This is a genomic window from Acinetobacter calcoaceticus DSM 30006 = CIP 81.8, from assembly GCF_000368965.1.
Lineage (GTDB): Bacteria > Pseudomonadota > Gammaproteobacteria > Pseudomonadales > Moraxellaceae > Acinetobacter > Acinetobacter calcoaceticus.
The window spans coordinates 664,830-722,500 of sequence record NZ_KB849780.1; the positions used below are offsets into that span (position 1 = coordinate 664,830).

Sequence of the window (57,671 nt, forward strand, 5' to 3'; positions counted from 1 at the left end):
GGTTGGTACAAACGATGGATGACGGAGTCACTGATCAGGAGTTACATCATGATCACCCTTAGTCAAATAAATGGTTCAGATGAGAAAAGAGTATAGTTCGCAGTTTATCTGTACGGATATGAGCTTTATGCGTTCACTCTCTTTTAAAAACAAAGTATGCTTATGCCTGTAACAAGGAGCATACATGTATCAAGTACTTGCTAGAAAATACCGTCCACGTAATTTCAATGAGTTAGTGGGGCAAAACCATGTTTCTCGTGCATTAAGCAGTGCATTGGAGCGCGGTCGTCTACACCATGCTTATTTATTTACAGGAACGCGTGGTGTGGGGAAGACCACAATTGCACGTATTTTAGCCAAGTGTTTAAACTGTGAAACAGGTGTGACCTCTACACCATGTGAAGTCTGTGCAACTTGTAAAGCGGTAAACGAAGGCCGTTTTATTGACCTGATTGAAATTGATGCTGCTTCAAGAACAAAAGTAGAGGATACGCGTGAACTTTTAGACAACGTTCCATATGCGCCAACGCAAGGTCGTTTTAAAGTTTACCTGATTGACGAAGTACATATGTTATCTACGCATTCCTTTAATGCGTTATTAAAAACATTAGAAGAACCACCAGAACACGTTAAATTTTTATTTGCAACGACTGATCCACAAAAGCTGCCGATTACGGTCATTTCACGTTGTTTGCAATTTACATTGCGCCCTTTAGCTGTCGATGAAATTACAAAGCATCTTGGCACTATTCTTGAAAAAGAACAGATTGTTTCTGACCAAGATGCAATTTGGCAAATTGCCGAGTCTGCTCAAGGTTCATTGCGTGATGCATTATCTTTAACCGATCAGGCAATTGCCTATGGTCAGGGTGCTGTACAGCATCAAGATGTTAAAGAAATGCTCGGTCTAATTGACCGCACCATTATTTATGATTTGATTTTAGCGATTCATCAGAACCAACGTGAAAAAGTTAGTCAGCTTTTATTACAATTTAGACATCAAGCGCTTGATGTTTCACTTGTACTTGATCAGTTGATTTCGACATTGCATGAATTGGCAATTTTGCAATATCTGCCTGATTTGAGTTTGAAATATAGCGATGAAATCAATCGCAAAATTATGCAACTGTCCAAGCTGATTTCTGCTCAAGATTTACAGCTTTATTACCAAATTGCATGTAAAGGACGATCTGACCTACAACTTGCCGTGACGCAAGAACAAGGTTTTGAAATGTGCATTTTACGCTTATTGGCATTCCGTCCTTTAGCGCCAAATGAAATTGTGGTGTCAGAGCCTGTTCAACAAAATCAGCAAGTTGTGTTGAATCCCCAAGTTCAACAAACAGCCCAAGATATTGCTCCTGTAAGTGCTGTGCAGCCAGTTGAAGTTATTAGCCAACCCGCTATGGTTGAACCTGAACCTGAACCTGAACCTGAACCTGAACCTGAACCTGAACCTGAACCTGAACCTGAACCTGAACCTGAACCTGAACCTGAACCTGAACCTCAGTCTAATCAGGACTTAATGGTATTTGACCCAAATCATCATGAGCTGATTGGGTTTGAGTCAGCAGTTGTTCAAGAAACAATTAGTGTTCTAGAGGAAGATTTTATTCCTGTACCAGAACAAAAGTCAGTACAAGTTCAGGCTGAAACCCAAGCCAAAAATATTGAACCTGAACCAGCTTTTACTGCTGAGCCTATAGGTTTATTTGAAGCGCCTAGCACTGATTTTTCACTTGCCCAAGATATGCCCGTTACTAATGATTTAGCCTTAGAACCTGTTGTCGAGCAACCGTTACTGGTGGAAACCCCAGAGGCGATTGAGAAGGTTGAAGTTGTAAAAGAAGTCAGTGCAACTGATAACGTGCAGCTTATGCCTCAAGACATTTTGAAGCTAACCACGCAAACCTTAGAAGGTGAGTGGACACTAGCAAAATGGGAATATTGGTTTAGAACTAGTCAACTTTCTCCAGCTGTTCAAGAGCTTGCTCAGCATGGTGTGATGACAGGTAAAATTGGTGGCAATACAGTTTTCCATATTCCTCAAGAATATGAAAATATGTTGACTCAATTGCAACAAGGTCTTATTGATGCATTAAATGAGCAATGGTCTGATACCCAATTTACAGTTGAATATGGTGCTGTAAATACGGCTACACCATATATCATTCAAAGTGCGCGTAAAGAAAAAGCCTTTCAAAGAGCAGCTGAGTTATTACAACAACAGCCAGTCATTAAAAGCCTCATAGAGACCTTTGATGGCGAATTACAAAATATTCAATTAAAGCCTTAACTTTTTAGTCCTGTGATGAGCTTGGAAATTATACAATTCCATGCTTTTTCACGGGATTGAAACATTCAGGTCACGTCACTGTCATTGTACTTTTCTATGTTAGCCATTTTAGATTTTAAATGGATTGTACATAGACATGAAAAGGCAATACGCAGGAATAACTTCTTTTAAATATTCATATTTTTTATTGATCAGCGCACTTTTGCTGAGTGGTTGTAACGACTCATCAAATGATAATTCAAATGCACCAGACACAGGTAAAAAGCCTGTAATACGCTGCGCTCCATAAACTTAAATAATAAAAAGAACCTGATCATGATTACACGTCGTAAATTTTTAAATTACTCTTTAAATATGGGTTTTGGTGCTGCGGCATTGGCGGCTTTCCCATCTAGTATTCAAAAAGCTTTGGCAATTCCTGCAAACAATAAAACTGGCACAATTCAAGATGTCGAACACGTTATTATTTTAATGCAGGAAAACCGATCTTTTGACCATTATTTTGGAACATTAAAAGGCGTTCGAGGTTTTGCTGATCGTTTTACGATTCCTTTACCAAGTGGCCGCCGTGTATGGGAGCAACTCAGAAGTAATGGGCAAGTTTTAACGCCATTTCATTTAGATGGTACAGCCAATAATGCACAGCGAGCAGATGGTACGCCTCATACATGGAATGACAGTCAGTTGGCTTGGGATAATGGGCGTATGGCGAATTGGCCAGCCCATAAAACCGATATATCAATGGGATATTTTAAAGAAAAAGAAATTCCATATCAGTTTGCGCTTGCAAATGCCTTTACCATCTGTGATGCCTACCATTGCTCTATGCACACCGGAACAGATGCGAATCGGTCTTTTCACTTAACAGGCACAAATGGGGCAACACCAACCAAGCGATCATTTGTAAACAATGAATGGGACTGGATTGATGGTAATCCAGCTACAGCAGATCGTGGTTATACGTGGAAGACGTATGCAGAACGTTTGGAAGAAGCAGGTGTAAAATGGATTTGTTATCAAAATATGCCGGATGAATGGGGCGATAATATGCTTGGTGCATTCCGCTCATTTAGAAAGGCAAATATCGCATCTGGCTATCCAGTTGCAAGTGGTGGTGAACCGAACAAACCATATGCCGACACGGGACAAAAATTACCGTATAAAGCTTATGAAGCTGCGACTGATAATGCCAAAAATCCATTATATAAGGGCATCGCAAATACTTTACCGGGCAATAAACCTGAAGAATATCTCGACGCTTTTAAACGAGACATTCGTGAAGGCAAATTGCCGCAAGTCTCTTGGATTAATGCGCCGTCAATTTATTGTGAACATCCAGACCCTTCAAGTCCAGTTCAGGGGGCATGGTTTATTCAAGAAATTATTGATGCATTAACTGCTGTGCCAGAGGTTTGGAGTAAAACAGCACTGATTATCAATTTTGATGAAAATGATGGCTATTTTGACCACGTACCATCACCATCTGCGCCATCTCGACTTAAAAATGGTCAATACGCAGGGAAATCAACATTAAGCAGTGCCGATATGCAGGATGAATATTTTGATCATGCTGCGCCTGAGAGAAGCCATTCTCAGCCTACACCTGATGGGCGTGTTTATGGGCCAGGGCCTCGTGTTCCATTATATGTGATTTCTCCATGGAGCCGTGGTGGTTGGGTCAACTCGCAAGTTTTTGACCATACGTCCGTGCTTATGTTTTTAGAAAAACGATTTGGTGTAAAAGAGCCAAATATCAGTCCATATCGCCGTGCGGTGTGTGGTGATTTAACTAGTGCATTTAACTTTAAAACACCAAATGCAGATGTTCTACCGCAGCTGAATGGAAAACAAACACGTTTACAGGCAGATGAGTTAAGAGAGAATCAAGAAGCTTTACCTGCTGTTCCAGTACCAACAGATAGCAAATTACCGATTCAGCAAAGTGGTATACGTCTGTCACGAGCATTGCCTTATGAGTTGCATACGAGTGCACGTTGTAAAGCGGATGGAAAGGTGCAATTGATTTTCTCTAATACAGGTCAGCAAGCGGTGGTTTTTCATGTGTATGACAAGCTCAATCTAGACCGTATTCCAAAGCGTTATATTGTAGAGCCGAATAAAACCTTAGATGATGAATGGGATGCTTTAAAAGATAACTTAGGTCGTTATGATTTATGGGTGTTAGGCCCAAATGGTTATCATCGCCATTTTAAAGGAGATACTCAACGTATCGTCGATAGTAGCGTTAAACCTGAAATTCGAGTGTGTTATGACATTGCTAATGGTGATGTCTATGTAGAACTCATGAATGACGGGGCTAAGGATGCAATATTAACGGTAAAACCATGCGCATATCGACAAGATGCGCCTTTACAACTGACCGTAAAAGCGGGTCAAGTCGTTAAACAACACTGGGCTTTGGCTGATGTAGGGCATTGGTACGATTTTGAAATCACATGCCAAAGTGATGTGTCTTATTACCGACGCTTTGCTGGTCGGGTTGAAACAGGTGAGGACTCATTTAGTGATCCAGCAATGGTCTAAATAATGAAGAGGCAAAAAGAACAACTCATTTTCTTTTTGCCTCATTTTTTATAATAAAAATTTCTCTAAAACGTCACGAGTAGACTCAGAAATTGGAACCGTTTTTCGGGTTTCACGGTCAACAAAGACATGCACAAAATGTCCTTGAGCTGAGGCTTGCTCTTGGCCTTGTTTAAAGATGGCCAGTTCATAGCGCAGTGAAGTGTTACCGATTTTACCAATCGCAACACCTACCTGAATAATTTCGGGAAAAGATAATTCTTGGAAAAAACTACAAGCTGAATCGACTACTAAGCCAATTGATTGTGATTGATGAATATCAAAACCTGTTTTTTGAATGAGTAAGGCATTTGCTGCCGTATCAAAATAACTATAGTAAGTTACATTGTTAACATGACCATAGATATCGTTATCTGCCCATCGAGTTTGAATATCTAAAAAGAACTTAAATTGATCGCGGGTTTTTAAAATTGGTTTAGTCATCAATGAATCGCCTGATAAATTGCCAAAGCAGCAGCTTCTGTCATGTCACGAGGGTTATTTTGTAGCAAGCGAGTTTGTAGCATGGCATCTTGAGCAAGCTTAGGTAGACTAGACTCTTCAATATTCAAATCTCTAAGCTTTAAGACCAAGCCACTACGATCTAAATGATTCTGCATATGGTCAATAAACAGATCACACAAACCATCAGTGCTGCCATTACTATATGGATCTAGCCATTGCATCAGTTCCGCATAGTGTTTTTTTGCATTTGGTACATTAAATTTTAATACTTCAACCAACACTAAGGCATTGGTATGCCCATGCGATAAATGGAAATGTCCGCCAAGTGGGTAAGCTAAAGCATGCACAGCGGCAACGGGTGAATTTGCAAATGCTTGACCTGCAAGCATCGAGGCGAACAGCATATTTTGCCTTGCTTCTAGGTCATTACCGTTTTTAAGAACTTTCGGTAAGTTATGGTTCAGTAACTTCAAAGCATTTTTGGCTAAAATATCAGTATAAATATTCTTTTTATGCTTAGAGGTATATGCCTCAATGGCATGGACCATCGCATCAATACCTGTTGCGGCAGTAATATGTGCTGGAAGATTTTGTGTAAACGTGGCATCTAAAATAGCGGTATCTGCATACAGTACCGGAGAGACAATCCCCATTTTTGTTGTCTCGCCCGTGGTCACAATTGAAATTGGAGTGACTTCCGAGCCTGTACCAGCTGTAGTTGGAATTAAAATGAGTGGAAGACGAGTGGTGGTTACCTGATTTACGCCATACATGTCTTGTAAACTTTGAGTCTGGTCGGGGTGTGCGAGCAACGCAATTACTTTTGCAACATCTAAAGAACTACCACCACCAAAACCAATAATGGCGTCTACATTTTGCTGTTTTGCATAATTGGCTGCATCTAATACCACTTGTTCTGGTGGGTCAGCCTGAACATCCGCATAAATGACATGTTCAATATTAAGCGTATCTAAAATTTGAATGATGGGTAGATGTAATTGATTTTTGATCATGCCTGCATCGGTGACGAGTAATAACTTACGGTAAGCTTTTGATGACAAAATATTCTGTAATTCTTGTATAGAGCCTAAGCCTGAGATGATATTTGGAACGGTTTGAAATTGAAAATGGCTCATATACGTTATTTCCTTATTTTTGAACATTATTGTAGAAGGGTTCTTTAGGATTCAATCTTTAAGTAACTTAGCATAAGACACTTTAAAATAAAGTAGTTCTGAAGTGATTATGTTTAATGTTGTATGAGATAAGCACTACTTTCATATGGTAGCAGGGAGAAGGTAGCCGGAGATCATGCAAGGTATTTAAATGTTTATGGAAAAGTGGGCTTTTTGTTATTTATACTGTTCGGTAGATTTTCCTGAAGGCTACTAATTCATATAATGCCCTAACAATTTATAATTTTATTCGGTTCAAAAGTGAAAATTTCTAAAACTGTACTTAGTCTTATTGGATGTACTTGTTTAATGCTTAGCTCAGCAGCAATGGCGAAAACCAGCTCTAGCATCTATTCACCTAAAAATGGTGTAATTTGTGACAAATATATCTGCGCTGACAAGAAAGGTGTATCTAAAAAACTTACAGCCAAATACTTAGGAACTAACAAAGCAAACAAAGCATTCTCTCAAGGCGATTTTGATACTTCTGCATTCACACTTTCAAATGGTGTGTTCTGTGATACTAAGACAAAACTATGTCATGTTGATCGATACTTTGAAAATGAACATCGTAGTAAAGTTGATAGAAAAATGACGGATAAACTTTTTAAAAATAAATGATTTTTATCCTAGTTTTACTAAAAAGCCCATAATAATTGGGTTTTTTTACATCTAAATAAAAAGTGAAATAAATAGAAAAAATAATATAAAAAAAGTTATTCCTTTATGTAAAAGCCCTCTGATGAGAGCTTTATTATTTTCTTAAAAATTAGAAGATCAGATCATTTGTCGACTGATTTATCAACTTTTAATCTATTGATAAACATTATTTTCCTTTTCAAGCCATGTGAGTTTTGACAAAATGCAACACGTCACAATGGTCAATTCAATTCTGACAATAATTTATAGTTTTGTTAGGATTTTGCATGCACCATATTTATTTCTATGTAATTCAAATGTTTGGAAGTAATTTCTAATGGAAACACAATATAAGGTGTTATGTGTCTGTTTAGGAAATATTTGCCGTTCTCCCACGGCTGAAGTGGTTTTTAGACATTATTGTGATGCACATCAACTCAATATACTTGTCGATTCTGCTGGAACGAGTAATTATCATCCAAACAAAGCACCAGATCAGCGCAGTCAGCTACACGCTAAAAAAAGAGGCTATGACTTATCTTTTTTACGAGCAAGACAGCTTTCAACTCAAGACTTTTTAGAGTTTGATTTAATTTTGGCAATGGATCATCAAAACTTTGATGATATTCATGACATGCTACAAAGTGCGGTTTCTCAGTTTGGCACTCATCAAATTCGTGCAAAAGTAGCGTTAATGAGCGAGCATGATCCCCAATATCTGCAACAAGCCTTGCCTGACCCTTATTATGGCGGTGCTGATGGCTTTGAACGTGTACTCAATCAATGCGAGTCCAGTAGTTTGGCGTGGATAAATATTTTAAAAAAACAATTGAATGTTTAAGAATAGGTTTTTCAATACGATGCAAATTCAAAATCATGTACAGCTTAAGCCATTCAATACTTTGAGTTTAGATGCAACAGTGTCTTACTACACCAAAGCTCAAACTATTCAGGATATTGAGGAAGCTCTGGGTTTTGCTGAACAGCATAATTTAAATGTACTTGTATTATCGGGCGGTAGTAATATGCTACTGCCGCAACAGATCAATGCGTTGGTTATTCATCTAGATATTCAAGGTATCGAAGTTTTATCGAACGATGATGATTTCGTTCGAGTTAATGTCGGTGCAGGCCAAGTCTGGCATGATTTCGTTTTATACAGTACTCAGCAAAATTGGTTTGGCTTGCAAAATCTCGCACTTATTCCTGGATTAGTCGGTGCCTCGCCTGTACAAAATATTGGTGCTTATGGAGTGGAAGTAGGGGAGTTTATTGAGTCGGTACAAGTATATGACCGTAAACTTAAACAAACTCAAACAATTTTGGCCGCCGACTGCCATTTCGCCTATCGTCATAGCATTTTTAAAGATGATCCGAACCGTTACATTATTACGCATGTGACTTTTAAATTGCTTAAACATCCCCATTTAAAGCTTAACTATGGTGATTTGAAGCAAGCAGTTGGAGATAATCAGACTGCCGAGAACTTACAAAATCAAGTCATTCATATTCGTCAAAGTAAACTCCCTGATCCAAAAGAATATCCAAATGTCGGAAGTTTCTTTAAAAATCCGATAGTTAATCCTCAAGAGTTTGAGCGCTTAGTCACACAATTCTCAACAATTCCACATTATCCTCAAGCGAGTGGAAACGTTAAAATTGCAGCAGGATGGTTAATTGATCAGGTGGGTTGGAAAGGTAAACAACTTGATATGGTGGGTATGTTTCACAAACAGGCATTGGTTTTGGTCAATTATGCCAATGCATCTCTTACTGATGTAAAGAAAACTTATCAGGCTGTACAACATGATGTTGATCAGCGTTTCCATATTATGTTAGAACCAGAGCCTGTGCTTTATAACAGTTTAGGTTTAATTGAAAATCATACGGAATAGTTTTATGCCACAAGTACACTTAATGGTACGTTTAGTACAAGTAGTCACCGTGCTATTTTTACTATTGGGCTGTTTCGTGGTTTTTTTATATTCGCCGTTTTATTCAAAATTAATTGTAGCTGGACTTAATTATTTTGTACCGGTTGATGTTAATCAAGTCGCTGCTGAAAGCCAGAGACAGGCTGCATTAAGTGAGCATGACAATTTAGAACCAGGCTCAAATCTATGGATTGCTCGTCAAGCATATTTAAAGCTGACTGAAAAAGCTTTACGTGAAAAAAAGACAACAGATCTGACCTATCTTCAAGAAAACTATAAGGCTTTGCAGCAAATTATTCTTTTAGAAGAAAAGGAACAAGATTCAGAGGCAGCCGCTTCCGTAACGGTTCCTTTAGTAGTTAGAAACTCAGAAATTGATGCGGCGGATGAAGCAAGTGCTCCTATTGATGAAGCTCTCTTTATTAATAGTTCGGAAAATAAAGCACTTACAGAGCAATATACTGAGTTCTTGGCAAGAAAGCCTGAAGTACCAGAGCATCAAAAAGCTGTCAGTGAACCTGAACAGAAAATTGAGTATGTTCGTAAAAACCCAATACCAGTCCAGTCTAAAAAGTTATCAGAACCTTATGCAATTGTTGTATTGGGTGGTGGATTAACCTTAGATAAAAATGGTAAAGATATTGTGGTTAATGGCTACACGCGCTTACGCTTGGAAAAAACTTTAGAAATTGAAAAACAAAGTCATCTTCCTATTGTGCTTAGCGGTGTTGAAGCGCCTTATATGCAAACTTGGTTAAAAGAGCGCGGTGTGGAAGCAAAACTATTAGAAAAACGTAGTATGAATACATGTGAAAATACACGATTTAGCTCTCTGTTGCTTCAGAAGAAAGGGGGTGCTCCGACGGTTATGTTGGTTACTGATGAATATCATATGCCGCGTACACGTCGACTATTTGCCTTAAATGGTATAGAAACGATTCCTGTTGTAGCTCCGATGCCAACACCACTTACACGCTGGCAACCAAGTGTGCAAAATTACGATCATAGCCGCCGTGCGAATTATGAATTACTTGCGACAATTCGCGACATGTTGTTTGGTTCAAGTGATTGTCGAGAGGTACCTTAATGTCAGATATCCCATTTCTCAATCCTGCCGTATTAAAACAATTAGATTTGCCGGTTCCCAACCGTGATCTTACGCCACAGGTTTTAAACCCACTCAATTTAAATACATTAGAGGAACCATCGCGAGATTTGCTGGCCTACCGCAAATTGTATGGTTTGCATTTACTTGAATGTGATCATTGGCAGGGTTATGTTCAAATGCCTTTATTTCGCTTACATGTGCAGGTTTTCAAACCTAAAATAGACAAAATACAAGGTACCGTCTGTTTACTACATGGCTATCTTGAGCATAGCGGTATTTATCAGCCCATCATTCGAGAAATTCTTGAACAAGGTTTTAGTGTTATTACCTATGACTTACCTGGTCATGGCCTCAGTAATGGTTCACCGGCAAGCATTCAAAATTTTGACCACTATCAACAAGTACTGATGGCTGTTTATCAATATGTGAAACATGCAGATCAGTTGCCTAAACCTTGGGTTGGAATTGGGCAAAGCACGGGCGGGGCAATTTGGATGCATCATTTATTGGAATATGCTGAAAAACGCCAAGATCCGATTGTAGATAGAGTCTTATTACTTTCTCCTTTGATTCGCCCTGCAAAAACAGCATGGTGGCATAATCCAGTTGGATTGGGCATTATTCGCCGTATTAAGCGCCAAGTACCAAGACACTTTAGACGTAATAATCATAATCCTGAATTTTTGCGTTTTATTCGTTTAAAAGATCCATTGCAACCCCGAATGATGGGGATGGACTGGATTTTGGCAATGTCAAAATGGATGCAAGAAATGGAAGAACGGCCTGCTTGCCGTATCCCTGTCTGGCTTGCACAAGGTGCTCTTGATCAGACTGTTGACTGGCGTTACAACATTGAATTTATTCGTCGTAAATTTAGGCTTCAAACGCTATTAATGCTCGAAGAAGGTTCACATCAATTAATTAATGAACGTGCAGATATACGTGCGGCTTTAACAGGATTGATTCCAGCCTTTTTACATGCGAAACCAAAACATTTTTATTATTAAAAAATAATGCATCTATCCAATAATTTTGGATAGATGCATGACTTAATCTATGTGCCTTATTTTGAATTTTGGTAAAGCTGCATGAAGTTTTTATAAACTGAAGATTGCTTTTGTGGACTATACATATTGCGTTCAATCGTTCCTTTATCCGTTTTTATTAAAACGTTTACATTTTGAGCATTTTTAAACTCTTGTAAGAATTGGCTTGGAATAATAAAGAACGTAGTTGAATGTTTAGGCACTAATCGACTTACATTCGTTTTTTCAGTTGCTTGAGCGGGTTGATAAGTAAATCGTTTGCCATCAATATCAAATATTAGGTCGTTAATATCATAAAAGTTATAACTACTACTTAAATGAACATCTACGCGGAGCTGATCTTTTTGATTATCGTTCCATTTAACGAGCAAGCTAGGACATAATTCAGTTGGTAAACAGTTGAGCTGACCAGCTGTCTTTACTACAGTAGGAGCTGTTGCTTTATCTGTACCAAATTGTGTGGTGCTGCAAGCCGTTGTAAGTATACAAGAACCCAATAAGAGTAGAGATTTCTTCATCATATAAATTCCAAGATAGTATGTTTAATATTATTTATGTTAAGACCAATAATTTTGACATAAATTAACGTGTAGTTGGGCTTAAAAATACAAATGGTTTTGCAATTTTAAAGGAAGAAGTAGCATTACCTGCATAGATATGGCTTTGATCGGGCCCTAAATCAAGTCTACGCGTTTTACCATCTTTAAAATTAATCTTTTTTAAGTCGACCCAAAACACATTTGGTGATAGGGCAGACTCGAAAAAAATAGAGCAGCTGTTTATTTATGATCGGCCACAGTTCGGCCCGTGCAACAAAAGAAGAGATGAATGTTTTTTTCAACATGATGAGATACCTTCTTGTTATAAGCATTAAAAAGTTTTTATTAAATAAAATTAAAATGTGTACGTTATTTATACTTTTATATTAGGTGAAAAATTGATTAAATACAAATTAAAAGGAGAGTGAAATTTAATCAAAAATTACATATTAATTTTAAATATGGAAGAGCATCACACTATAAATGTAATGCTCAAGTTAGAAAATTAATATAAATTAGAAATGATTGGCATCAGCCATATTCCACATCCGATAATAAAAATTATCATCGTCATTATTAAGTTCAGATTGTAAAAGTTCACCTTCTTTTAAGAAAAAATGCAATTGAGCATAGTTCTTAATTTCACGATCGTTTACTCGCTGAGCCAAATGATGGGCTTTAATATCCGAAGGATGGCGTAAACCAGCCGCAGCAATCATTTCTGATAATGCATGCAATGTATTTTTATGAAAGTTAAATACCCGTTCTGATTTGGTTGGTACATCAATTGCTTTTTGGCGGTCTTTATCTTGGGTTGCAACACCTACAGGGCATTGGTTAGTGTGACAGCTTTGTGCCTGAATACACCCAACAGCAAACATGAAACCACGTGCTGAGTTAACCCAATCTGCACCTAGTGCAAAAGTACTGGCAATATCGAAAGCACTAATGATTTTACCACTAGCACCAATCTTAACTTGATCTCTTAGCCCTGCACCGACAAGTGTGTTATGGACAAAGCGTAAGCCTTCACGTAATGGTGTACCAATATTATCGCTAAACTCAATTGGCGCTGCACCTGTACCGCCTTCAGAACCGTCAACCACAATAAAGTCAGGAACAATTTTTGTTTCAAGCATTGCTTTAACAATACTCATAAATTGCCAAGGCTGACCAATACACAGTTTAAAACCAACTGGTTTACCGCCAGATAATGTGCGCAACTTCTGTAAGAAATGCATCATTTCAATTGGGGTAGAAAAACTAGAGTGCTTTGCAGGAGAAATACAGTCATGATCGCGCGAAACCCCGCGGATTTCGGCAATTTCTGCGGTAATTTTATGTTTAGGTAAAATACCGCCATGGCCCGGTTTTGCACCTTGGGAAAGCTTCAGTTCAATCATTTTGATCTGTGGTAATTGGGATTGTTTGGCAAACTTTTGCTCGTCAAATTTCCCATCTACGGTACGGCATCCAAAATAACCACTGGCAATTTGCCAAACAATATCACCGCCATTTTCTAGATGATAAGGGCTTAAACTACCTTCGCCAGTATCATGATAAAACCCACCTAACTGCGCTCCTTTATTTAATGCACGGATCGCATTGGCACTTAAACTACCAAAGCTCATGGCAGAGATGTTCATAATTGACGCGCTATAAGGTTGAAGGCATTGTGCATTACCAACCTGAATACGGAAACTCTTTGGATCTGCTGGTGGGCAAGGGCTTATTGAGTGGACAATAAAGCGATAGTTTTCTTGATAAACGTCAATAATTGAACCAAAAGGTTTATCTGCATTTTCATTTTTAGCGCGTTGATAAACTAGACTTCTTTGCATACGCGAAAAAGGTAGAGCATCTTGATCCGCTTCAATAAAGTATTGGCGAATTTCTGGGCGTATATCTTCAAATAAAAAACGGAAATGCCCCATAATTGGGTAGTTTCTTAAAATTGAATGTTTATTCTGCAAAACATCATAGAGGCCTAATAAGCTTAGTGCACCCGTGAGCACCCATAAACCGTTAAGTAGAGTATCTGAAATAAAATAATAGATACTGTGAGGGGTATATACGGTGCGAAACCATGTAATGCTGAGTGCAGTAAAAATACATAAGAACCAGAGAGAATGGCGTGAAAAGAATGTATTGAGAAATTTATGTCGAATGATTTGTGCTGGACTCGCCATATTGGAACAAATTCCTAATGTTTTACTGGCACATACCTTGCCAAGAAGTAAGTAAAACTACAAGTATGAAATTGTTAGTTTTAGGGGGCAAGAAAGAGTACATTCAAAGGTTCGCTTGATTTAAAAATATATTTTTAAATAGAAAGTATTTTGACTATAAATAATATTTAATCTGAAGATTTTAGCATTAAGATAAATTATAAAATTAATGGATTTTATAAATGTTTAGTTGTACTGAAAAATATATTTTGTTAAATCAATTTCTAAAAAACTATATATAAACTAAATGTAAATTTAGATTTATTTAAAAATAATAAAATTATTTGAATGCTATTTTATGTATTTGGAATACTTAATACTGTACTATTTAATTGTTATTTGCTAATATAAATAAATTGAAATAATATTTTTTAATAGACATTACTACAACTATATAAGATTCTAAAAATTATTTAAGGACTGAAATGAATTGGAAATTATTAATATGCTCTATTCTTCTAACGGGAGTCTTTTTCTTAACTTTAATGTTCTATTTAGGTTTTGATTTAGATACTTTTAAAAAAGTCGTTCTAATACAAAGTTTGTTAGTAGCTGCGGCTATCATCTTTGACTCTATGGAACGAAAGGATAATCCTATCTTTCCAGGATATATCATTTATCCCTTACTGGGTATTTTATTTGTTTTAGGGGTTACGCCTATTCTAGATTTTTTTGCTGAGAGACCTAAAGGATTTCATAGTTGGGATATTAGGAATATGTTTGTGTTCAACTCTAGCAGTGCAGACTATCAATTTAGGGACTTGGCTTGGTATGGCAAAGCCTATATACAATTAGGTTTTGCTATGGTGGGTGGATTTCTCGGCCTGTTTTTTCATTTAATTTTTAGAAATAGTTAAGCTAATGCTACCTTCTTCTGGTAGGTGAAAAGTTGTTTTAATTACTGAAAATTCTTAAAAAATCCTAGAACTGTTATAAGTTACTTAGATTTCTTATTCATAAAATATTGTTTTCTTATTCATTTAAAATATATAGAACAATCAGTAGCTTACTTTTTGTTCTTGTTTTTTTGACCAAAGGTTAAAAAATTATAAATTACTAAAAGTGATGGTAAATTTTAACTAATGAAAAGCTATAATTTTTTTAGTAAAACTAATAAAAACTGAATAAAAGTATCGAAAATTCATATAAAAAGTGTAATAAACCATAAAAATTTTTCTAATTGAGAAATTCATCAGAAGTCGAACTATTAATTGATATTTAAAATGAAACTTATGTTAGTGTTTTTGTTGTTTTTTTGTATTATGCGCGGTCAGTAGAGTAAAAAATAATGCTTTGAAAAAACAATCAGAAAAGCTAGTGATTGTGTTGGGGAAGGCTAGTTTTTACATCTATTAATTTTATTGGCGTAATGTAAAAAAGGTTTTTAACCATGAAAAAGTCTCTCATTTGTTTATCAGCAATTGCTATGGGTTTAATGTCTATCAATGCCACAAATGCCGCAACAGCAACAGGCACCTTGACTGTTAAAGCAACAATTACAAATAGCTGTGTATTGAATACTTCAGCTACAGGTACAACAGCTAATGCAGTTTTAGATTTTGGTACTTTAAGTTCTCTTGCTAGCAACGTCGATGCAGATACTACAACGACAGGTGGTACGGCCATCAAAGTTTTATGTAACAACACTGTGCCATGGACTTTGGCTTTTGATGCCGGCAAAAATGCTCAAACTACCCAACGTCGTATGATTGGTGGTGCAACAAGCAACGAATTTATTCCTTACAACCTTTTCTCTGACACTAACCGTGCAACAGCAATTGGTATTGCAACAACTGCATATAGCGGTACTGGTACTGGTGCGCCACAAGCAGTTAACGTCTATGGTCGTATCCCTGCTGGCTCAACTTTGCCAAGCGCAGGTAGCTATGTGGACACTGTAACTGTAACAGTGACTTATTAATTTTTAATAAGTTTTATTGTGTCATTGCTAGCTCTTGATTGAGAGAGCTAGCCTAATTTGAGAAAAGTAGTTCTGGGCAAATCATGAGAAAAAATATCTTTGTTATTACAAGTTTATTGTTATTTTTGCCTAGTATGCTGAACGCTGCATCAATTCGTCTTTCGCCTGTAAGTATTGAAATATTAAATGATCAATCGGCGTCCTCAATTAGCCTATATAACCAGTCAAATGAAAGCACTGATTTGCAGGTACGTGTATTTGAATGGCGACAAAATGCTGGGCAAGATCAATTAATACCTACAGATGAGATCGCGGTTAGCCCCCCGTTTTTAAAATTACAACCTAATGATTCTTATAACTTACGTGTAGTTAGAATTAATCCAGCACCAGTTTCTGGTGAGCAAACATACCGTATTATTATTGATGAACTACCGAAACCGATTGATAACCGTAAAGCGGATCAAGGGATTAATGTACTACTACGTTCGTCATTGCCTCTATTTGTCGTAAATAAAGATGCAATTACTAAACTTACTTGGTCAATTCAACAAGAGCAAAATACTTCTTCTCTTATGATTAGCAATGTTGGCAATCGACACGCACTTTTAAATAATTTAACACTTGTTGATGTAACAGCAAATAAAAGTTATGCCATTAAAGTAAATACGGTGAATGGTTATATTCTTGCTGGCAAAGCAAGAAATTTTAATATTAGCCCTGATTTCAAATTTCAAGCGGATCATAAATATAATATTTCATTGAATATTAACGGTAAGCAAACATCTCTTTAAAGAGGCACATATGAAATATCTCGTAAGTGTCTTATGTGTTATGTACTTGCCGATTCATGCTTTTGCTGAATCATTGCAAGATAACACCAATATTGCTTTACCAAGTATTCCGGAAGTTACAAGCTCTTCTCATCAGGTATTCAGTTCTGATAAGGCGTACACACAGCTTTTTTTAAAGATTTCTATTAACTCGAATATTTCAACAGATTTAATATCGGTACGCCAAGATCAAGATGGAAAGCTATATATTCGTGTTCGTGACTTAAATGTTTTAAGGATGAAAATGGATGAACACATTCCAGATACTCAATGGGTGTGTATTAACGAGCTAAAAGGAATTCAGTTTAAATATCTAGAGAATGAGCAGTCTCTAAACTTACAAGTTCCTTCGAACATGTTGACGGATTATTCAGTTGATTTAAATGGTCAACAGCTCACGAGTCCTCATTTACTGAAAATGAAGCCCTTAAACGCAGCCATTTTGAACTATAGCCTCTATCACACCATGACCAATGACGAGAATGTTTTCTCCGGTTCGGCAGAGGGGATTTTTAACAGTGCAATCGGTAACTTTTCTTCAGGCGTTTTATACAACGGAAGTAATGAAACTAGTTATAGCCATGAAAAATGGGTGCGTCTAGAAAGTAAGTGGCAGTATGTAGACCCTGAAAAGATCAGAATATATACCTTAGGAGACTTTATTTCCAATAGTTCTGACTGGGGGAGTAGTGTACGACTAGCTGGTTTTCAGTGGTCGAGTGCTTACACCCAACGAGGTGATATTGTCACCTCGGCATTACCACAATTTTCTGGCTCGGCTGCACTGCCTTCGACATTAGATTTATATGTTAACCAGCAAAAGATTTATTCAGGACTTGTGCCTTCAGGCCCGTTTGACATTAAGCAGCTCCCGTTTATTTCGGGAAATGAAGTCACGCTTGTGACTACCGATGCGACAGGTCAGCAGAGCATTACCAAACAGGCTTATTATTTTTCATCTAAAATTTTAGCAAAAGGGATTAATGAGTTTTCAGTAGATGTTGGAGTTCCACGTTATAACTATGGGTTGTATTCAAACGATTATGATGATGCCACCTTTGCTTCGGGTGCGATTCGATACGGCTACAGCAACTCACTGACCTTAAGCGGTGGTGCAGAAGCTTCTACAGATGGGCTATCAAATCTGGGCGCTGGTTTTGCCAAGAATCTGTTTGGTTTTGGGGTAATTAATGCCGACATTGCAGCGAGCCAGTATAAAGATGAAAACGGTTATTCTGCCTTGGTTGGTTTAGAAGGGCGTATCAGTAAGAATATTTCGTTTAATACCAGTTACCGCAAAGTATTTGATAACTACTTTGACCTTGCCCGTGTGTCTCAAATTCGATATTTAAAAGATAATCAAACCGATGCTGAACCCAAAAACTATCTAAGCTACAGCGCACTGGCAGATGAGATTTTTAGGGCAGGAATTAACTATAATTTTTATGAGGGGTATGGAGCTTATCTGGGTTATAACCAGATTAAATTTAGCGACAATTCTTATAAATTAGTGTCTGCCAATTTGAGTGGAAGTATAAACAAGAACTGGGGATTTTATACCTCAGCGTATAAAGATTATGAAAATCACAAAGACTATGGCATTTACTTTGCGTTGCGTTATACACCATCTACTAGAATCAATGCGATTACGAGTGTATCTAGTGAAAGTGGAAAAACAACGTATAGACAAGAAATAAATGGATTTAGTGACCCACAAATCGGTGCATTTGGATGGGGAGGTTATGTTGAGCGCGATCAGGATGCCAATCAAAACAATGCATCAGTCTATGCTTCTTACCGTGCCCGTGGTGCTTATCTGATAGGTCGATATAATCGAATTGGAGATAATGATCAGGTTGCACTTTCGGCGACAGGATCATTGGTTGCGGCAGCTGGACGGATTTTTGCGGCCAATGAAATTGGAGACGGCTATGTAGTCGTGACCAATGCCGGACCACAAAGCCAAATTCTAAATGGTGGAGTCAATTTAGGAGCGACTGATCGAACCGGTCGATTCTTAATTTCAAATTTAAGACCTTATCAGCTTCATCATATCTACCTAGATCCATCATATTTACCTTTAGAATGGGATGTTACTTCGACTAACCAAACAGCATTTGTGGGTTATCGCCAAGGAACCTTAGTAGACTTTGGTGCTCATCAGGTTGTTTCAGGGCTAGTAAAACTTGTTGATTCGAATAACTCAGCGTTATTACCTGGTTATAGCGTTCGAATTAATGGACAGCAAGATGGGGTAGTTGGCTACGACGGTGAAGTATTTATTCCAAATCTATTAAAACAAAACAAACTTGAAGTCGATCTTCTGGATCATGGTTCATGCCAAGTTAATTTTGCGTATGAAAATAAGCAATACAGTGCTAAAAAATTGGGGCCTTATGTATGTCGATAACTACTGCGAGTCATAGTTTTGGGATGAAGGGTGAAAAGTTTTCATTGGTCATAAAGTATATTTTAGTAATTGCTCTGTTATTTATATTATATGCATTTTTTAGCTCTGCACATGCTGCTTGTACGGTAAGTGGAACCACTAATAATACGTATACTTATACGGCCGCCACTATTAATAGTGATGCAACCATAAACTTTTCCGGCACGATTAGATGTCTTGGCGGACGTACTACTCCTGAAATTTCAGCTTATATGTGTATGAAAACCGTATTTACAGGAAACACGAACGCCAATAATAGCGTTTCATTACCTTATACGGTCACTGCAACTGTAGGTGGCGCAGGTTCTTCTACCACAAATCAGACCTCAAATGTTTGGTATGGACCAGTGAGGACTGTCGCTTCAAATAATATTATTAATTACTCGGTAAATGTAAAAGTACCAGCCCGCACTGGTTCGCTCATTGCATATCCTAAAGGTACATATACTGGTACGGTTCAGCTTTTTTGGGATATGCAAGCAAGCTCTAGAACTGTTTGCGAAGGTAATAGTGGAGGTGGATGGGATTCAGGTAATACCACTATAACAGCTAATTATGTTGTACCGAGTTTATGTCAATTAGATTCAACATCAAATGTAGATTTTGGCAATATTAATGATATTGGTTCGACTAGTCGTGATTACACCGCGCAAGGTGCGGTGAATACGACTTGTAACAATGGAACGCCATACAGTATTTATTTAGGTGATGGAAATAACCGTATTGCTGGTGGCTTTAGACGTATGACAAATGGTAGTAGTCTATATATTCCCTATCAGTTATATCAGAACTCGACTTATAGTACGGTATGGGATATTGCAGGTGGTGTAACCGCGGTTGGAGGTTCTGGAGGTGTTTCCAAGACGGGATCGGGAAGTGCTCAAAGCACAAATGTGTATGGAAAAATTCCACAAGGTACTACTATTTCAACGACTCCCGGTAATTACTCAGATACGATAGTTGTTACAGTAACTTATTGATTAAATTTATGAATTTAATATTAAATATGTTTTTGGGTTGGTAATATGAATAGTCGTGATTTTTTTAATGTGATGCTTTAAGCCAAGTTTGATTCGCACATTTAACTCTACCTAAAGGAGCTATCTATAAATTTGATTTTTAATTGTTCTAATTTAAAGGAAGTAGAAAAATTTTTAAAGAAAAGATAGTTGAAAAAAGACGGTTAACGGTAATGTTGTTTTAGGATAAGTAAAAACAGAAAAAGACAAATTAAAAAAATAAGAAAAAACATCTGATGAATAAATACCTTATGAATATTAAATGTATTTTTACACAAGTTAACACATTGTACAAATTAAATTACATTTCTCTTAGCTTTATTTAATCTTTCTTATCAATAAAAAAAGCTTTCAGAGGCAAAGCTGGTTATTAATAAATTAGTTATTTGCATTAAAAAACAAAGTATTAGAATTATGTGGTTGGAAGTTCTCAGATAACTTGTGATATGACTTTGATTAACTAAAGACCCTCTTCGGGTTTTTTTAATATTTGATTTCAATTTGCCAAGCATATTTGGGTACTGGGTACAAAGAGTCCCGCTAAATATGGATTATTGGCGGGGACTTTTACTTTATGTGTTAAGCTGATCTTTATAATTATATGGATTAGTAAAATGTTCATTTGCATTGGTGGTGATTTAGACGGTGAAGTTATAAATAACCGTGAAGGTACGTACTTAGAAGCCAGTGAAATAGATTCAAGTAAACAATCAACATACAACCGCCAGAGCTATATTATTGGTGAAAATACATATCGATTTTGGCTGTGTGCGGAGTTGACCTATGCTGAGACAACAAAAATAGCGAATGATTACTTGGCGCAAAAACATCCATATCTTTCATAATTCGGTATTAAAAAATAAGCCCGCCAATTTTGACGGGCTTAATTTATCTAAGATGAGTCGGTTAAATACAGCTTAAGTGAAAAAAAATTAAAAAAGCCCCTCATATCTGAGAGACTAGTCATATCAATTTTCTGGGATGAATGGCTGTAATTTCTTAAATAACTAAACAAATCAAATTGATAAAAGTAATTAATAGTATAATAAATCAGTGCACTAATTTATTATTTATAGTAGCAGAGCCTCAAAACAACTTCCAAGGCACTGTTAATAAGAAATTATTTGTTATTAGGATCAGGTTGTTCATTATTCTCAGGCAGATCTTTTACAGTGCCAGGAACTTGTGAAGGCTGAGTTTCAGTAGGTGGTGTTGCTGCAGAATGCTTATTCACTTTAGCTTTGATGATATTGGCATGGTTAGTTGTATTTTGAGAAAAACTTTTAAAACCCGACATTTTTATCTTCTTATCTTCACTAGGGAGAGTTCATAGTACGCTTTAAAAGCCGTTATATTGCAGTAGTTTTAAGACTTATGTGTGTTGATTTGTCCCAGAAAAGATCTTTATCTCGACGACTTATTTCATAAATAAAATCAACTACATATAACCTATTGAGTTTTATCCTTTAAATTTTGAAATTACGTTATCCAACTTTCAAGTAGGGGTACATAAAGCACACATATCTAAATTTTTAAAAATTAATTCAATCTAGTTGCCTACAAAATATTGATAGTATAAAAATAGTGTTGAGCATAATATGTATGATTAAATTGGAGCATATTAATGCTAAAAGACATTACAATTATTGATTTCCAAGGTAAAGAAAAAAGAGCGCAGGCAAACTATACAGAAGTAAATACTAATAAAATCAATCACTCATCGAGAGTTCAGAGACCCAAAGTTGAATATATTTTGTTAAAAGGTGAATGTATTTACCCTACTTTAAATTTGGTTTTCAACAGTTCTGATGGAAACAGCTATTATATAGAGTAAACATGACCCACTTCGGTGGGTTTTTTAATAGTTGATTTTAATTTGCCGAACGTCTTATGGCACAAGAGCCCACACTGAATATCGATTATTGGTGGGGCTTATTTTGTATTTAAATTATTTTACCTTTTTTGATATACTTTTTTCATTAAAATTAGATGCTTATAATGTTGATGAATATGAAATTCCATTTAATAATAAGTTTATTACTTTTGGGAATTTTTTCATCTCTGGCATATCCAAAATCAAAATTAGAGTTTTTAACCGAGGCCGATGAGCTATTTAATGCACGTGTAGATGCTATCAATAGATTTCAAACATTAGGAATGCTTTCAGAAGAAAGGCAACTTAACTTTAAAGAACAGTTGGAACTTACAAATTCAGTTTGTGATCTTGCTCATGTAAATGAGCAGATTAAAAAATTCTATAATGATAATTTTGAACAATCTCAAGAGTTAGCAAAAGAGAAAACTACTCGTGAACAAATGAATCTAGAATTCGAAAAGAAAATCAGTCTTATCTTAATATTGCTAGGCAATTAACCGGTACTCCTTATGAGTGCGGTAAGCAGAATTACAAGAAGTTGCTGCAATAGTTTTAATATTTAATAACAGCCCAAGGGGGGGAGTAAGCAATGAAAAACGAAGTCGGCTTTCCTATTCGTATACGACCCATGCCTCCTGAATGGCTTTTTAAAATAGATAGCTAATGGTTTTAAGGGCAATATGTGTGATTTACCTTTAGATGTGGCCAATTAATTTATCGCAGAGATTACTGGACAGCTCCACGTTTTGACCAAGTAAGCACAATAAGTTCAGCAATAGCTGAGGAGCTTTGAGATACTGTTGTTAATTGTGGTACCAGATTTGCAATGCCACTATTGCAATGAGCATTGAACTTACTTAATAACCAAGGTAAAGCAGGGTGGCGAGATTTAGCAGTGGATGGAGTTTATGGACCAGCCACCTCTTAAGACTTATCTATCAAAAAGAGGTAAAGAAGACGAGAGAGTCCTAGTACGTGTACTCAATATTATGCAAGGACAACGCTACATTGAAATCTGTGAGCTTAATCCAAGCCAAGAACAATTTTTCTACTAACAGAGTTTCTTTATAAAAAGTTTTTGTTGTTATAAACATATTCAATTAAAAGGGCGCTAGTTAGCGCCTTATTTATACTTATTAATTAATCTATATCCTTTCTGTCCTTTTGCTCATACATAGCTTTATCGATCGCATCTCGTAATGTTTTAGTGCATAGTTTAGTATTTTTTTTATTCATAAATTTATTGAATATTTCATAGACTAAGAAGAATCTATTCATTATTCCTACACATGATTCACGATTCATAAGTGAAGCTTCTAAAGTTGGGTTATTTAATAAAAACTCTAGACGCTCAGAATCTTTTGCTTGCTCCTTTGAAACGACGACACAGCCTTCAGGTATACCTTCAATTTTGCTTAAATCTTCCTGTTTAATTTGAATAGCTTTTTTCCACATCGTCCAACTAGTATTAACACGGTGGAATGCATCTGTAGCATCTTGTTTTAACTCTTTATTTAAGAAATATTTCAAAACATAGTTTCCAAGGTCTAAATCAAAAGTCAAATATTCAAAATGAGAATTAAAAATATATTCTTTCTCAAATCTCTGTTGTTCGGTCTGCCAGAAAATCTGCTTTCTCTCCAATTTTGTAGAAAACATAAATAAAAACCTCTTATTATTAAGTAAAGAATTATAGTGAATTTACTTAAAGATCTGGATGATTGATTTCTATCAATTTTTTAAGTGCCTAATTGTTAATCAATAGGTATCTATATAAGCAAAGGAATAGGAAGTAATAAGTTCTAGTTTTAGCTAATTTAATGAGTAGTATATTGTGGTTCTAAAATTATATTTTCTAAGTTAACCAATTTAATGAAGCTATAGCATGAATGCGATCACTAAATAAATGCATATTGATTTCTATAGTTTTTTCTCGATCAGCCATTAATAAAAAAATCTTTTTTGTATCGACATCAGACCTATTAGTTAAATAGTCAATTGCTGAATTTAGATGGGAATATAGAATTTCTATTTGTTTTTCTGGGATAGAAATAAAAGTAAAAGCCAAAAAGCCAATCTCATTCATCTTTTTTGCATAATAGTCAAGAGAAGGCTCATTTATCTTTTCTTCGTACTGTTTTAGTATGATTACAGAAGGGAATGGTCCAAGCCCATCAGGAATATAAAGTTTACCTCTAGGACTGTTTACTAAGTAATCAGAAAATATGTTTTCCATATGTGGCCTTAAAATATTAATGAAGGAGAGGTTGCAGAAAACCTAAATTGCACGCAAGTAAATGTGATAAATATCACAAAAAAAAAGTTATAGGTGAAATATCACAATGAAATATAACATTTTCTTATAAAATTTTCCTGTTTTTGGTTAAACAAAATAACTATCTAAATCTTTTTATACTTCTTTAATCTTAATTTTTGCTTATTCAAAAAAGATGATATATGTCTTAAAAAAGAACGATTAGAATCAAGGAAACTAGTAAAGAAGATGATAATTAAATAGGATGAGAAAATGAAATTTTTATTGCTACTAACGATTTTACGTTGATATTAAATATGATAAGTATTGTTGAACTTCTTAAAGTCTTGTAAGAATCAGAAAACTTTTACGTCGAAGGGGTTTTTAGTCAATAAAATTTTCATATAAAAAAACTATTAATTGAATATACTTCTATATTGGACTAGCTCGTTTCATTATAGCTAGTAGGAGAATGAGTATGCGTACATATGCTTATTTTAGAGTTGACACCTATGATAATTCTATAGAAGCATCATACAGTTCCTTGCTAAGAGAACATGGATATGTTGTACAAAAAAATAGACTGATCATTGAAGAGGTCGGAGTTGATAAACCTATTTCCATTCGAGACAAACTAACAAATTTGATTGAATACTCGATGGAAGCGGATGATTTACTAATTGTTAAGGGCATCGATTGTTTAGGTAGTAATTATCGTGAAATTTTAAATATTGTAGAAAGTTTAGAAAAAAAAGGTATCCGTTTGATTTGTATAGATTACTCTAAACATGAATTGATTGGAGAAATAAGAGTTTTTTTTATCCATTTTTTAAAGTTATGTCTAAATTTTGAGAAATTACATCTAGATTCTAAAGCAAAATTTAAACATGGTTCTGAGTCTTATAAAGCTGGACGGCCCGAGAAGCTTACAAATGAGCAAAAGCAACTAGTTATTGAAAAATACAAAAAGGGTTGGAGTGTGTATAGACTAGCTCAGGAGTTTGAAGTTTCTAGGACGGTGATTCAGCGAATTCTCGATAATGAGACTAAAAAAAATGGTATGTAGATTCTAATTGTTATCTAAGAAGCCTTTTATAAAATTCTATTTAATTGAGAATATAACTCATGCTATATGTTCTAAACAGTTTGATGTTTTAATTTATATGAATTTAAAGTGGATTATTAATTTAACTTGTGTAATATGCTGATTGTTTTAATTTTTTGTTAATTTTATTATTTTTGGAATAAGCAGTTTTAATAATGTTTATTTTATTTGAATAGATCTCTATTGAAATATTTTATATTTAGAAAAGGTATAAAAACATGATAGAGAATATGAAATGTCTAATACATTATTAAAGATAATTGGGTTGACTACAATATTGAGTCTAACTGCTTGCGGAGGTAATGATTCTAGCAGTAACCAGACGCCTCCTAAAATAGATCCTATTGATCCATATGTCACCATTAAAGGAACTGCAGTTACTAGAGATTTTTTATCTGATGCAATTGTGACAGCGCGTTGTAAGGATGATTCGGGATTCAAAGATATTGTTAAGACAAATACTAATGGAGAATGGCAAGGACAAGTAAAAGCAAATCAATTACCTTGTCGACTAAAAGTAACCAAAGATAATAATATTAATATAACGCACTACAGTGTAATTTTTAATGAAAATGATCATGTTAATATAACACCATTCACTGACTTGGCAATTGCGATTAGAAAAGGTTTCTCATATCTTCCAAGTGAGTTATATGGTTTAGCTGGTAAGGATATTAACTATATTACACTTAAGAAAAATTTATATGACAATAATACTTTCTTGGTTCGTCAATTATTGAAGGGTGCTTATAATATTGATTCTTCGATGAATTCTTTTAATGATGTTATTGAACCTAGGGATACTATGATTAATAATATTAAGGCATTTAGGATTGCAGCAGATATAGTTGAATCTGATGACTATAGTGGTTATATAAATAGAGTCTATAGTAAGAGTCATGAGGTAGCAAGAAAATTTCCAATTCTTGTTAATAGTTCTATAGCTTCTCCTAATTTAAAGGCCTGTAAACCAGGGGAAACAAATGATATTTATACAAATTGTATAAATGCGGTCTTTAATGAATTCTATAGTCATGATTTAGTGAGTCGAGATAGAAAAAAATCATGTAGAATCCGCATAAAAGAAGGCGAACTTTATTATTTGGTGATCAATGATAGTGCTTATGGTGACTCTGAAGGTTACCTAATATCTCTAGAAAGTGGTTACTATGATAGTGCATTGAAAGTAGTGAATAAAGGATATAAATATACAACTTATGTTAGAAGTCAGTATCTATCCCCAGCCTCACCTAAAGAACAATTATATAAACTAGATTTGAGTATTACGGATAAAAAAAGAGTAAATGGCATAAGTTTTACTCCTATTGATGGTCCTTTAGATCAAATAGACCACAGTACTATTAAATTTGCTGATGAATACATGTGCACTGTTATTTAACTATTTTTTTATGTTGTAGTGAATTAATTGTTGAGCATAAGAAGACATTTAACCGCTAGCTTAGGTCAGCGGTTTTTTGTTAGTTATTAAACAATAACTCGATGTAAATTTACTCATTATATGCGACGATCTTTAGAAAAGAATAATAGGGCAACTATAAAATGAATTAACATCGGCCTTATATTCAAAATAAGACTCCAAAAAATGATAAGTAGATATACTGGGTTCTTATTTATTAATTCATAGGTGGTATTGCCTAACAGAACTCTTTTTTTACTATATGAATTAACAATAAATCAATTTAGTTCTACCCAAAATGATAGAATTGCGCAGATCAGTAATTTGATGTGTAGTTTCTGCTTTAAAAGCATGCAGTCTACAAATTTTTTAAATTGATTGGAAATTAAATTTGTAGACTAGTGAAATGCAACATTCAGCACATCAGTACAAGTGGATGCAACTTTAATTATGATTAACTTTTTGAAAATGCAAGATAAAGCAACTTAATGCAACCACTTACAATCCAAACTAGACTCGGCGGATTCTACTTTTTCTATTACTCCATTGTTGGCACATTCATGCCTTATTGGAATTTATATCTTCAAGATCAAGGGTTTAATTATCAAGAAATTGGTGTTTTATCGTCAATTGCCATTGTAACGCGTTTTTTCGCACCTTTGGTATGGGGGTGGATTGCTGACAAATCTGGTAAGCGAATGCTACTAGTGCGGTTGGCGACTTGGATGGAATCATGTATATGGTTGGCTATTTTTATAGTTCCAAATACGTTTCAATCCATTGCTTTACTCATGCTTATTTTTAGCTTCTTTCAAAATGCTATTTTAGCTCAATTTGAAGGGGTTACTTTATTTTGGCTGGGTGATCAAAAAGCTAAACTTTACGGCAAAATCCGTAAGTGGGGATCTGTTGGATTCATTGTGGGTGTTTTCGTTATTGGTGCACTTCTAGAAATAGTGCCTATTTCGATGCTTCCAATTTTATTATTAATTATTGCTTCATTGGCATTTATTTGGTCTTTCACAATTCGAGAACCGGATGGTGCGCCTACCTCACAAAAGCAGTTAGAGCCTTTACTTCCCGTGCTTAAGCGCCCGACAGTAGCTGCATTTTTTACAATTGAATTTATTTTACTTTTTTCGCATGCACCTTTTTATAGTTTTTATAGTAATTTTCTAAAATCTTTGAATTTCAGTACCACTGAAATTGGATTTTTATGGGCTATGGGTGTTTGTGCAGAAATTTTTATGTTTTCAATTGCTCCAAAGATTTTTCAACGTTTTTCGTGGCGTAGTTTAGTGATTGTGTGTTTACTAGTGACGAGCATGCGCTGGATGTTAGTTGCACTATTTTCACATTATTTTGTTGGTCAACTTTTTGCACAGTGTTTGCATGCTTTTAGTTTTGGTCTATTTCACTTAATTGCGATGCGAGTTATTTTTCAAAATTTCTCAGCTGGACAACAAGGGCGTGGACAAGCTCTTTACAGTACCATGTGGGGCTTAGGTGTGGCTTTTGGTAGTGTTCTGGCTGGACATTTTTGGAAAATTCTTTCTGGTGAAATCATCTTTATGTGTGCCAGCTTGGTAGTACTCTTAGGCTTATGCTTTGTAATGTGGCTTCCTAAACAAATCGATTCTTCAACGGCTTAAGCTCGAAATAATAAAAACAAGGTATTTATATTGAAAAAAGCAAGTAAATATAAAATTGTTTGATGACTTGTTGTAGCACGTTACAGTTGAAAAATATTGTTTTTATATGGTTATGAACCAGTGAATTTGTCAAAAAATATGCTAACTTAAGTTCATGCGTTTAATGATTAATAAATCTATGAAAAATATTTATATTATTGGATTATTGTGGGCTTGTTCTGGTTTAGCTGTGGCAGAAACGGCGACTCAGCAGCCAGCCGAACAACCCGTTCGGACAGCAAGTAATCCTAATGCTATACGTATTGTTACGCGTCCTGAAATTATGGGATTATGGGGAATGGAAATTCCAAATAATAAGAAATGTGTGGAATATTATAATTTCCGTAGCAGTAATGATGTAGTGATCAAAAGTGGTCAAGAATGGTCATATGGCTTATATGAATATCAACCGTCAGATGATCCTAAAGAGCAGTTAGCTGCTTTAGTCATGCAAATTAAATTTGATAATAATAAAATGGATTGTTCTGGACAGAAACAAGATCAAACAGGTGATGTTTCTCAATATTTTGTACAGTGGAAAAATGACCATACTATTAACTTCTGTTCAACCGCTAAGGGTGAGCAGTGTTTTGCGACTTTGCGTAGAGTACTACCATAAAGTAATAGATATAAAAAAAGCCTCTTATTTATAAGAGGCTTTTTTTATTATGCAGTTTCAGCTTTCTTCTTTTCTTCCAATTGCTTTAGCAAGTGTTTTTCAAGGTAATGGATGTCCATTGCTTGAGAGCAGAAGCTCTTATCTTGCAAAATAAGATCTTTATGCAGAGGAATATTGGTTTTAATTCCTGTAAGGATCATTTCATCTAAAGCTTGACGCATACGTGCAATTGACGTTTCACGGTCTTTACCATGAGAAATCAGTTTGGCAATCATAGAGTCATAGTAAGGTGGAATGCTATATTCTGGATAGATATGAGAGTCTAAACGAATACCAGCACCGCCTGGCGCATAGAAACTTTCAATTTTACCTGGCGAAGGTAAGAAAGTTGTTGGATCTTCTGCATTGATACGACATTCGATGGCATGTCCTTGAACTTTGATATCTTCTTGTTGAAGTTCTAGTCCTAGGCCGCCTGCAATACGTAGCTGTTGTTCAATAATGTCAACACCAGTCACCATTTCAGTAACAGGGTGCTCTACCTGAACACGAGTGTTCATTTCAATAAAGAAGAATTCGCCGTCTTCAAATAAAAATTCAAACGTACCAGCACCACGATATTGCATTAGCTGACATGCATGAACACACGCTTCTAAAATATCAGCTCGAGCTTGTTCTGGTAGGTTTGGTGCAGGCGCTTCTTCTAACACTTTTTGGTGACGACGTTGTAATGAACAGTCGCGGTCATATAAATGAATCGCATGACCATTACCGTCACCAAGAATTTGAACTTCGACATGGCGAGGTTTTTGTAAAAAACGCTCCATGTATACAGTATCGTCACCAAACCACATTTCTGCATCGCGTTGTGCTGCTTGAACTGATTCAAGTAGTGTATCTACACGCTCAACAATACGCATACCACGTCCACCGCCACCAGATGCCGCTTTAACAATAAGCGGGAAACCGATTTCTTTCGCTTCTGCTAAGGCATTGTGGATGGTTACAGCATGGTCGCAACCCGGTACAGTAGGTACGCCTGCTTTTTTCATAGCAACAATTGCAGAAACTTTATTCCCCATGAGGCGAATATGTTCTGGACGAGGGCCAATAAAAGTAAAACCTGAACTTTCTACAATTTCAGCAAACTCAGCATTTTCTGAAAGGAAACCATAACCAGGGTGAATGGCATCAGCACCAGTAATTTCTGCAGCAGTAATAATTGCCGGGATATTTAAATAGCTATCACTACTTGCGCCCGGACCAATACATACTGCTTCATCAACAAAACGTAAATGCATCAAATCCTTATCAGCATCTGAATAGATACCAACAGTCTTGATTCCTAATGTTTTGCAAGCCCGGGTAATTCGTAAAGCGATTTCACCACGGTTTGCAATTAAAACTTTTTGCAACATAGACGTCCCCGAGGTAATTACGCGCGATAACGGAATAAAGGTTGACCGAATTGGATAACATCACCATTTTTCACTAAAATTTCTTCAACCACGCCACTTTGAGTTGCTTCAATTGGGTTCATGATTTTCATTGCTTCAATAATACCCAAAGTTTCACCAGCAGATACAGTTTGACCTACTTTAACAAATGGTGCTTCGCCTGGGCTTGGAGCAGCGTAGAACACGCCAACCATTGGAGAGGGTTCAACTGCTCCACGTGGTGTTTTTGCAACTGGTGCTTCTGCAACAGGAGCTGCCGGAAGTGCTACACCAGCCGCAGCAACGACTGGACTACGACGAGTTAAAGCGATTGATTGATCACCTTCTTTAACTTCAATCGCTTGCAAGTCAGACTCAATCATTAAATCGATGAGTTTCTTAATTTTGCGGATATCCATGGGCGACTATTCCTAAACTAGTTTGGGTTAGATGGTTGAATTTTTTCAATGGCGTAATCGAGTGCAAAACTATAGCCTTTTGCACCTAGACCACAAATCACGCCAATTGCTTTATCAGATAAATAAGAATGGTGTCGGAATGCTTCTCGTGCATGAACATTCGACAAATGTACTTCAATAAATGGAATGGCAACGCCAAGTAGAGCATCGCGTAGAGCAACAGAAGTATGAGTGAGGGCGGCAGGGTTAATAATAATAAGTTTTACGCCTTCAGTTTGTGCCTGATGAATACGGTCAACAATGGCACCTTCCCAGTTGCTCTGGAAAGTATCTAATGTAATTGATGCGCGTTGAGCTTGGGTAATAAGTTGTTGGTTAATATCACCTAAGGTAAGATGACCATATACTTCTGGTTCGCGTTTTCCCAGCAAATTCAAATTCGGTCCATGAATCACCAAAATGGTCGAACTCATTCAGATTGCTCCAGCTCTAAAGTTGCAAATATTCTTTGCAAGATGTCTGCAAAGTTTGCTTATTATGGCATATGTTTCTACAATTTTTTTATAATTTGTTTTAATTGTCGCAGAAATGGTACGCCAAATTCGGCTTATATATTGTAAATTTTGCGATGATTTAGCAATGTTAAAAAATGACAAAATTTCAAGTAATTTAATGAAGCTTATTTTAAACTGAATTGACAAAAACAGTTCATGTATTTTGTGTAACGGCTGTAGAGTTCTCTTCAATTACGAGTAGCTCATTCCATCGGGTTAGATAGTTTTTTGAACGATGGCATTGTTTCATATGCCAAGATGGGCTGCGCGAATGATAGCCCACTTGTAAATAGTGACTACCGAATCGATTACGGACTGTACTTAGTGTTTTCATGAGTTGTTGTCTTTGCTGGATCAACTCAAGAGGTTGCCATAAATCATCAATATGATGTTGGCGGGCGTGCAAACCACAAAATAAAACTCCAATCTTAATGTATTTTTTATTTTCTTTATATAAAACATCAATTTGTTGCATTGCTGCTTTGGTTAAGATACATAGATCATCTGTTGCATAAGTTAAGCCAATTGCTTGAGATGATGCTTTTTTATAAGGTGGTTTATCTGTTTTTTCATAAAGCATGACTTGAATGCACGCACAGAGTTGTTCTTGTTTCATTAAACGCCGATGAGCACGATTGAGATGAAAGATAAGCGCCTGTTTAATAATCTCAATGTTGGATAAAGCTTGAGCGAAACTTCGTGATGCTAAAATTCGTTTTGTTAGGATGGCAGGATCATCAAGTTGAATGCAGGATTGGCCTTTTAGCTCACGAATAGTACGTGCCATAACCACAGAAAAAGCTTTGGCTAGATGGTATTCATTGGCAAAAGTTAAGTCTAGGCATGAATAAATCTCATAGCTTCGTAGTTGTTTGACCAATTGATAGCCAATTCCCCACACTTCTTTGACGGAAGTTTGTTGCATGAGGTCTTCAAGTAGCAGGGGATCTAAAGTAGTGAAATTACATATCCTATTAAAGCTTTTAATTTTTTTGGCATAGTGATTGGCTAACTTGGCCTGAGTTTTTGAATATCCAATGCCAATACAGCAAGGTAGGCTTAACCATTCATCTAGCGTTTCTACGACTTTGCCACAATAAGAATCGATATCTAGAGATTGGAGGTAAGGGGTAAGGCGGATAAAGCACTCATCAATAGAGTAAGCCTCTAAATCATCGGATGAGAAAAACTCCCCAAGAACCGAAAAAAAGCGACGAGACATCTCGGCATATAAAGTGTAGTTGCTTGAATAGACGTGTACGCCTGCTTGGAGAGCTTCCTCTTCAATTTGATACCATGGGGTTGCCATCTTTATACCTAAGTCTTTTGCTTCTTCGCTACGTGATACAACGCATCCATCGTTGTTAGAAAGTACCACAACAGGCAAACCAATAAGTCTGGGGTTGAATAGTCGCTCACAACTGACATAACAATTATTAATGTCTACAAGCGCATAAATTTCTCGATGTGAAATTTCCATTATGATTTCCCCTTAAAAATATTACTAAAGCCACATGCATGAATTGAGTTTCATAAACACGATGTTGAAAGTGTTGGGAGAAAATTACATCTTGAATGTGTAACAAAATCAAGTTAACAAAATTTCTGGTAGAAAGCTAGGGTAGTCCCGACAGTTGGTTTCAAGTCGACAAAGAAAAGAAGATAAAGCTTAAATAATTTTTAAATAAAAAAAGGAGACCGTATAGATCTCCTTTTTTGTGGCACATTCTATCTAATTTTTAATTACCATTTATGGCTATAAGAAACTTTAAGCGTTGCCCCATTTGCCACCAAATGACTAGTGTTATCGCTCGTTCTTAATAATTGGCTATAAAGCGGGTAGTACTTACGGTTAAACATGTTTTCTAAACCAATCGTCACAGTGTCTTTCTTGTTAAGCGCAAAGCTACTGATTAAATCGGCTGTTGTGTAAGACTTCACATCATAGCGACCAAAGCCATTTACACCATTCAAGCGGTAATCTTCTGAACCGAAGTATGTTGCTTGCAGGCGGTTGGTCCAAGTTTCAGTTGGGCTATAAGAAACGTAAGCTGTGAGTTTTAATGGGGGAATACGGAAGCCCGTCATATCACGGTCTGTATCACTGCCTTGAGGTGTTTCGCGCCCCTTCATCCACGTTACACTACCACCAGTTCCCCAAACATTTGCATCATTAAGATAGTCAACAGTTGCTTCAACACCAGTTACTTTTTCTTTTGTTCTAGCAAGCACCAGACCATTGTTGAAAGATTGCACAGCCCCAAGATCAGATGTTGAGTGGAATACCGCTAAACTTGATGAGAAGTTATTGAAATTACCTTTCCAGCCCAGTTCGTAGTTATCAACTTTTACAGGTTCTAAAAATGATGAGCCAAGGTTAAAACCTTCACCAGCATTACGGATAATCAAACCGACATCAGGCAACTGAAAACCTTGGTTAAACGATGCATAGATCGAGTTTTGATCATTTGGAGAGAAGGTCACATTAGCATTGTATAACCATGCATCAGCTTTCACTTTTCCGCCTGGAACAGTGTAAGGGTTGGTCTTACCTAATTGTGATAATGGAACAAAACTATCAATTTGCGCATAGCTGTCTTCATAGCGTGTACCTGCTTCAGCTGACCATTGGTCATTAAAGCGGTGTTTTAACTGTATAAAACCGCCAACACTTTGCGTGGTGAGTTCGGGTAAATAAATGAGCTTTCCAGTTTTTACAAATTCTAGACCACCTGATTGATCATAAATTTGAGGGTCAAAAATATCTAAAGGCATTTCGCTTTTTTCACGGCTGAAGTCACCACCCCAAACCAATGATGTATCGCCTAAAAACTCAAGTGGTGTGGTAACAGTTAAGCGGCTACCGAGTACATTATTTTCTTGATAAATCTGGTCGACTTGTTTGCCACGGTTCGCATTTCCACGAGCATCAAATGGTGAAAAACGGGTAAAGAAGTCGCGGTAATAAATTTGAGCATCAACCTTATTACCCAATAAGTCTTTATTGGTATAGGTTAAATTGTAGATCTGGTTTTCATTTTTATTTTGGTCTTTAAGCTTTAATCCTTTGATGGCTTTCGCTGGTACAGTTCCAGCTGGAGCTTTTTTAACACTTGGATCAGATGCATAATCTGAGTCTTGCTCTGCATTATAGTAGTTTGCAGCGAATTGTAGATATTGATTGTCATCAATATGGTAACCCAGCTTACCACCTACGCTGTAGCCATCAGAATCATAAAGGTCGCCCTGACTTGGTTCAGGTGCAACACGGTCACCACTTGCATCGTATGGGCTGCCAATACGTTGATAACCAAAGTCGAATGCATAATCAAAGGCGTTAAAGCTGCCTGTGAAATATTGGTGAATATCTCCACCCAAAGCATCAGAACGGAAATTCGTTAAAGGTGTTTGTAGCCCAATGACGGTTTTTGCGGTAGGTTCACCACCCGCAGCTTTCGTGGTAATTGAAATAATACCACCCGCAGCACCGCCACCATAAATTGCGTTACTGCCTCGAATGACTTCAATGTTCGCAATGCTTTCAGGGTCAATTGAGGAAAGTCCTCTTGATGTGTCCCGTGTAAGGTTCATTGGAACGCCATCGACCAAGATCAGAGCATTACGACCACGTAAAGTTTGACCGTAATCTGTAATAGTACGGCTTGAGTCAGACAGGCCCGGTACAGCTTTTGCTAATACAGTCGCGATACTTCCAGATGAACCATTTCTTAAAAGTTCAATTTGTTTTTCATCTAGCTTGGTGACTTGCTTAGCAGAAGTAGAAAGTTCATCTGCACGTGAAGCGGTAATTGTAATTGTAGGAAGGGCTTCAGGCTTTTTTTCAGCATCTGTTGTCTCAGGAGACGAGGCTGCAAAGGCCGAGTTTGAAAGAAAAATGGCCCCACCAAGTGAAAGGAGTGGAATGATATTTTTAACTTCTGACTTCCTCGTAAAAAGTTTATTACTTTTTATCTTATTTCCCATTGTCTCGCCCTGAGAGTGATTTTAAATTGACCGAATTATAAGTGAGAATGATTGTAGTTAACAACATCGTTCATTGCTAAAAAATAATATATTTGAACTTTATTCAATAGATTAGGGGAATAGGTAGTTATTCCCCCAAAAAATTGAATAGTGATTAGATTTCTTTAAAAGCATTTAGGTGATTTTGATGGGCACGGCGAATAATGCTTCGGTCATCTCCGAGTACAAAAAGCTGAACAGACTGTTGTTTCCACGCCGCGATATCTTCAGGTTGTCGGGGAATGGCGCAGAAATGCTTTTGGCTATTTCTAGTCTTTATATACATCTCTTGGACTTTTTCTTTGACCTTCGGATGGCTGGTTTGCCACGGCATTCCCATAGATTGGGAAAGGTCGGCAGCACCTTCAAGAATAATATCGATGCCTTCGACTTTTAGAATTTCATCTAGTTGTTCTAGTCCTTCTAAGCTTTCAATCATGGCAACCACAATCGTCTCGTTTGCTGCCTGTTGAACAAAACTTGCTAAATCATCAATGCCATATCGATTTAATCTTGTTGAGTTAAGACCTCTTTGCCCAAGCGGCATATAGTGGCAATAATTCACAGCTTCTTGTGCCTGCTGGGCATTTTCAATACGCGGGAAAACAATACCCGTTACCCCTGCATCGAGCAGAGGTAGTACTAGATGGTTAGCGCTTAGAGGAACTCTGACAAAAACATCAAGACTCATGGCTCTAGCGGCTAAAATCATGGTCTCGACTTGGGACGTGGTAAATAAAGTGTGTTCCAAGTCGATAATAATAAAGTCATAACCCGCAAGTGCCAGTTGCTCAACATTAATGGGAGAAGCTACGGAACAAAATATTCCGTAGAGCGTCTCGCCATTTGCTATTCGTTTCTTAAAAGAAATCGAATGCTTATTCATATTCAATTTCCTTGATGAGGCTGAGCGGGTTCGGTGTAGTTTGTACTCTTAAGCGAATTTCCGGAAGGAAACGGCGGCTTGCGAGCTGTTCAATATCGATGGTGTCATCTGTAAAGTTAAACAATTCATATCGCTCGGCAAACTCTGGATGAGCTTCCTTGTGCTGATTGATGATGGTTCTTAACATGGTCCAGAATTTGATTTCATCGAAGTCATAATGCTCATTTAAGAAAATCGCTAACTCTGCCAAATTTACAAACCAAAGTGCATCTTGAGTAAAGTCTCTTAACTCATTTGGAGAATGGGTTTCCAAAAATGAATTTGGATTAATCTTGGCATGTTCTTTTGGCGCATCTTGTAAATTTGGTAGAAGGTCTGGCTCGCGTAAAAGATGACGGCTAAAACGAATCCCATCGTGGAAATCTTTCAATGCAGCTTTAACGGGTAAGCCATTTTTATGAATCAGTACCATGTTTTGGGCATGTGACTCTAACGCTAAGCCATGGCACCATAAAATATGCATGATAGGTAAATAAGCATTCGTGAGTAATTTCTCTAACCAGAACTCGATACCATATTCTTGAATCCACTCATCAATGAGAGGCTTTTGGTCAATGTCGACTTGCATGAGGCCAGTTACCGGAGTTGCCGATTCACCTTCTTTTAAGTAACTGTAAATGCTTTCGCGCCAAATGCAGGCAAGTGCGCCGTATTGAACAGGTAAAGCAATTTGCTGGTTAACTGAAAGACCGCCAATCTCTCTTAGAATGACAGGCTTGCGATGCTTTTCTAAAATATGATCTTGTTCAACAATGTTATAAAGCCAGTCACTCATTTTTGCAGCATTTTGAACGGTATGTGGTGCTAATACGCGAGATGTAGAGGTATTGACCAAGTTCATTGCCAACTTGAGAGAAAGCGCCGAGATATCACTAATGTTCGATAAGGTTCGAATCGATTGCTGTGGTAAATAAGTTGGACCTTCAATATCCAACGGAATGAGCAGTTGGTTGCTAATTGCATCTTGATAATATAATTCAATAATTTTATCCCACTGCCATGGATGAATTGGAGTGAGGATATATTCCTGAAAATCTACATTGTTATCTTTTAATTGGCCACTAATTGTTTGCAGATCTTTTTCTGAAAAATGCTGTTTATAAAGCTGCTCTAAATTAATCGTTTCACTTAAAACCAGTTTACATAAACTGTTATGAGTCGCTACCCATTTAACCGTAAAACCTTCAGAAAGCTCTGGTGCATATTTCTGGTTTTCTTTTAAATCGAAGCCGATACGAGACTTAAAGCTTGGATGATATAAATGCGCATTGGTAATCCGTGCTTCTTGTTCTAAATAAGGTAAGGTTCTTAAAGGTTGGGCAGGTGCTTGGCTCAAAGTCTGCGCATGTTTAACGTAAGTTAAATTGAGTTCATCATTAAAGTTTTGCCATTTAACTGGGTCAGCTTCAATAATATTTTTTAGATCGGCAAGTAGCATTTTTAAGTTAGGACGAGTTTCAGCGCCTAAAGTAATATCAGAACGGACTAAGCTTGAAGGATCTAACTTAATTCGTTTAAAGCTGAAATGTCGTTTAGCTGCGCATGTATAGAAAACTGTATCGGAAATATAAAACTTGATCTGACCTTTAGAAAGTTCATATTTAAACGTATTTTCAAAAATGAGTGCTTCTAATAATTGGCCCATCACGCGATTTTCTGCAAGAGTCTTATAGTTGGCTTGCTGTGTCGGTTGAAGAGGGCAAAGGGCTTCTGCGCCGCGATATTTATAAATAGGATTTTCAACTTCAATCCAGATTGGATTGCCACCACTGTGGTAGAGCGTATTTAACATATTTGCCTTGATTGGTAGTGTGAGTGAATTAATTAATAAATCGCGGTAGTGCTGACCTTTATCGGTAAAGCTTTCTTTAGTGAGCGTAAGGCGTGTTGCTTGCCATAGCTCGCTTTCTTCAATTACGGTAACTCGTGCAATTGCGCTGATGAGATGCGCAATGTGATTGATCACGAGGTAATATTTTAAAAAGGTCCATGCATCTTTTTGAGAGAACCAAACGGTACTATCTTCAGAAATAGATGAGTCATCTTCTATCATTTCTGGAACAATGCTAATGCCTTCCATATCTCGAAGAATGAGGCGGTGTGGATAGCCGTTTTTAAATTCCATTAAACTGTTTTGCATGTGTGCTTCTACGCTAATGCCTTTATTTGCAAACAATTCAATTAATGGAATGAGTGAAACTTTAACGTACTGTTTCCACCAAAAAGTAATGAAGTCTTTTGCTTCATTCGATTGTAAATTTTGGTTGGGTGCTGCTTGTTGAATAAAGCTTAAAAGTGGGATTTCATTGTTTTCTTTTTCTTCAACCAAGCCACCGAGCATTCTGGTATTTTCTAATACTTCAGGTGTGAGCCCAGCTCTATAAATAATGCCAAATGAACTCTCAAGCTCTGGAATTTTGACTGTTTTTGCCTCTAATTCCGGCAGAATCACAAGGTCAGGATATTGTTCATTAATCTTGTGATTAATAATAATTTTGCTCGCATCAATCGCTCTTTCCATTTCATCCATTGGGTTATTACGAATGAAACTGGTAATTCGCACATCAATTGAGAGTTTTAAAAATAGGTTGGATTGAGGTAACCACACCGTACGAACGGATGAGGTTGGCCATACAGTTTGACCTAATGCACCCAGATGTATGATTTCTTGACTGTCTAAATATTTCTTTAAAGACGCGTGTTGAAGCAAGAAATTGGCTTGCCACGGGTGGGTCGGCATAAGCTCATAGTTTGCTAAGTTCTCTTGCAAACGTTCTTTTGCAGTTTCTAAAACTTCATCTTCAATACGGTGAGATGGCTGTTCTTCACTTACTAGCTTTTCGATTAAAGAAGAATGAACCGCGAAGTAGTGGAGTTGGAAACTTGCGCCTAATTCAGGGCTATACTTTTTCATGTCTTCTTTAGAAAAACCTAAATTGGCTTTAGAGGTCACATGAAAAGGGTGCCCATATAACATGCCTTGTTCAGTAGCCTGAAAACCACTCAAAGCTTTAGTTGCTGATTGGGATGGTCTATTTTCTAAAAAGAATTTTGTGTTCTCGATACTATTGGCAATATCGGAATAAAGATTCTTATTTTGGTTTTTGTCTTTGAATAGGCTATTTAACTCATCTGTAATGAGCTTCACCAAATTTTTAGGATCAGTTAGAGAGTCAAATGTATTTTCGCTTAAGTTTTGCAGAGCAAAGCCACGCTGATATCGATGATAGCCAGTGGTGGAGAAGTATTGAACTGCACCATAAACAATCGTATTAGACGCATTAAATGTGTAAGAAAAATAAATTGAGTTAGGCTGTTTCGCATATATTGTGAATAAAGGAGAATCTTGGGCTGAGATAATGTGCTCTTCAAGATCTACTTTAAGTTCACGAAAGAAAGTATTCAGGTACTGTTCGAAAAGTTTATAAGACCATGCATCGGTTGTAATAATTGAGTTCATTCTTGTGCCTCTTCTAAAATTGTATCCATTAAGAATCTATTCAAAATCACCACTAATCCCGCACCAATAAAAAATAAAGAAGTGCAGATTAATGCGGCTGTAATATTGAAAAATGAGTAGGTAAGCGTGATGGTGATCGGACCAAAAAGTTGGCCTAAGACAAAGGCACTGTTAGAAATGCCGATCACTTTTCCTTGGCTTTGAGTGCCAGCTTTTAGAGAAATTGTGTGTAAGATCGAAGGAATAAGCGCTGCGAAGCAAAAACCTTGTATGAGCCGCAATATAAGAATGAGCCAGAGATTCGAAACCCATATCAACGCGAAAATCGTGATGCCACAAATTAAAGATGCGTAAACGAAGTTATTAAAAGAATCTCCTTTATCATCATTTCTTTTTCCCCAATAGGTTGCCGCAATAAAAGCAGCTCCCCATGAAAGTGCATGGATTGTGCCTGTTAAACTTGCAGCAGATAACGACGAGTGAATGTTTTGGCTTATTTCACTAATATATAAAACGAAGCAAGAAACTAAACCAAAACCACCAGCTTGCACCAAGATGCCGGCACTCAACCAAGAAAAAATTGTTCTATCAAAAAAGTCTGGAATTTTAGATTTTTCTTTGTTTTTTACAGCCTCAGTTTTAACTGGATTGGCTAATAAAAAGGATGCGATCACAATTAATGTAACTACAATAAATGCAGTTGCATTAAGTAATATTTCAACTCGCCAGTGGTCCATAAATATACCTCCGAGTACTGGACCACATAGGCAAGCTAGTGCAACACTACTTTGTAGTTGCCCAAAAGCAGCACCTCGTTGTTGTTCATTAGAAAGATATGAAACATAGGCATTCAAAATGACTGAGAGACCGCAAAAACCAAGTAGAATCCGCGCAAAAATAAATACGAATAAATGCTGGGCGCTCGCCATGAGTAGTATTGAAATACAAAAACCAGCCAATGAAAGTAGGAGCGCTTTCTTATGACCAAAAGTGTCGGATAATTGGCCAACAATTGGAGCTGTAAACAAGCTTCCAATTGCAGGAGCCGCGAGTGCCAAACCTGCCCAGATAGTAGGAGCACTCATATGCGCCGTCAGTTTTTCCATATAAAGCGGCATGATTGGAATAAGCACCATGAGCCCGAAAGTGGAAAAAAACTGGCAGAGCAAAATAATGAAATGATCTAGGCGAGATGAGCGCATGATTTAGATATCCATGGTCTCATAGCTAGAAATAGATAAGCTTTGATAAGGGTTTGACGTGGTTCCGATTTTGCTTGGCATTCCCGTCGAATCACTTGCTTGGGCTAACAGCGGCGTAAGTAGCTGTTTGAACGGCCAAGTCTTATTGTCAAAAAGATAGGTTTGAATCTGGGATTTTGTATGCTCTGAAATCGGTTGGGTTTCTACAAAATCATGAATAATGTCTTGAACCATTTCCCAGAAATCGCTTTCTGTACGATCTGTATATTTCAAGGTAGCTAAAGCAATCGGGTAGAGGTTAATTTGAATCCCTAATGTGATGAAGTAGTTAAATAAGTCTTCATTCTTACTAAAGATAAGATTGTTTGGCGTACTCGTGTCGATGGTATAGGTTGGAGGTGTGAAGCCACTTTCTTCAATGGCTGGTGTACATATTCTTAAGGTATCGTGGTCACGTAAAATAAAGCATTTAAACTTGTTATTTTCATAACACACCATAGTGTTTTGCCCATGGCATTCAGGCATGATTCCTTTCGACCAAAGCGTTAAGAATGTTTGAATAAAATGAACACTTAAGTCTTTTAATAATGTCCATTTGTCACCTTCAACGCCTAAAGTTTCCCAAGGGTCAACATAATTACAGCTTAAAGCCGACATGGTAATTGGGGTGACGTTTTTATCTTGGCAAAAGTCGGGTAGATGTCTGACTTGGCAACCGATTACACCTAAATTTTGTACAATGTGCTCTTGTTTACCCAGTACCCACCAATGCGTTTCATTACTCAAAAAGAGTCGATTTTTTATTAAAGGAGTTTCATTAATGACTTCATTTAAAAAATCATATGCCCTATGACCATTCATTAAATAACGTCCAGGCATAGAACGGATCGCACCTAATGTTTTGGCATTCGTTGATAGTTTTAAATGCAGATTAGAGTTTGCGTTATGAATAAGGGTTCTTAAGGATGAGGTCGGTAAACCAATTGTCGTGACATGGTTCAGGTCAATACCGTCATACTTATTTTCTTCAAATTTTAAATAGCGATGTTGAGTCTCTAATAAAGGAAGTGCTAAGTATTCATCTGAAAGCTCGGCCATTTTTTCAGTAATATGATTGTCCTCAGCTTCTGATAACAGAAGCTCTTTATGAGGAATCGATTCCATATTATTGATCACGTCATCTTTCTTAAAAGCCCACCAATACACCTCAATCTCTTTTTGAGTTGTGAGTGGTGCAAGTTCACCTTTTGAGTGGGCGAAAGGATGAAATGGACGATCAGCAACTAGAGAGAGCAATTCACTTGTAATTAAAGGTGAGGAAAATGAAAGTGCTGACTGCAAAATCTGAGGGATTTTTTCAGCCGTTACTAAATTGTCGAGCCAATAATCAATCGCTTTTTGATGATGCGGTGAAGGCCACCAAGAGGCTTTTGTTAAATAGGTAAAAACTTCAGAAATAGAAATTTTAGAAGTCGTATTGTTCGAGAGGTTATGAAGCAAAACTTCCGGTTGAGTAACATAGAAAGGATTTACACCATCAACTTTTAAACAGTTGAAATAGAGTTCCAACTCATCATTTAGAGTGATTGCCAGATAAGGCTTTTTATAGGAAATATGATCTCTAAAATCTCCATAATTCTCCATGTAGAGGGCATCTATTGTTTTTTGTAGTTGTGCTGTGTAAATCCGATCTAGCATTTTAGTTATTCCTATTCTTATAAAAGTGGTAGAACCGTGCCAACGTTTTGTTCTTGTGCGGCATTGAAGAACCATTTAGCGCAAACAATGTCATCAATCGCCATGCCCATTGGGTTGAGCAAAATGATTTCATCTTCATGTTCGCGGCCGTTTTTATGACCAATAATGATGTCCCCAAGTTCAGCATGCAGTTTTTCACGACTGAATAAGCCATCTTCAACCAGTACGTTGATGACTTTCTTTTCTCGATTTGATTGGTCCCAGTCGTCCACAATAACTTTGTCCACTTTTAAGAAAACTTCAGGCTCAATATCCATAATTGAAATATTTGAAACAAAGCAGCCTTTTTTAAGCCATTCAAATGGGATGTAAGGTTTATCTGAAACTGTGCAGGTAATAAGCACATCTGCTTGTTGAATCGCAGACTTGGCACTGTCATGAATTTCAATTTCTAGATATGGATATTCTGAGAGGAACAATGCTTTGAGTTTTTCAGCCGCTTCAGGGTTCACATCAAATAAGTGTATTTTTTTCACTTGAGCATATTGTTCAAGCACAGTCTTAATCTGCATTTGAGCAATTGGTCCGCAGCCAATCACGGTAATGTCTGAAAAGTCTTTTTTGGCTAGATACTTAATCGAAACACCCGTAATTGCAGCAGTTCGCATTGCGCTAATTAAGCTGCCTTCCATCACTGCGACTGGGTAATTCGTTTCTGAGTCATTCAGAACAATCAGTGCGCTGGCACGTGGAATATTGAATTTTTTAGGGTTATGTTGTCTTGAACCAATCCATTTGATTCCAGCAATCGGGTCGTTGCCACCTAAATAGCAAGGCATTGCAATAATACGGTCAGCAATGTGGTCTGCACCTTGCCAGCGGAGGTAAGGTTTTAAGGGTTGTACAAATTGTTTATTTGCATGGAGGGTTAAACCTTCAGTAATCGCTTCAATAAATGAATTGCTATGATTTGCACCAAGATTTAATAAATCTGATTGACTAAGATAACGAAGGGTAGCCAAATTGCTCATGAATATGTCCTAAGGAGAAGGTTAAACAACATTTTGTAAAGTAAGGTTTTCTTGACGTCGTAAGTTTCGATTGAAATGACGTTTCTTGATCATTTCGAACCATTCATCTGCATAAACGAGATCTAAATAACGATCGCCTCGATCAGGCAGCAGCGTTAAGACGCATGAACCTTCGGGAATGGTTGGAATGAGTTTTTTTATGGCTGAAATAGATGAGCCGCTTGAGCCACCTGCAAAGATTCCTTCATGTTCAAGAAGTTCTCTGCAACCGACTGCCGATTCATAGTCATCCACATAAATGACATCATCAATTTCATCGGGGGAGAGCAAAGGCGGGACAGTACTTGCTCCAATACCGGGAATTTCGCGTGGACCAGACGTACCCCCAAACAAGACAGATCCGACAATATCGACTGCAATCACTTTTAATTCTGGGAACTTTTCTTTAAGGCGACGTGACACGCCCATAATCGTGCCGGAGGTGCTTGCCCCGATCACGAGGTAATCAATCTTGCGATCAATTTGATTTAGGATTTCTTCAGCTTCACCAAAATAGTGGCTTTTCCAGTTGTTTGGATTTGCATATTGATTAATCCAGACAGCATTCGGCAGTTGTTGGCATAGCCGCTTTACAGTGTCAATTCTGGTTTTTAAATAACCGCCGTTTTGGTCTTTTTCAGAGACCATTTCGATATTGGCTTTGTAAAGCTTCAACATTTGTAAGTTTGCTGAAGCAATTTTCGGGTCAATAACGGCCGTAAATTTTAATCCATATATTTTGCATGCCATTGCAAGTGCGATGGCTAAGTTTCCTGAAGAACTTTCAACAATATGACTATCTTTATTAATTACTCCAGATTTCAGGCCCTCCTGTAGCATGAATAATGCTGGACGGTCTTTAATACTTCCTCCTGGATTTAACAATTCCATTTTCGCAATCACTGAGATCGATTGATGCGTGAATAGCCTTGATAATTGTAATAGTGGCGTTTTACCTATGCAGTCGAGAATATTTTCATGGATCATGGTAGATCTTCTCAGGTTTTTATGTGATGTGAATGATAATGATTATTAATTTAATTATTATTACCAATTGTGACATGATTGTTGCGGTTTGTAACGTAAAACAGGGGTGACTTATAGGAATTTTCACTAAATTTTTTTGTGTAATTATTTGAATGTTAATATTTATATTTTATAAAGTGACTAATTAATAAATGTTTTAAATATAACTAGATAGGCAATAAATTACTTTTCACCTATAAAAAATAATTTAATGAGCATAGGGTTTTGGAAATAAAAACTCGTGACTGAAATTACTTTAAAATTAAATCGGAATATTTGTGCTGATTAACATATTTTATGCGGCCTACATTTTGTAGAGTTTATGACCATATTTAATGCTTATAAAAAGAGCAATATTTAAGGGACTTATTAAAATGTTAAGGCTGATTAAGTGACATTGATCAAGTGTCAGTTATTGATATGAAAATGTCTGAAAATGATACGTTTAGATGGATATGATCATGTCCATAAGCGCTATATTTTAAATGGATCAATTGAGTCCAGAAAATATAGTAATGCGTGTTTCGCATTTTGTCTTATGGGTCTTTCAAGCTGTCTTTTATATAAAAGACAGCTTTTTTTGTTGATTGATAGGGCGTGTTAGGCGAAATTAAGCTGCTTAGCTTGATCATAAGCCGCAAGATTAATGCATTTATGACCCAGTGCATTGATTTGTGTTTGGTCTAGCTGAAGGTCATCCCACTTTTGCATTTGCTGAAAGAGCCAATAAAAGTCTTCTACTTTCGGAAGAGCGCTTTCTTTTACCAAATGACGGACAATATCCTGAATCATATAGTATTTGTCGACATGCACTTCTTCTGAGCAATGAAAACGAACAATTCCAAATTCGACCAATAATTTTAAAATTGGAGCAAAGTCTTCTAGTTCGCTAAGTTCTTGCTGAGCTTTCATAATTGCAGAGGTGAGCGCAACCAGCGTTTGTGGATGCTGTTCAGCCCATTCCTGAGTTACGGCTAAAACCTTGTCAGCCACAGGTGGAATAATGTTCTGGCTTGAGCAAATCATTTTACTTAAACCAAGAAGCTCGCCCTGAGTATTCCAAGGTTCTCCGACACAGAAACCATCAATCACATGCTTATCTAGTGCTTCGACCATATAAGGTGGTGGTAAGGTTTTGAGCTGAATCGATTGAGCGAGTTCAGGGTTTGCTAAAGCTAACCATTCTCTTAAACAATAATGATGAATGGAGTGCTTAAACACATGAGCTAAAGAAAGAGAATGACCTTGTTCAATGTAATGCACTACTTTTTGCGCCGTTACTTGAGCTGTATCATTTTCTTGAAGTTTAAGTTGATGCGTTAATTTTTGGCTTAAGCTGATAAATGCACGATTTTCACTCAAAACTAGTGAGGTTTGCAGTGGCGTACCAATCTGATCTGATCCTACTGCGGCCGCAGGTAACATTGCAGATAAGCAGTGAGCTGCATCTAATAAACCAAAAGCAAGGCGGTCGCGAAGACTTGCCCACGATGCTTCTTTAACTAAAGTAACGTCGAGCCCTACTTCGTCAAAGAAACCTCTTTGTTTTGCCCAAAGCAATGCAAGACAATCAAGCAAAGGAATATAGCCGAGTTGTAGCTGAGTCTTTTCTAATGTGCTCATTTATTCATCCTTTAGTTGATTGCCAAGTAATTTTTGGGCGTCAAGTAAACGCCGAGCCATTTCCCCAATCGTAATACGGTGGCTCATGGCATTTTTTCTGAGCAACTGGAATGCTGTATCTTCAGGAAGGCCATGGAGTTGCATAAGTAAAACTTTGGCCTTTTCAACATCTTTACGATCAGCGAGTTTAGTTTGAGCATCTTTTAGATCCCCTTCGAGTTTTTTGTGTTTTTTATATTGCTCAATGGAGATTTCTAAAATGGTATGTAAGCGGGCAGGGTCTATGCCATCAACAATATAAGCAGTCACCCCCGCATCTATGGCTTGTTTGATTGTGTCTTTATCTGAATTTTTGGTGAACAGAACGGTAGGAAGGTCATAGCTACTGACACAGCTTTCAATAATGTCACGGTGAGGATGATCCATATCAAGCAAGATCACATCAGCTTGTAAATGTTCGAGGCGAAAGATATTCAAGTGGTCCAAAGTAAGGCAAGCGACCACTTCAAAATCATTTTCAAGCAGACTTTTTCTTATATAGTCGGCTCGCGCATGATCATCATCAATAAGGGCTATTTTGAGTTTTGGCATAAGTTCAGAAAATCAGGCTAAGAAAATGCGCCAATTCGACGCGTTTTTTGTTATCAGTTTTTTAAGCAAGATTAGTGCCATCGAAAACTAAAGAAAAAATCGAGCTTTAATGGCACTTTAGCATGCCAAATCATCAGTCTGATCAATCTTGGTGCAAAAATACGATTCATTTTGTAGCAAGGCGTATTTTTATTTAAACCATATAAGTGTGCAGTGATAGAGCAGGGAAAATAAGACTTAATTTTTTACCTACATCTTGAAAGTTATTATCTGTATGAAGTTAAAGACAAAAAATATTATCTTGTTAAGTTTTTAAAATATTGGCATGCAAAGTGCTTACTTAATTACAGGTCGAAGACGACCATGAGTTTTAAAGACGGCCAACGATGTCCGTTCTGATCGAGTTTGTGAGTGCAACTGTACACACAAAGAAGTTACGTTCAGTCGGAGTGAAGGTCATGTCTTTATTTTTATTGCATAAAAAAGTTACATCTGAATTATCTAAATTTTCAGTTCCAGCGATGCGAGCCTTCTCTATGAGGGGGCTCGCTTTTTTTATTTCTTTTTATGACTTTGCTGTGCATTGGGCGTCGTCAACGAGTGAAAAAAATTGGTTTCAAGTAGCTACATGCTTCGTGATGTTGATTCGCTTCTCGGTAGAGCACAAAGCAAAAGAACAACGTCTATTTGAGAACGCAATAACGCAGCTTAAAAGCAACGTGATTTGAGGAGAAACACTATGAAATTGGTAATGATTGGTCATGGTATGGTGGGCCACAAATTCATCGAAGCCATTTTAGAAAAAGCAGATGATGAACTGGAAATCACTATCCTCGCGGAAGAACCTCGTATCGCGTATGACCGCGTACATTTGACTGAGTATTTTTCGGGGAAATCGGCAAAAGATTTATCTTTAGCTCGTTTTGACTTTGCTGATGCTCATGGCATAGACCTGCGTTTAAATACCAAAGCAACCGCAATTGATACTGCTGCACAAACAGTAACAACCAATCATGGCGATGTGATTAGCTATGACAAATTGGTGTTGGCAACCGGTTCGTATGCATTCGTTCCTCCAATTTCGGGTAATGACCGTGAAAACTGCTTTGTTTACCGTACCATTGAAGACTTAGATGCGATTCGTGCAGCGAGCTTGAACGCTAAAACTGGTGTGGTTATTGGTGGTGGTTTGCTTGGTCTTGAGGCAGCCAAAGCATTACGTGACCTAGATTTAGAGACACATGTTGTTGAGTTTGCTCCACGTTTGATGGCAGTTCAAATTGATGACTTGGGTGGTAAAGTTCTACGTCGCAAAATTGAAGATTTAGGTGTAAAAGTTCATACGCAAAAAGCGACTCAATGCATTGAATGCGGTGATAGCACAACACATGTGATGAAGTTTGCTGATGGTAGTGAACTTGAAGCAGATATCATTTTATTCTCGGCAGGTATTCGCCCACGTGATGAGTTAGCACGTAATAGTGGTCTGGCGATTGGTGAACGTGGCGGTATCGTGATTAATGATTACTGCCAAACTTCCGATAGCAACATTTACGCAATTGGTGAATGTGCGCTTTGGCAAAACAAAATCTATGGTTTAGTTGCACCGGGCTATGACATGGCACGTATTGCAGCGAAACATGTGTTAGATGAAGAATGTCACTCTTTCGCTGGTGCGGACATGAGCACCAAGTTGAAATTGATGGGTGTTGATGTTGCATCTGTAGGCGACGCGCATGCCATTACTCCAGGTGCATTAAACTACTTCTATACAGATGAGCATGCACTGGTTTATAAAAAGATTGTTGTAAATGCAGACAAAACTAAATTGCTTGGTGCAGTTTTGGTGGGCGATGCTAAAGAATATAACGACCTTTTACAAATGATGTTAAACGGTCTGGATTTACCAGAAGTGCCTGAAAGTTTAATCATGCCGGGCTTTGAGCAATCAGCAGGTAAATCAGGTGGTAGCGGTGTAGATTTACTTCCAGATAGCGCAACGATCTGTTCATGTAACAACGTATCAAAAGCGGACATTTGCCAAGCAATTAGCGATGGTTCGACTTCTTTTGGTGCATTGAAGAAATGCACCAAAGCAGCAACTGCATGTGGTGGTTGTGCACCATTAGTGACTCAAGTATTGAAATCTGAGTTACAACGTCAAGGTGTAACCGTTAACAACCACATTTGCGAACACTTCCCGTACTCTCGCCAAGAGTTGTATCACTTGGTTCGTGTCAATGAAATCAAAACTTTTGACGACTTGATTGATCAACATGGTCATGGTTTAGGGTGTGATATCTGTAAACCTGCTGCTGCAAATATTTTGGCATCTTGCTGGAATGACTTCGTACTTGAACCAAGTCATGCCGGTCTGCAAGACAGTAACGACTACTACTTGGGTAACATCCAAAAAGATGGTTCTTACTCGGTCGTACCGCGTATGGCTGGCGGTGAAGTGACTCCAGATGGTTTGATTGCCATTGGTCAAATTGCCAAGAAATATAACCTCTATACCAAAATCACTGGTGGTCAACGTGTCGATATGTTCGGTGCACAAGTTCACGAGCTTCCATTTATTTGGGAAGAATTGAATGCAGCTGGTTTTGAATCTGGTCATGCATACGGTAAGTCATTACGTACCGTGAAATCTTGTGTCGGTAGTACTTGGTGTCGTTATGGTGTAGACAACTCAGTTGGTTTAGCTATCGAGCTTGAAAATCGCTACAAGGGTTTACGTTCACCACATAAATTAAAAATGGCGGTGTCTGGCTGTACACGTGAGTGTGCCGAAGCACAAGGTAAAGACGTGGGTATTATCGCGACTGAAAAAGGCTGGAACCTTTACGTGTGTGGTAATGGTGGTATGAAACCGCGTCATGCAGAATTGCTTGCATCTGACCTCGATAAAGAAACATTGATTCGTTATATCGACCGTTTCTATATGTTCTACATTCAAACAGCAGACCGTTTACAACGTACTAGCGTATGGCGCGACAACATGGAAGGTGGTTTGGACTACCTTAAATCTGTGGTGGTTGATGATTCTCTTGGGTTGGCTGCTGAGCTTGAGCGCCGTATGGAACATGTGATTGGCACATATCAAGATGAATGGCGTACTGCGGTAGAAAATCCTGAAGTTCGTAAACGCTTCCAAACTTATATCAATGCAAGTGCAAATGAACAGGCCGATCCACACATTCAATTTACGACTGAACGTGGCCAAATCCGACCATTAACAGACGTTGAGCGTTCAGAAGACCGTATTCCAATGGTTGAAGCATAAGCAGGAGAATTTCTATGAATATTGTACAAGACAAAAATATGCTTCCTGATGGCGAATGGATTGATGTGTGTGCACTAGATGATTTAACCCCAAACACTGGCGCAGGCGCGTTAGTAGGTGATCAAGCAGTTGCAATCTTCAGAGTTGGACATGAAAAACGCGTTTATGTGTTAAGCAATAAAGATCCGTTTAGCCAAGCAAATGTCATGAGCCGCGGCATTATTGGTGATTTACAAGGCGAGCGTGTGATCGCATCACCAATTTATAAACAACACTTTAGTTTGGCTACTGGTCGCTGTTTAGAAGATAAAGACCAGAAACTTTCAGTTTATCCAAGCAAAATTGTTGATGGTCGTGTTTTGATCAACCCCGTGCCACAAAAAACTTATATTACCAATACAGGTGTGTCTCAAGACAAACTTAAACTAGTACTGATTGGTAATGGCTTGGCAGGTATGCGTTGCCTAGAAGATTTACTCGACATGGCACCAGATCGTTATGAAGTCACGGTGATTGGTGAAGAACCTTGGGGTAATTACAACCGTATTATGTTATCTCCGGTTTTATCGGGTGAAAAAACCATTGAAGACATTATGCTGCACCCGCCAAAGTGGTATAGCGATAAAGGCATCAAATTTATTGCAGGCGATAAAGCTGTAAAAATTGATCGCCCACGTAAAGTGGTTTACACCGAAAAGGAACAAACAGTTGATTATGACCGTTTGATCTTGGCAACCGGTTCGGCGCCATTTATTCCACCAGTCCAAGGAGTGGATTTAAAGGGTGTTTTAACCTTCCGTGATATTTATGACGTTAACACCATGATTGAGTACTGCGGTTCAAAAACCAATGCAGTAGTGATTGGTGGTGGCTTACTTGGTTTGGAAGCAGCTTACGGTTTAAAGCAACGCGGTATGAACGTGACCGTATTGCATTTAATGGACCGTATTATGGAGCGTCAACTCGACGGCCGTGCGAGTCAGTTACTTCGTCATAGCATTGAGCAAAAGGGCATTAATATTATTACCGAAGCCAATACAGAAGCATTGGTAGGTGATGAAAATGGTCATGTAAAACAGATTCGACTAAAAGACGGTACTGTTTTAGATGCTGACCTTGTGGTTTTTGCAGTTGGTATCCGACCAAATATTAGCTTGGCACAAAGTGCGGGTTTACGCTGTAACCGCGGCGTATTGGTGAATGATACTATGCAAACCTTTGACCCAAGTATTTACGCTGTGGGTGAGTGTATTGAACACCGTGGGCAAACATTTGGTCTGGTTGAGCCATTATGGGGCCAAGCCTTTATCTGTGCGACGCACTTGGCTGAGCATGGTAGTTTGACCTTTAAGGCACCGACTGTACCAACCCAGTTAAAAGTTAGTGGTGTCGATGTATTCTCTGCGGGCAATTTTGAACCGAAAGATGATTATGAAGACATTATCCTGAACGATGAAAAACGCCAGATTTACAAACGCATTATCATTCAAAGCGATAGAGTAATTGGTGCGGTATTGTTTGGTGATACTGAAGATGGCATGTGGTATGCAGAGTTAATCGCAGATCAAACACCTGTTTCTTCATTCAGAAATAAACTGTTATTTGGTCGAGATTTTGCATTAAAAAATGCAGGCTAAATAGGGAAAGGAGCAGTTATGAACAGTATTCCAAGCGTTGAAATCGATAGCTCCGATCATGTGGCAAAAACAACTAAAACAACATGTCCATATTGTGGTGTTGGTTGCGGTGTCAGTGTACACGTTCAACAAAAACCTCAAGGGCCTGTGGTTCAAGTTGAGGGGGATGCAGAGCATCCTTCTAACTTTGGACGCTTATGCATTAAGGGTAGCCGTCTTGCGGATACTTTGGGGTTAGAAACACGTGTTTTACAGCCAATGATGGGACGTAAGTCTCATCGGACTGTAACTACATGGGACGATGCAATCGATAAGATTGCCGATAAATTTCAGTCGTGTATCGACAAATATGGTCGTGACAGCATCGCCTTTTATGTTTCAGGACAATTGCTTACTGAAGACTATTATGTCGTTAATAAATTTGTAAAAGGCTATTTAGGTACAGCCAACATCGATACTAACTCAAGATTATGTATGTCATCAGCGGTGGCTGGACATAAACGTAGCTTTGGTGAAGATCTTGTACCAGCAAGCTATGAAGATTTTGAACACGCAGACATGGTGGTATTGGTGGGTTCCAATACTGCATGGTGTCATCCAGTACTTTATCAACGGATTATGCAGGCAAAGAGCCAAAACCCAGATATGTTTGTGGTAGTGATTGACCCACGCTTTACCAGTACCTGTGAACAAGCCGATTTACATTTGCCGATTTTACCGGGTCAAGATGTCGCCTTGTTTAATGGCTTATTTCAATACTTATATCAAAATGGTCATGCCGATCAAGCTTTTGTCGATACCTATACCGAAGGTTTAAAGGATGTGTTGGTCAGCAGTCAGCCAGAAACTGATATGGAGTATGTGGCAAAGCGTACAGGAATTGCACTAGATAAGTTACAGCAGTTCTTTGAGAAATTTGCTCAGACAGAAAAAGTGGTAACCCTATTTTCAATGGGTGTGAATCAATCCACTCAGGGTGTAAATAAAGCCAATAGCATTATTAACTGTCATTTACTCACTGGAAAAATTGGCAAACTGGGCGCAGCACCGTTTTCAATGACAGGGCAACCCAATGCGATGGGTGGCCGAGAAGTGGGTGGCTTGGCAAATATGCTAGCAGCTCACATGGACTTAGATAACCCACTGCATCAAAAAGTCGTGCAAACCTTTTGGGATAGCCCATTTATTGCTAATCAAGCGGGTTTAAAAGCAGTTGATTTGTTCCGTGCTGTTGAATCAGGAAAAATTAAAGCCATCTGGATTATGGCAACTAATCCAGTTGTGAGCTTGCCTGATGCAGACCAAGTCAAACGTGCATTAGAAAAATGCGAGCTGGTCGTGGTGTCAGATATTTGTGCAGATACAGATACGACAGCATATGCTGATATTTTACTTCCTGCTTTGGGTTGGGGAGAAAAAGACGGTACTGTAACTAACTCTGAACGCCGTATCTCTCGTCAGCGTGCTTTCCTGCCTACTCCAAGTGAAGCAAAAGCAGACTGGTGGTCGGTGAGCCAAGTTGCGAAAAAATTAGGCTTTAATGGTTTTGACTTTGCGGGCCCTAGTGACATCTTTAATGAGCATGCGGCACTATCTGCACAAGATAATGTAGATATAGATGCGCGTGAAGAAAGTAGTATTTTCCGTTATTTCAACCTTAAAGGTTTGATGAACTTAAATGCTGCTGAGTACGATGCTCTGCAACCTCTACAATGGCCAGTGTGGGATAAAACCCAAGATGCTAAAGCCGTTCAGCAACTATTTGGCAAGGGCCAATTTAGTTATAAAAATGCGAAGGCAAAACTGATTCCAACGGTTGCAATTGATCCGGTTCATGCAGTTTCAGAAGACTATCCACTCATTTTGAACACTGGCCGCATTCGTGACCAATGGCATACCATGACCCGTACTGGCTTGTCAGCAAACTTAACTAGTCACCGTGCAGAACCATTCTGTGAGATTCATCCGAGCGATGCGCTAAAGTTTGGTGTACGTGATCAAGGTTTGGTTGAAGTTCGTTCTAAATGGGGCAGTTGTGTATTACGTGTGACATTTTCATCTGGTGTACGTCGTGGGCAAATTTTTGCACCGATTCACTGGACTGAACAAGTTGCCTCTGATGCCCGCATTGGTAAAGTCGTTAACCCAGAAGTTGATGCAATTTCAGGCGAGCCTGAGTTTAAACATACGCCTGTCACCATTCAGCCGTTCTATACCACTTGGCAAGGCGTGCTCTATGTTCGGGAAGGATATGATTCGCATATCCAACAATCGCTACATCACTGTGCATGGTGGACTAAGGTCAAAATGGTTAAAACCAACCGTTATGAACTTGCAGACCGCCAAACTTTTCATGATACTCAAAAGAACCTGAAAAATTTCTTGCCATTTGCCGATGAAACTTTTGAATGGTTAAGTATTGAAGATATCTCTTCACAACTGAGCCATAGCGTTATTTTGAAAGATGGCATTGTAATTGCAAGCTTATATATTGCACCGCCAGATTTATTGCCAGACCGTGATTGGGTGGCTAGTTTGTTTAAACGCGAACGTTTAAGTGCCTTACACCGCAAAGCTTTGCTAGCAGGCATGCCGATGTCGGCTACTAATAATGATGGGCCTTTAGTGTGTAGTTGTTTTAAAGTAGGTAAGAATAAAATTATTGAAGCAATAAAAACACAAAACATTATCCATGAAAAACAGGTCACTGCTTGTTTAAAAGCAGGTGGGAACTGTGGTTCATGTTTACCTGAAATCCGTGGCCTGATTAAAGCTTGCCAACAGGAGGTGGAAGTGTGAATAAGGGATATCCCGTAACTGATCTGGTCATTCTGGCGGGTGGGCAAGCCCGCCGTATGAACGGTTTAAATAAGTTGTTGCAGCAATTTGATGGTGAACCCCAACTTCTTAAAATTCATCAGAAATTAAGATCATCGGTATCTGAACTTTGGGTGAATAGTCATCGCGACTATTCAATCTATCAGAGTATTGTGCCAGATATTAAATGTTTTCAAGACGATGCTTCAGGCTTTTTAGGCCCACTGATGGGTATGAAAAGTGCGTGGTCTCATGTAGAAGCAGATTATGTTTTGTTTATTCCCTGTGATGTGACCTATGTACCAACACAAGTCGTTGCCAAATTACACAGTGCACTTCGGAAAAACAAACAAGCTCAAGCCGCTTATGTGTCAATTAATGGAGATGCCTTGTACCCATTTTGCTTGTTAAAGCGTGAAAGCCTAATCACGATAACCGAGCAAATTGAAAAACAACGATTAAGTTTGAAAGAGTGCTTTAAGCTTTTACATGCACAAGTCGCCATATTTCAAAAACAAAATTTATTTTTTCATAGCATCAATTCTCTAGATGAGCTTCAGCAATACAAACAAATCACAGCATTTAAAGAAATTTTTACAGCAAATTAACGATGTATTTGAAGAGCTTTTAACCTTACATTGGTCGTGCGAAAAACGTTTTTAATATTTGTGCCGTTGACTATTTACTATATAAGTTCTATTTTGGAACTTGATGTTTTAGTTCCATCCATATGCATAAAAATAAAGGGAGTCAATCGAAATGGTAGAAGCGCTAAAGGAAAACAAAACGGATGTTACCGCATGTATTTTATGTTCAAGAAATTGCGGGTTAAGTGTTGAAGTTAAAGATAATCAATTTGTCAAAATTAAAGGTAATCCTGAGCATCCATTTTCACAAGGCTACATTTGTCAAAAAGCCGCAAGATTACAGCATTATCAGCAGCATGCAGACCGATTGACTACACCTTTGAAGCGTCAACCAGATGGTTCATTTCAAGAAATTAGTTGGGACAATGCTATACACGAAATTGCCGAACGTTTAGTTCAGATTAGAGATAATTTTGGTGGTACCGCTTTTGCTTCTGTTGGGGGCGGTGGTCAAGGTAATCATCTGGGTGCAGCTTATGGGCGTCAACTTTTGCTAGCCATGAAAAGTTATTATGCTTACAACTCTCTTGCCCAAGAAAAAACGGGTGATTTTTGGCTGAATGGACGTTTATTTGGAAATCAGGCCTGCCATACGACAGAAGATGTTGAATACGCAGATTATGTTCTTTTTATTGGCACAAACCCATTTCAAGCACATGGGATTCCCAATGCACGAGACACGCTAAAGCATATTAAAAAAGACCCCAACCGCACCATGGTCGTAGTCGATCCGCGTGTTACCGAAACGGCAAAACAAGCAGATATTCATGTGCAGTTAAAACCTGGAACAGATGCTTTTTTAATGTCGGCCATGATTGCCATTATTATTAAAGAACAACTATATGATGTGAAATTCATTGAACAGCATACACAAGGGTTTGAAGAGGTAAAAACAACTTTTAGCCGTGTCCCGATTGAAGAATATATTGCAAAAGTGGATGTACCAGTCGATTTGATTTATCAAGTGGCTAGAGATTTTGCAAAGGCTAAAAGAGGCTGTGTGCGTATTGATTTAGGTATTCAACATACTTTAAATACGACATTAAACGGATATTTAGAAAAACTACTGTATTTATTGACCGGAAACTTTGGAAAACAAGGCACCAATAATTTACACACTATGTTTATTCCAATTTTAAGCGATACCGATGAAAGAAAATCGAAATATCGACGTAGTGTTTACCATAAAATGTTTCCGATCTCAGGTTTTTTCCCACCCAATATTTTACCTGACGAAATATTAAAAGCAGGCGAAAAACGAATTCGCGCAGTTTTTGTAGATAGCTGTAATCCTTTATTAACCTATCCTGATACACCTGCCTACGAAAAAGCATTTAAAGCATTAGATTTGTTGGTTGTGGTCGATGTTGCCATGACGGAAACAGCGAGATTTGCAGATTATATTTTGCCTGCACATACGCAATTTGAAAAATGGGAATTTACAGGTTTTAATCTTGAGTTTCCTAAAAACGGTTTTCACCTGAGACATCCGGTATTCACCGCCCAAGGCAATACGTTACCCGAAGCAGAAATTTATACACGATTACTTGAAGCCATGAAGGTCATTCCTAAAAGCTTTCCAGTGTTAGAAAAAATAGCTGCGGTCGACTCGAAAAAAACAGCATATTTACCTTATCTGTCGGCTTTGGGTTTAACTTTTGCTCGACATAAAAAATACATTCCTTTTGCAGCTTCAATTCTCTATCGCACTTTAGGTAAACATTTAGAAAACTCAGCTGCTTCAGTTGCTTTTTTATTACCTCTGTCTATTCAATATGCTGTTTTACATACCAAAGCTGTGCGCCGTGCAGGTTACAAAGGTAATCCTTTAACGTTAGGTGTTCGTTTGTTTGAGCAAATTTTAAATCAGCGTTCAGGTGTGGTGTTATCACAACATGAATATGATGAAATGTGGAAGCTCGTGGCATACAAAGACAAAAAAATACGTTTGGTTATCCCAGAAATGTTAAGTGAACTAGCAAATTTAAAAAATCATCAATTTAGTATTGAAGAGTTTCCTTTCATACTTTTGTCGGGGGAGC

General features: G+C 37.6%; 47 protein-coding genes and 2 pseudogenes (2 of these 49 cut by a window edge). 28 read left to right on the plus strand and 21 right to left on the minus strand.

Annotated elements, in window-relative coordinates; translation table 11 throughout:
• The 3 genes from cpaB to F936_RS08075 form a co-directional block, all read left to right on the plus strand.
• Positions 1–62 carry the final stretch of a metalloprotease secretion chaperone CpaB gene (cpaB, locus tag F936_RS08065; protein ID WP_005046516.1) on the plus strand. It extends 574 nt beyond the left edge of the window, so only the last 62 of its 636 coding nucleotides appear in the window; its start codon lies beyond the left edge, outside the window; it ends in the stop codon at positions 60–62.
• 122 nt (positions 63–184) lie between these two features.
• Positions 185–2,296 (plus strand): DNA polymerase III subunit gamma/tau, encoded by a 2,112-nt coding sequence (locus F936_RS08070; RefSeq protein WP_005046517.1) that lies wholly within the window; start codon positions 185–187, stop codon positions 2,294–2,296.
• A gap of 315 nt (positions 2,297–2,611) precedes the next feature.
• A complete protein-coding gene (locus F936_RS08075; RefSeq protein ID WP_005046519.1) occupies positions 2,612–4,840 on the plus strand; it encodes a phosphocholine-specific phospholipase C in 2,229 nt (742 codons plus the stop codon).
• A 48-nt stretch (positions 4,841–4,888) separates the two neighbouring features.
• On the opposite strand, the gene F936_RS08080 is transcribed toward F936_RS08075, so the two are convergent.
• Together F936_RS08080 and F936_RS08085 are read right to left on the minus strand one after the other, a co-directional pair.
• The gene (locus F936_RS08080; RefSeq protein WP_005046522.1) at positions 4,889–5,323 is read right to left on the minus strand and encodes an acyl-CoA thioesterase; all 435 of its coding nucleotides are present in this window, start codon (positions 5,321–5,323) and stop codon (positions 4,889–4,891) included.
• Positions 5,323–6,480 carry an iron-containing alcohol dehydrogenase gene (locus F936_RS08085; protein ID WP_005046524.1) on the minus strand — a complete coding sequence of 386 codons (1,158 nt, stop codon included), beginning with the start codon at positions 6,478–6,480 and terminating at the stop codon, positions 5,323–5,325. Before F936_RS08085 ends, F936_RS08080 begins: the two co-directional genes overlap by 1 nt.
• A gap of 348 nt (positions 6,481–6,828) precedes the next feature.
• Between F936_RS08085 and F936_RS08090 the strand changes: the two genes are divergently transcribed.
• The 5 genes from F936_RS08090 (at position 6,829) to F936_RS08110 (ending at position 11,207) form a co-directional block, all read left to right on the plus strand.
• Entirely contained in the window at positions 6,829–7,140 is a 312-nt protein-coding gene (locus tag F936_RS08090) for a YcgJ family protein (protein WP_005046525.1), read from the plus strand.
• Positions 7,141–7,495: 355 nt separating this feature from the next.
• Positions 7,496–7,999 (plus strand): low molecular weight protein-tyrosine-phosphatase, encoded by a 504-nt coding sequence (locus tag F936_RS08095; protein ID WP_005046526.1) that lies wholly within the window; start codon positions 7,496–7,498, stop codon positions 7,997–7,999.
• A gap of 19 nt (positions 8,000–8,018) precedes the next feature.
• On the plus strand, positions 8,019–9,053 hold the full coding sequence (murB, locus tag F936_RS08100; RefSeq protein WP_005046528.1) for a UDP-N-acetylmuramate dehydrogenase: 1,035 nt from the start codon (positions 8,019–8,021) through the stop codon (positions 9,051–9,053).
• A 4-nt stretch (positions 9,054–9,057) separates the two neighbouring features.
• A complete protein-coding gene (locus F936_RS08105) occupies positions 9,058–10,179 on the plus strand; it encodes a YdcF family protein (protein WP_003652286.1) in 1,122 nt (373 codons plus the stop codon).
• The gene (locus F936_RS08110) at positions 10,179–11,207 is read left to right on the plus strand and encodes an alpha/beta hydrolase (protein ID WP_005046530.1); all 1,029 of its coding nucleotides are present in this window, start codon (positions 10,179–10,181) and stop codon (positions 11,205–11,207) included. Before F936_RS08105 ends, F936_RS08110 begins: the two co-directional genes overlap by 1 nt.
• A gap of 56 nt (positions 11,208–11,263) precedes the next feature.
• On the opposite strand, the gene F936_RS08115 is transcribed toward F936_RS08110, so the two are convergent.
• From F936_RS08115 to F936_RS08120, 3 genes and pseudogenes are all read right to left on the minus strand, one after another.
• Positions 11,264–11,767: a hypothetical protein gene (locus tag F936_RS08115; RefSeq protein ID WP_005046531.1), complete on the minus strand. Its 504-nt coding sequence runs from the start codon at positions 11,765–11,767 to the stop codon at positions 11,264–11,266.
• Positions 11,768–11,828: 61 nt separating this feature from the next.
• Positions 11,829–12,030: pseudogene (locus F936_RS19510) on the minus strand (hypothetical protein); the annotation flags it as partial.
• A 270-nt stretch (positions 12,031–12,300) separates the two neighbouring features.
• Positions 12,301–13,974, minus strand: coding sequence for an FMN-binding glutamate synthase family protein (locus tag F936_RS08120; protein ID WP_003652279.1), 1,674 nt, complete (start codon positions 13,972–13,974; stop codon positions 12,301–12,303).
• A gap of 464 nt (positions 13,975–14,438) precedes the next feature.
• On the opposite strand from F936_RS08120, the gene F936_RS08125 reads away from it, so the two are divergent.
• The 6 genes from F936_RS08125 (at position 14,439) to F936_RS08150 (ending at position 21,077) form a co-directional block, all read left to right on the plus strand.
• Complete coding sequence (locus F936_RS08125; protein ID WP_005046534.1) at positions 14,439–14,870, plus strand: hypothetical protein; 432 nt, start codon at positions 14,439–14,441, stop codon at positions 14,868–14,870.
• Positions 14,871–15,403: 533 nt separating this feature from the next.
• On the plus strand, positions 15,404–15,934 hold the full coding sequence (locus F936_RS08130; RefSeq protein WP_005046537.1) for a Csu type fimbrial protein: 531 nt from the start codon (positions 15,404–15,406) through the stop codon (positions 15,932–15,934).
• An 83-nt stretch (positions 15,935–16,017) separates the two neighbouring features.
• Positions 16,018–16,725, plus strand: coding sequence for a fimbrial biogenesis chaperone (locus tag F936_RS08135; protein WP_005046540.1), 708 nt, complete (start codon positions 16,018–16,020; stop codon positions 16,723–16,725).
• Positions 16,726–16,765: 40 nt separating this feature from the next.
• Complete coding sequence (locus F936_RS08140) at positions 16,766–19,174, plus strand: fimbria/pilus outer membrane usher protein (protein ID WP_154649994.1); 2,409 nt, start codon at positions 16,766–16,768, stop codon at positions 19,172–19,174.
• Positions 19,165–20,193: a Csu type fimbrial protein gene (locus F936_RS08145; RefSeq protein ID WP_005046546.1), complete on the plus strand. Its 1,029-nt coding sequence runs from the start codon at positions 19,165–19,167 to the stop codon at positions 20,191–20,193. The genes F936_RS08140 and F936_RS08145 overlap by 10 nt, the downstream gene beginning before the upstream one ends.
• 653 nt (positions 20,194–20,846) lie before the next feature.
• On the plus strand, positions 20,847–21,077 hold the full coding sequence (locus F936_RS08150) for a hypothetical protein (protein ID WP_005046549.1): 231 nt from the start codon (positions 20,847–20,849) through the stop codon (positions 21,075–21,077).
• A 275-nt stretch (positions 21,078–21,352) separates the two neighbouring features.
• Here F936_RS08150 and F936_RS19310 read toward each other — a convergent pair whose 3' ends face one another.
• On the minus strand, positions 21,353–21,529 hold the full coding sequence (locus F936_RS19310; RefSeq protein ID WP_003652272.1) for a hypothetical protein: 177 nt from the start codon (positions 21,527–21,529) through the stop codon (positions 21,353–21,355).
• 327 nt (positions 21,530–21,856) lie between these two features.
• Here F936_RS19310 and F936_RS08155 point away from each other — a divergent pair, with 327 nt between their 5' ends.
• The 3 genes and pseudogenes from F936_RS08155 to F936_RS08165 form a co-directional block, all read left to right on the plus strand.
• The gene (locus F936_RS08155) at positions 21,857–22,066 is read left to right on the plus strand and encodes a hypothetical protein (RefSeq protein ID WP_004643165.1); all 210 of its coding nucleotides are present in this window, start codon (positions 21,857–21,859) and stop codon (positions 22,064–22,066) included.
• A 176-nt stretch (positions 22,067–22,242) separates the two neighbouring features.
• Entirely contained in the window at positions 22,243–22,605 is a 363-nt protein-coding gene (locus F936_RS08160) for a hypothetical protein (protein ID WP_228127753.1), read from the plus strand.
• 165 nt (positions 22,606–22,770) lie between these two features.
• A pseudogene (locus F936_RS08165) lies at positions 22,771–23,163 on the plus strand (putative peptidoglycan-binding domain-containing protein); the annotation flags it as partial.
• Positions 23,164–23,248: 85 nt separating this feature from the next.
• Here the strand turns inward: F936_RS08165 and F936_RS08170 are convergent.
• Complete coding sequence (locus F936_RS08170; RefSeq protein ID WP_005046554.1) at positions 23,249–23,767, minus strand: hypothetical protein; 519 nt, start codon at positions 23,765–23,767, stop codon at positions 23,249–23,251.
• Positions 23,768–23,963: 196 nt separating this feature from the next.
• A complete protein-coding gene (locus tag F936_RS08175; RefSeq protein WP_005046557.1) occupies positions 23,964–24,344 on the minus strand; it encodes an alpha/beta hydrolase family protein in 381 nt (126 codons plus the stop codon).
• Between the two features lie 496 nt (positions 24,345–24,840).
• On the opposite strand from F936_RS08175, the gene F936_RS08180 reads away from it, so the two are divergent.
• The 4 genes from F936_RS08180 (at position 24,841) to F936_RS08195 (ending at position 29,194) form a co-directional block, all read left to right on the plus strand.
• Entirely contained in the window at positions 24,841–25,428 is a 588-nt protein-coding gene (locus F936_RS08180; RefSeq protein ID WP_004643158.1) for a recombinase family protein, read from the plus strand.
• A gap of 274 nt (positions 25,429–25,702) precedes the next feature.
• On the plus strand, positions 25,703–26,866 hold the full coding sequence (locus F936_RS08185; protein WP_005046560.1) for a hypothetical protein: 1,164 nt from the start codon (positions 25,703–25,705) through the stop codon (positions 26,864–26,866).
• 506 nt (positions 26,867–27,372) lie between these two features.
• Positions 27,373–28,536, plus strand: coding sequence for an MFS transporter (locus F936_RS08190; RefSeq protein ID WP_005046562.1), 1,164 nt, complete (start codon positions 27,373–27,375; stop codon positions 28,534–28,536).
• Between the two features lie 154 nt (positions 28,537–28,690).
• The gene (locus F936_RS08195; RefSeq protein ID WP_003652266.1) at positions 28,691–29,194 is read left to right on the plus strand and encodes a hypothetical protein; all 504 of its coding nucleotides are present in this window, start codon (positions 28,691–28,693) and stop codon (positions 29,192–29,194) included.
• Between the two features lie 47 nt (positions 29,195–29,241).
• On the opposite strand, the gene accC is transcribed toward F936_RS08195, so the two are convergent.
• From accC to sbnA, 11 genes are all read right to left on the minus strand, one after another.
• A complete protein-coding gene (accC, locus tag F936_RS08200; protein WP_003652264.1) occupies positions 29,242–30,612 on the minus strand; it encodes an acetyl-CoA carboxylase biotin carboxylase subunit in 1,371 nt (456 codons plus the stop codon).
• Positions 30,613–30,629: 17 nt separating this feature from the next.
• A complete protein-coding gene (locus tag F936_RS08205) occupies positions 30,630–31,049 on the minus strand; it encodes an acetyl-CoA carboxylase biotin carboxyl carrier protein (RefSeq protein WP_003652263.1) in 420 nt (139 codons plus the stop codon).
• A gap of 17 nt (positions 31,050–31,066) precedes the next feature.
• Complete coding sequence (gene aroQ, locus F936_RS08210) at positions 31,067–31,522, minus strand: type II 3-dehydroquinate dehydratase (RefSeq protein WP_003652261.1); 456 nt, start codon at positions 31,520–31,522, stop codon at positions 31,067–31,069.
• Positions 31,523–31,757: 235 nt separating this feature from the next.
• Positions 31,758–33,083, minus strand: a complete 1,326-nt coding sequence (locus F936_RS08215; protein ID WP_005046566.1) for a Y-family DNA polymerase — start codon at positions 33,081–33,083, stop codon at positions 31,758–31,760.
• A gap of 263 nt (positions 33,084–33,346) precedes the next feature.
• On the minus strand, positions 33,347–35,587 hold the full coding sequence (locus tag F936_RS08220; protein ID WP_005046568.1) for a TonB-dependent receptor: 2,241 nt from the start codon (positions 35,585–35,587) through the stop codon (positions 33,347–33,349).
• Positions 35,588–35,741: 154 nt separating this feature from the next.
• Positions 35,742–36,512 (minus strand): HpcH/HpaI aldolase family protein, encoded by a 771-nt coding sequence (locus tag F936_RS08225; protein WP_005046569.1) that lies wholly within the window; start codon positions 36,510–36,512, stop codon positions 35,742–35,744.
• Positions 36,505–40,032 carry an IucA/IucC family protein gene (locus F936_RS08230; protein WP_005046571.1) on the minus strand — a complete coding sequence of 1,176 codons (3,528 nt, stop codon included), beginning with the start codon at positions 40,030–40,032 and terminating at the stop codon, positions 36,505–36,507. The genes F936_RS08225 and F936_RS08230 overlap by 8 nt, the downstream gene beginning before the upstream one ends.
• The gene (locus F936_RS08235) at positions 40,029–41,234 is read right to left on the minus strand and encodes an MFS transporter (protein WP_005046575.1); all 1,206 of its coding nucleotides are present in this window, start codon (positions 41,232–41,234) and stop codon (positions 40,029–40,031) included. Before F936_RS08235 ends, F936_RS08230 begins: the two co-directional genes overlap by 4 nt.
• Positions 41,235–41,237: 3 nt before the next feature.
• Positions 41,238–42,878, minus strand: coding sequence for an IucA/IucC family protein (locus F936_RS08240; protein ID WP_080595411.1), 1,641 nt, complete (start codon positions 42,876–42,878; stop codon positions 41,238–41,240).
• 71 nt (positions 42,879–42,949) lie between these two features.
• Positions 42,950–43,963 carry a 2,3-diaminopropionate biosynthesis protein SbnB gene (gene sbnB, locus F936_RS08245; protein ID WP_005046582.1) on the minus strand — a complete coding sequence of 338 codons (1,014 nt, stop codon included), beginning with the start codon at positions 43,961–43,963 and terminating at the stop codon, positions 42,950–42,952.
• Positions 43,964–43,984: 21 nt separating this feature from the next.
• Positions 43,985–44,989 (minus strand): 2,3-diaminopropionate biosynthesis protein SbnA, encoded by a 1,005-nt coding sequence (gene sbnA, locus F936_RS08250; RefSeq protein ID WP_003652249.1) that lies wholly within the window; start codon positions 44,987–44,989, stop codon positions 43,985–43,987.
• Positions 44,990–45,513: 524 nt separating this feature from the next.
• Between sbnA and F936_RS18725 the strand changes: the two genes are divergently transcribed.
• A complete protein-coding gene (locus F936_RS18725; protein WP_080595396.1) occupies positions 45,514–45,615 on the plus strand; it encodes a hypothetical protein in 102 nt (33 codons plus the stop codon).
• 13 nt (positions 45,616–45,628) lie between these two features.
• Here the strand turns inward: F936_RS18725 and F936_RS08255 are convergent, their stop codons facing one another.
• Positions 45,629–46,651, minus strand: a complete 1,023-nt coding sequence (locus F936_RS08255; protein ID WP_005046585.1) for an ABC transporter substrate-binding protein — start codon at positions 46,649–46,651, stop codon at positions 45,629–45,631.
• Entirely contained in the window at positions 46,652–47,242 is a 591-nt protein-coding gene (locus F936_RS08260; RefSeq protein ID WP_003652246.1) for an ANTAR domain-containing response regulator, read from the minus strand.
• A gap of 386 nt (positions 47,243–47,628) precedes the next feature.
• Here F936_RS08260 and F936_RS08265 point away from each other — a divergent pair, with 386 nt between their 5' ends.
• From F936_RS08265 to F936_RS08290, 6 genes are all read left to right on the plus strand, one after another.
• Positions 47,629–47,970: a hypothetical protein gene (locus tag F936_RS08265; RefSeq protein WP_017390022.1), complete on the plus strand. Its 342-nt coding sequence runs from the start codon at positions 47,629–47,631 to the stop codon at positions 47,968–47,970.
• A gap of 11 nt (positions 47,971–47,981) precedes the next feature.
• Positions 47,982–50,528, plus strand: a complete 2,547-nt coding sequence (nirB, locus tag F936_RS08270; RefSeq protein ID WP_005046591.1) for a nitrite reductase large subunit NirB — start codon at positions 47,982–47,984, stop codon at positions 50,526–50,528.
• Between the two features lie 14 nt (positions 50,529–50,542).
• Complete coding sequence (nirD, locus tag F936_RS08275; RefSeq protein ID WP_005046594.1) at positions 50,543–52,165, plus strand: nitrite reductase small subunit NirD; 1,623 nt, start codon at positions 50,543–50,545, stop codon at positions 52,163–52,165.
• Positions 52,166–52,183: 18 nt separating this feature from the next.
• On the plus strand, positions 52,184–54,964 hold the full coding sequence (locus F936_RS08280) for a nitrate reductase (RefSeq protein ID WP_005046597.1): 2,781 nt from the start codon (positions 52,184–52,186) through the stop codon (positions 54,962–54,964).
• Positions 54,961–55,590, plus strand: a complete 630-nt coding sequence (mobA, locus tag F936_RS08285; protein WP_005046598.1) for a molybdenum cofactor guanylyltransferase — start codon at positions 54,961–54,963, stop codon at positions 55,588–55,590. The genes F936_RS08280 and mobA overlap by 4 nt, the downstream gene beginning before the upstream one ends.
• 151 nt (positions 55,591–55,741) lie before the next feature.
• A protein-coding gene (locus tag F936_RS08290) for a molybdopterin-dependent oxidoreductase (protein WP_005046601.1) crosses the window boundary here: on the plus strand, positions 55,742–57,671 show its 5' portion. It continues 344 nt past the right edge of the window; only the first 1,930 of its 2,274 coding nucleotides appear in the window; its start codon is at positions 55,742–55,744; its stop codon lies off the right edge, out of view.

Bases quoted from the DNA above. Each gene is read 5' to 3' on its own strand.
- F936_RS08105 (WP_003652286.1), top strand. From the start codon at position 9,058: ATGCCACAAGTACACTTAATGGTACGTTTAGTACAAGTAGTCACCGTG.
- F936_RS08085 (WP_005046524.1), bottom strand. From the start codon at position 6,480: ATGAGCCATTTTCAATTTCAAACCGTTCCAAATATCATCTCAGGCTTA.
- F936_RS08180 (WP_004643158.1), top strand. From the start codon at position 24,841: ATGCGTACATATGCTTATTTTAGAGTTGACACCTATGATAATTCTATA.
- F936_RS08215 (WP_005046566.1), bottom strand. From the start codon at position 33,083: ATGGAAATTTCACATCGAGAAATTTATGCGCTTGTAGACATTAATAAT.
- F936_RS08070 (WP_005046517.1), top strand. From the start codon at position 185: ATGTATCAAGTACTTGCTAGAAAATACCGTCCACGTAATTTCAATGAG.
- F936_RS08145 (WP_005046546.1), top strand. From the start codon at position 19,165: ATGTCGATAACTACTGCGAGTCATAGTTTTGGGATGAAGGGTGAAAAG.
- F936_RS08075 (WP_005046519.1), top strand. From the start codon at position 2,612: ATGATTACACGTCGTAAATTTTTAAATTACTCTTTAAATATGGGTTTT.
- F936_RS08280 (WP_005046597.1), top strand. From the start codon at position 52,184: ATGAACAGTATTCCAAGCGTTGAAATCGATAGCTCCGATCATGTGGCA.
- aroQ (WP_003652261.1), bottom strand. From the start codon at position 31,522: ATGAGTTCGACCATTTTGGTGATTCATGGACCGAATTTGAATTTGCTG.
- F936_RS08265 (WP_017390022.1), top strand. From the start codon at position 47,629: ATGTCCGTTCTGATCGAGTTTGTGAGTGCAACTGTACACACAAAGAAG.
- F936_RS08095 (WP_005046526.1), top strand. From the start codon at position 7,496: ATGGAAACACAATATAAGGTGTTATGTGTCTGTTTAGGAAATATTTGC.
- F936_RS08240 (WP_080595411.1), bottom strand. From the start codon at position 42,878: ATGGAGAATTATGGAGATTTTAGAGATCATATTTCCTATAAAAAGCCT.
- F936_RS08255 (WP_005046585.1), bottom strand. From the start codon at position 46,651: ATGAGCACATTAGAAAAGACTCAGCTACAACTCGGCTATATTCCTTTG.
- F936_RS08135 (WP_005046540.1), top strand. From the start codon at position 16,018: ATGAGAAAAAATATCTTTGTTATTACAAGTTTATTGTTATTTTTGCCT.
- F936_RS08115 (WP_005046531.1), bottom strand. From the start codon at position 11,767: ATGATGAAGAAATCTCTACTCTTATTGGGTTCTTGTATACTTACAACG.
- F936_RS08225 (WP_005046569.1), bottom strand. From the start codon at position 36,512: ATGAATAAGCATTCGATTTCTTTTAAGAAACGAATAGCAAATGGCGAG.
- F936_RS08220 (WP_005046568.1), bottom strand. From the start codon at position 35,587: ATGGGAAATAAGATAAAAAGTAATAAACTTTTTACGAGGAAGTCAGAA.
- F936_RS08140 (WP_154649994.1), top strand. From the start codon at position 16,766: ATGTACTTGCCGATTCATGCTTTTGCTGAATCATTGCAAGATAACACC.
- sbnA (WP_003652249.1), bottom strand. From the start codon at position 44,989: ATGATCCATGAAAATATTCTCGACTGCATAGGTAAAACGCCACTATTA.
- F936_RS08150 (WP_005046549.1), top strand. From the start codon at position 20,847: ATGTTCATTTGCATTGGTGGTGATTTAGACGGTGAAGTTATAAATAAC.
- murB (WP_005046528.1), top strand. From the start codon at position 8,019: ATGCAAATTCAAAATCATGTACAGCTTAAGCCATTCAATACTTTGAGT.
- F936_RS08090 (WP_005046525.1), top strand. From the start codon at position 6,829: ATGCTTAGCTCAGCAGCAATGGCGAAAACCAGCTCTAGCATCTATTCA.
- sbnB (WP_005046582.1), bottom strand. From the start codon at position 43,963: ATGAGCAATTTGGCTACCCTTCGTTATCTTAGTCAATCAGATTTATTA.
- nirD (WP_005046594.1), top strand. From the start codon at position 50,543: ATGAATATTGTACAAGACAAAAATATGCTTCCTGATGGCGAATGGATT.
- F936_RS08230 (WP_005046571.1), bottom strand. From the start codon at position 40,032: ATGAACTCAATTATTACAACCGATGCATGGTCTTATAAACTTTTCGAA.
- F936_RS08260 (WP_003652246.1), bottom strand. From the start codon at position 47,242: ATGCCAAAACTCAAAATAGCCCTTATTGATGATGATCATGCGCGAGCC.
- F936_RS08160 (WP_228127753.1), top strand. From the start codon at position 22,243: ATGAAATTCCATTTAATAATAAGTTTATTACTTTTGGGAATTTTTTCA.
- F936_RS08175 (WP_005046557.1), bottom strand. From the start codon at position 24,344: ATGGAAAACATATTTTCTGATTACTTAGTAAACAGTCCTAGAGGTAAA.
- F936_RS08195 (WP_003652266.1), top strand. From the start codon at position 28,691: ATGCGTTTAATGATTAATAAATCTATGAAAAATATTTATATTATTGGA.
- F936_RS08110 (WP_005046530.1), top strand. From the start codon at position 10,179: ATGTCAGATATCCCATTTCTCAATCCTGCCGTATTAAAACAATTAGAT.
- F936_RS08185 (WP_005046560.1), top strand. From the start codon at position 25,703: ATGTCTAATACATTATTAAAGATAATTGGGTTGACTACAATATTGAGT.
- F936_RS08155 (WP_004643165.1), top strand. From the start codon at position 21,857: ATGCTAAAAGACATTACAATTATTGATTTCCAAGGTAAAGAAAAAAGA.
- F936_RS08080 (WP_005046522.1), bottom strand. From the start codon at position 5,323: ATGACTAAACCAATTTTAAAAACCCGCGATCAATTTAAGTTCTTTTTA.
- F936_RS08170 (WP_005046554.1), bottom strand. From the start codon at position 23,767: ATGTTTTCTACAAAATTGGAGAGAAAGCAGATTTTCTGGCAGACCGAA.
- F936_RS08235 (WP_005046575.1), bottom strand. From the start codon at position 41,234: ATGCGCTCATCTCGCCTAGATCATTTCATTATTTTGCTCTGCCAGTTT.
- F936_RS08130 (WP_005046537.1), top strand. From the start codon at position 15,404: ATGAAAAAGTCTCTCATTTGTTTATCAGCAATTGCTATGGGTTTAATG.
- F936_RS08120 (WP_003652279.1), bottom strand. From the start codon at position 13,974: ATGGCGAGTCCAGCACAAATCATTCGACATAAATTTCTCAATACATTC.
- F936_RS08205 (WP_003652263.1), bottom strand. From the start codon at position 31,049: ATGGATATCCGCAAAATTAAGAAACTCATCGATTTAATGATTGAGTCT.
- F936_RS19310 (WP_003652272.1), bottom strand. From the start codon at position 21,529: ATGTCGGGTTTTAAAAGTTTTTCTCAAAATACAACTAACCATGCCAAT.
- F936_RS18725 (WP_080595396.1), top strand. From the start codon at position 45,514: ATGGATCAATTGAGTCCAGAAAATATAGTAATGCGTGTTTCGCATTTT.
- accC (WP_003652264.1), bottom strand. From the start codon at position 30,612: ATGTTGCAAAAAGTTTTAATTGCAAACCGTGGTGAAATCGCTTTACGA.
- F936_RS08190 (WP_005046562.1), top strand. From the start codon at position 27,373: ATGCAACCACTTACAATCCAAACTAGACTCGGCGGATTCTACTTTTTC.
- nirB (WP_005046591.1), top strand. From the start codon at position 47,982: ATGAAATTGGTAATGATTGGTCATGGTATGGTGGGCCACAAATTCATC.
- F936_RS08125 (WP_005046534.1), top strand. From the start codon at position 14,439: ATGAATTGGAAATTATTAATATGCTCTATTCTTCTAACGGGAGTCTTT.